Origin of the sequence: Superficieibacter sp. 1612_C1, assembly GCF_015234305.1 — a bacterium.
In the GTDB taxonomy this organism is placed as follows: domain Bacteria; phylum Pseudomonadota; class Gammaproteobacteria; order Enterobacterales; family Enterobacteriaceae; genus Superficieibacter.
The window spans coordinates 1-57,671 of the sequence record NZ_JADGMI010000008.1; the positions used below are offsets into that span (position 1 = coordinate 1).

Annotated in this window: 47 protein-coding genes, 1 rRNA gene and 4 pseudogenes (1 of these 52 running past the window's edge); 25 read left to right on the top strand and 27 right to left on the bottom strand. The window is 52.1% G+C overall.

What is annotated here, in order from left to right:
- Nucleotides 1-13: 13 nt before the first annotated feature.
- Nucleotides 14-129 (top strand): 5S ribosomal RNA (gene rrf / locus INT84_RS22290).
- A 155-nt stretch (nt 130-284) separates the two neighbouring features.
- Here rrf and mobB read toward each other — a convergent pair.
- Nucleotides 285-800: a molybdopterin-guanine dinucleotide biosynthesis protein MobB gene (gene mobB, locus INT84_RS22295; protein ID WP_370529700.1), complete on the bottom strand. Its 516-nt coding sequence runs from the start codon at nt 798-800 to the stop codon at nt 285-287.
- Nucleotides 797-1,381, bottom strand: coding sequence for a molybdenum cofactor guanylyltransferase MobA (gene mobA / locus INT84_RS22300; protein WP_194208516.1), 585 nt, complete (start codon nt 1,379-1,381; stop codon nt 797-799). Before mobA ends, mobB begins: the two co-directional genes overlap by 4 nt.
- Nucleotides 1,382-1,450: 69 nt before the next feature.
- Here mobA and INT84_RS22305 point away from each other — a divergent pair, with 69 nt between their 5' ends.
- The 5 genes from INT84_RS22305 to polA all read left to right on the top strand — a co-directional run bounded on the left by INT84_RS22305 (nt 1,451) and on the right by polA (nt 8,256).
- Nucleotides 1,451-1,720, top strand: coding sequence for a YihD family protein (locus tag INT84_RS22305; RefSeq protein ID WP_176919570.1), 270 nt, complete (start codon nt 1,451-1,453; stop codon nt 1,718-1,720).
- 74 nt (nt 1,721-1,794) lie between these two features.
- Entirely contained in the window at nt 1,795-2,781 is a 987-nt protein-coding gene (locus INT84_RS22310; protein WP_194208517.1) for a serine/threonine protein kinase, read from the top strand.
- Nucleotides 2,782-2,807: 26 nt separating this feature from the next.
- The gene (dsbA, locus tag INT84_RS22315; protein ID WP_194208518.1) at nt 2,808-3,431 is read left to right on the top strand and encodes a thiol:disulfide interchange protein DsbA; all 624 of its coding nucleotides are present in this window, start codon (nt 2,808-2,810) and stop codon (nt 3,429-3,431) included.
- A gap of 194 nt (nt 3,432-3,625) precedes the next feature.
- The gene (locus INT84_RS22320) at nt 3,626-5,095 is read left to right on the top strand and encodes a YdgA family protein (RefSeq protein ID WP_194208519.1); all 1,470 of its coding nucleotides are present in this window, start codon (nt 3,626-3,628) and stop codon (nt 5,093-5,095) included.
- 374 nt (nt 5,096-5,469) lie between these two features.
- Nucleotides 5,470-8,256 carry a DNA polymerase I gene (gene polA, locus INT84_RS22325; RefSeq protein WP_194208520.1) on the top strand — a complete coding sequence of 929 codons (2,787 nt, stop codon included), beginning with the start codon at nt 5,470-5,472 and terminating at the stop codon, nt 8,254-8,256.
- Between the two features lie 295 nt (nt 8,257-8,551).
- On the opposite strand, the gene yihA is transcribed toward polA, so the two are convergent.
- On the bottom strand, nt 8,552-9,184 hold the full coding sequence (gene yihA, locus INT84_RS22330) for a ribosome biogenesis GTP-binding protein YihA/YsxC (protein WP_176919575.1): 633 nt from the start codon (nt 9,182-9,184) through the stop codon (nt 8,552-8,554).
- Nucleotides 9,185-9,485: 301 nt separating this feature from the next.
- Between yihA and INT84_RS24500 the strand changes: the two genes are divergently transcribed.
- The 3 genes from INT84_RS24500 to hemN all read left to right on the top strand — a co-directional run bounded on the left by INT84_RS24500 (nt 9,486) and on the right by hemN (nt 11,839).
- Entirely contained in the window at nt 9,486-9,626 is a 141-nt protein-coding gene (locus INT84_RS24500) for a hypothetical protein (RefSeq protein WP_370529701.1), read from the top strand.
- 144 nt (nt 9,627-9,770) lie between these two features.
- Entirely contained in the window at nt 9,771-10,277 is a 507-nt protein-coding gene (yihI, locus tag INT84_RS22335; protein WP_194208521.1) for a Der GTPase-activating protein YihI, read from the top strand.
- A 188-nt stretch (nt 10,278-10,465) separates the two neighbouring features.
- Nucleotides 10,466-11,839, top strand: a complete 1,374-nt coding sequence (hemN, locus tag INT84_RS22340; protein WP_194208522.1) for an oxygen-independent coproporphyrinogen III oxidase — start codon at nt 10,466-10,468, stop codon at nt 11,837-11,839.
- Here hemN and INT84_RS22345 read toward each other — a convergent pair.
- The 8 genes from INT84_RS22345 to glnA form a co-directional block, all read right to left on the bottom strand.
- On the bottom strand, nt 11,825-12,421 hold the full coding sequence (locus tag INT84_RS22345; RefSeq protein WP_176919578.1) for a TetR/AcrR family transcriptional regulator: 597 nt from the start codon (nt 12,419-12,421) through the stop codon (nt 11,825-11,827). The genes hemN and INT84_RS22345 overlap by 15 nt on opposite strands.
- Nucleotides 12,422-12,473: 52 nt before the next feature.
- Nucleotides 12,474-13,412 carry a glycyl-radical enzyme activating protein gene (locus INT84_RS22350; RefSeq protein ID WP_194208523.1) on the bottom strand — a complete coding sequence of 313 codons (939 nt, stop codon included), beginning with the start codon at nt 13,410-13,412 and terminating at the stop codon, nt 12,474-12,476.
- A 50-nt stretch (nt 13,413-13,462) separates the two neighbouring features.
- Entirely contained in the window at nt 13,463-13,720 is a 258-nt protein-coding gene (locus INT84_RS22355) for a hypothetical protein (RefSeq protein ID WP_194208524.1), read from the bottom strand.
- Nucleotides 13,721-16,366, bottom strand: coding sequence for a pyruvate formate lyase family protein (locus INT84_RS22360; RefSeq protein ID WP_194208525.1), 2,646 nt, complete (start codon nt 16,364-16,366; stop codon nt 13,721-13,723).
- A 332-nt stretch (nt 16,367-16,698) separates the two neighbouring features.
- On the bottom strand, nt 16,699-16,821 hold the full coding sequence (locus tag INT84_RS22365; RefSeq protein WP_139156240.1) for a YshB family small membrane protein: 123 nt from the start codon (nt 16,819-16,821) through the stop codon (nt 16,699-16,701).
- A gap of 111 nt (nt 16,822-16,932) precedes the next feature.
- A complete protein-coding gene (gene glnG, locus INT84_RS22370; protein WP_194208526.1) occupies nt 16,933-18,342 on the bottom strand; it encodes a nitrogen regulation protein NR(I) in 1,410 nt (469 codons plus the stop codon).
- A gap of 12 nt (nt 18,343-18,354) precedes the next feature.
- Complete coding sequence (gene glnL, locus INT84_RS22375) at nt 18,355-19,404, bottom strand: nitrogen regulation protein NR(II) (protein ID WP_194208527.1); 1,050 nt, start codon at nt 19,402-19,404, stop codon at nt 18,355-18,357.
- A gap of 136 nt (nt 19,405-19,540) precedes the next feature.
- Nucleotides 19,541-20,950 carry a glutamate--ammonia ligase gene (gene glnA, locus INT84_RS22380; protein ID WP_194208528.1) on the bottom strand — a complete coding sequence of 470 codons (1,410 nt, stop codon included), beginning with the start codon at nt 20,948-20,950 and terminating at the stop codon, nt 19,541-19,543.
- Nucleotides 20,951-21,328: 378 nt separating this feature from the next.
- Here glnA and typA point away from each other — a divergent pair, with 378 nt between their 5' ends.
- On the top strand, nt 21,329-23,152 hold the full coding sequence (typA, locus tag INT84_RS22385; protein ID WP_103676764.1) for a ribosome-dependent GTPase TypA: 1,824 nt from the start codon (nt 21,329-21,331) through the stop codon (nt 23,150-23,152).
- 795 nt (nt 23,153-23,947) lie between these two features.
- Here the strand turns inward: typA and INT84_RS22390 are convergent.
- The 4 genes and pseudogenes from INT84_RS22390 to INT84_RS22405 all read right to left on the bottom strand — a co-directional run.
- On the bottom strand, nt 23,948-24,433 hold the full coding sequence (locus INT84_RS22390; RefSeq protein WP_194208529.1) for a hypothetical protein: 486 nt from the start codon (nt 24,431-24,433) through the stop codon (nt 23,948-23,950).
- A gap of 364 nt (nt 24,434-24,797) precedes the next feature.
- Nucleotides 24,798-25,256, bottom strand: a pseudogene (locus tag INT84_RS22395) (RHS repeat-associated core domain-containing protein); the annotation flags it as partial.
- Nucleotides 25,257-25,953: 697 nt separating this feature from the next.
- A pseudogene (locus INT84_RS22400) lies at nt 25,954-28,198 on the bottom strand (RHS repeat-associated core domain-containing protein); the annotation flags it as partial.
- Nucleotides 28,192-28,584: pseudogene (locus INT84_RS22405) on the bottom strand (NAD(P)-binding domain-containing protein); the annotation flags it as partial. The pseudogenes INT84_RS22405 and INT84_RS22400, both read right to left, overlap by 7 nt.
- A 165-nt stretch (nt 28,585-28,749) precedes the next feature.
- Between INT84_RS22405 and INT84_RS22410 the strand changes: the two are divergent.
- The 6 genes from INT84_RS22410 to fabY all read left to right on the top strand — a co-directional run bounded on the left by INT84_RS22410 (nt 28,750) and on the right by fabY (nt 33,466).
- Nucleotides 28,750-29,646 carry a sugar kinase gene (locus INT84_RS22410; protein WP_194208530.1) on the top strand — a complete coding sequence of 299 codons (897 nt, stop codon included), beginning with the start codon at nt 28,750-28,752 and terminating at the stop codon, nt 29,644-29,646.
- A gap of 34 nt (nt 29,647-29,680) precedes the next feature.
- Entirely contained in the window at nt 29,681-30,487 is an 807-nt protein-coding gene (locus INT84_RS22415) for a DeoR/GlpR family DNA-binding transcription regulator (protein ID WP_194208531.1), read from the top strand.
- A gap of 105 nt (nt 30,488-30,592) precedes the next feature.
- On the top strand, nt 30,593-31,189 hold the full coding sequence (gene yihX, locus INT84_RS22420) for a glucose-1-phosphatase (protein WP_194208532.1): 597 nt from the start codon (nt 30,593-30,595) through the stop codon (nt 31,187-31,189).
- Nucleotides 31,186-32,046 (top strand): virulence factor BrkB family protein, encoded by an 861-nt coding sequence (locus tag INT84_RS22425; protein WP_176919594.1) that lies wholly within the window; start codon nt 31,186-31,188, stop codon nt 32,044-32,046. The genes yihX and INT84_RS22425 overlap by 4 nt, the downstream gene beginning before the upstream one ends.
- Entirely contained in the window at nt 32,043-32,480 is a 438-nt protein-coding gene (dtd, locus tag INT84_RS22430) for a D-aminoacyl-tRNA deacylase (RefSeq protein ID WP_176919595.1), read from the top strand. Before INT84_RS22425 ends, dtd begins: the two co-directional genes overlap by 4 nt.
- A gap of 44 nt (nt 32,481-32,524) precedes the next feature.
- Complete coding sequence (gene fabY / locus INT84_RS22435; RefSeq protein WP_194208601.1) at nt 32,525-33,466, top strand: fatty acid biosynthesis protein FabY; 942 nt, start codon at nt 32,525-32,527, stop codon at nt 33,464-33,466.
- 10 nt (nt 33,467-33,476) lie between these two features.
- On the opposite strand, the pseudogene INT84_RS22440 reads toward fabY, so the two are convergent.
- Nucleotides 33,477-33,812 (bottom strand): annotated as a pseudogene (locus INT84_RS22440) (type II toxin-antitoxin system HigA family antitoxin); the annotation flags it as partial.
- A gap of 49 nt (nt 33,813-33,861) precedes the next feature.
- Complete coding sequence (locus tag INT84_RS22445; protein ID WP_194208533.1) at nt 33,862-34,770, bottom strand: alpha/beta hydrolase; 909 nt, start codon at nt 34,768-34,770, stop codon at nt 33,862-33,864.
- Between the two features lie 204 nt (nt 34,771-34,974).
- Between INT84_RS22445 and INT84_RS22450 the strand changes: the two genes are divergently transcribed.
- Both INT84_RS22450 and INT84_RS22455 read left to right on the top strand, forming a co-directional pair.
- Nucleotides 34,975-35,220, top strand: a complete 246-nt coding sequence (locus tag INT84_RS22450; protein ID WP_194208603.1) for a CopG family transcriptional regulator — start codon at nt 34,975-34,977, stop codon at nt 35,218-35,220.
- Nucleotides 35,220-35,591, top strand: a complete 372-nt coding sequence (locus tag INT84_RS22455; RefSeq protein WP_194208534.1) for a type II toxin-antitoxin system VapC family toxin — start codon at nt 35,220-35,222, stop codon at nt 35,589-35,591. Before INT84_RS22450 ends, INT84_RS22455 begins: the two co-directional genes overlap by 1 nt.
- A gap of 42 nt (nt 35,592-35,633) precedes the next feature.
- On the opposite strand, the gene fdhE is transcribed toward INT84_RS22455, so the two are convergent.
- From fdhE to fdnG, 4 genes are read right to left on the bottom strand one after another with little or no spacing between them, the layout of a single operon-like run.
- A complete protein-coding gene (gene fdhE, locus INT84_RS22460; protein ID WP_194208535.1) occupies nt 35,634-36,563 on the bottom strand; it encodes a formate dehydrogenase accessory protein FdhE in 930 nt (309 codons plus the stop codon).
- Nucleotides 36,560-37,195, bottom strand: a complete 636-nt coding sequence (gene fdoI / locus INT84_RS22465) for a formate dehydrogenase cytochrome b556 subunit (protein WP_176919602.1) — start codon at nt 37,193-37,195, stop codon at nt 36,560-36,562. The genes fdhE and fdoI overlap by 4 nt, the downstream gene beginning before the upstream one ends.
- A complete protein-coding gene (gene fdxH / locus INT84_RS22470) occupies nt 37,192-38,094 on the bottom strand; it encodes a formate dehydrogenase subunit beta (RefSeq protein WP_176919603.1) in 903 nt (300 codons plus the stop codon). The genes fdoI and fdxH overlap by 4 nt, the downstream gene beginning before the upstream one ends.
- A 12-nt stretch (nt 38,095-38,106) precedes the next feature.
- On the bottom strand, nt 38,107-41,157 hold the full coding sequence (gene fdnG / locus INT84_RS22475) for a formate dehydrogenase-N subunit alpha (protein WP_194208536.1): 3,051 nt from the start codon (nt 41,155-41,157) through the stop codon (nt 38,107-38,109).
- Nucleotides 41,158-41,532: 375 nt separating this feature from the next.
- Here fdnG and fdhD point away from each other — a divergent pair, with 375 nt between their 5' ends.
- The 7 genes from fdhD to INT84_RS22510 all read left to right on the top strand — a co-directional run bounded on the left by fdhD (nt 41,533) and on the right by INT84_RS22510 (nt 52,374).
- Nucleotides 41,533-42,345, top strand: a complete 813-nt coding sequence (gene fdhD, locus INT84_RS22480; protein ID WP_194208537.1) for a formate dehydrogenase accessory sulfurtransferase FdhD — start codon at nt 41,533-41,535, stop codon at nt 42,343-42,345.
- Between the two features lie 349 nt (nt 42,346-42,694).
- Complete coding sequence (locus tag INT84_RS22485; RefSeq protein WP_194208604.1) at nt 42,695-44,521, top strand: ATP-binding protein; 1,827 nt, start codon at nt 42,695-42,697, stop codon at nt 44,519-44,521.
- Between the two features lie 2 nt (nt 44,522-44,523).
- Complete coding sequence (locus INT84_RS22490; protein ID WP_194208538.1) at nt 44,524-46,830, top strand: hypothetical protein; 2,307 nt, start codon at nt 44,524-44,526, stop codon at nt 46,828-46,830.
- 379 nt (nt 46,831-47,209) lie between these two features.
- Nucleotides 47,210-48,250 carry a YiiG family protein gene (locus INT84_RS22495; protein WP_194208539.1) on the top strand — a complete coding sequence of 347 codons (1,041 nt, stop codon included), beginning with the start codon at nt 47,210-47,212 and terminating at the stop codon, nt 48,248-48,250.
- A 285-nt stretch (nt 48,251-48,535) separates the two neighbouring features.
- The gene (melR, locus tag INT84_RS22500) at nt 48,536-49,474 is read left to right on the top strand and encodes a transcriptional regulator MelR (RefSeq protein WP_194208540.1); all 939 of its coding nucleotides are present in this window, start codon (nt 48,536-48,538) and stop codon (nt 49,472-49,474) included.
- A 165-nt stretch (nt 49,475-49,639) separates the two neighbouring features.
- On the top strand, nt 49,640-51,094 hold the full coding sequence (gene nhaC, locus INT84_RS22505) for a Na+/H+ antiporter NhaC (protein ID WP_194208541.1): 1,455 nt from the start codon (nt 49,640-49,642) through the stop codon (nt 51,092-51,094).
- A gap of 98 nt (nt 51,095-51,192) precedes the next feature.
- Nucleotides 51,193-52,374 carry a MalY/PatB family protein gene (locus INT84_RS22510; RefSeq protein ID WP_194208542.1) on the top strand — a complete coding sequence of 394 codons (1,182 nt, stop codon included), beginning with the start codon at nt 51,193-51,195 and terminating at the stop codon, nt 52,372-52,374.
- Nucleotides 52,375-52,377: 3 nt separating this feature from the next.
- On the opposite strand, the gene INT84_RS22515 is transcribed toward INT84_RS22510, so the two are convergent.
- The 6 genes from INT84_RS22515 to INT84_RS22540 all read right to left on the bottom strand — a co-directional run.
- Complete coding sequence (locus INT84_RS22515) at nt 52,378-54,123, bottom strand: putative frv operon regulatory protein (protein WP_194208543.1); 1,746 nt, start codon at nt 54,121-54,123, stop codon at nt 52,378-52,380.
- Nucleotides 54,124-54,132: 9 nt separating this feature from the next.
- Nucleotides 54,133-55,194, bottom strand: a complete 1,062-nt coding sequence (locus INT84_RS22520; RefSeq protein WP_194208544.1) for an aminopeptidase — start codon at nt 55,192-55,194, stop codon at nt 54,133-54,135.
- Nucleotides 55,184-56,626: a PTS fructose-like transporter subunit IIBC gene (locus INT84_RS22525; protein ID WP_194208545.1), complete on the bottom strand. Its 1,443-nt coding sequence runs from the start codon at nt 56,624-56,626 to the stop codon at nt 55,184-55,186. The genes INT84_RS22520 and INT84_RS22525 overlap by 11 nt, the downstream gene beginning before the upstream one ends.
- A 10-nt stretch (nt 56,627-56,636) precedes the next feature.
- Nucleotides 56,637-57,083 carry a PTS fructose transporter subunit IIA gene (locus tag INT84_RS22530; protein WP_176919612.1) on the bottom strand — a complete coding sequence of 149 codons (447 nt, stop codon included), beginning with the start codon at nt 57,081-57,083 and terminating at the stop codon, nt 56,637-56,639.
- 135 nt (nt 57,084-57,218) lie between these two features.
- Complete coding sequence (locus INT84_RS22535; protein ID WP_194208605.1) at nt 57,219-57,542, bottom strand: AzlD domain-containing protein; 324 nt, start codon at nt 57,540-57,542, stop codon at nt 57,219-57,221.
- On the bottom strand, nt 57,542-57,671 hold the 3' end of the coding sequence (locus INT84_RS22540) for an AzlC family ABC transporter permease (RefSeq protein WP_194208546.1). It continues 533 nt past the right edge of the window; only the last 130 of its 663 coding nucleotides appear in the window; its start codon lies beyond the right edge, outside the window; the stop codon is at nt 57,542-57,544. The genes INT84_RS22535 and INT84_RS22540 overlap by 1 nt, the downstream gene beginning before the upstream one ends.

Genomic DNA, 57,671 nt, shown 5'->3' on the forward strand with positions numbered 1-57,671 from the left:
TAAACAGAATTTGCCTGGCGGCAACAGCGCGGTGGTCCCACCTGACCCCATGCCGAACTCAGAAGTGAAACGCCGTAGCGCCGATGGTAGTGTGGGGTCTCCCCATGCGAGAGTAGGGAACTGCCAGGCATCAAATAAGTGAAAAGCCCATCCTGACGGATGGGCTTTTTGCGTTCTGCCATAATAGTTATGCCTGATCCTGCCAGTAAACACGATTATTGTACTGCTTCCCCCAGGCCCGGTAAGCGCAGCGCCACCGGGCAAAGCGAAACCAAAGCAAAAAACTATAATTTCTCCTGCCCCGCTATCCACATCTCAATAAACACCACCATTTCCCCGACATCATTCAAATTCAGTACCGGCACATCCAGCGCCAGGGGAACATCGCTGGCAACAGCAATCACATGCGCATCCAGCGTCAGTTCGCCTGGCTCATACCCCGCACCGGCTCTGAAAAGCAGAATCTTTGCGATACTCTCCTGCTTAAATCCTTCTACCAACACCAGATCCAGGGTGGAATGATCCATCCGGCTGACCAGATAAGCCAGATCCAGCGTCTTCTCCTCCGGAGTTTCCGTCATAAGCGCCCAACGCTGCTGACTGGCCACCATCGTTTGTGCGGCACCCGCCTTACGTAACTCATAACTGTCCTTTCCGGGCTTATCGATATCCATATTATGATGCGTATGCTTAATCAGGCCGGGCCGGAGACCTCGTTCACAGAGTGCAGGGATCAGTTTCTTAAGCAGCGTTGTCTTGCCAGTGCCGCTCCATGCCGCAATTGCCAGTACAGGGATCATCGTCTCTCCTGCCAGTGCGCCAGCTCTTCGGGCGTATTCACATTCACAAACGCCGCCGGGCGATCGCTAAAATCGACAGAATGCCCGCCGCTCTGCCGCAGAAACACCATTACGCGGCGCTCACCGGCCTGAAGATAGTCCTGTAGCGATGGAATAAGACGCCGATGCAGCAGCGCAATCGCCGGGTGATCGCGTTCGCCGTCATTTACCCACACTGCGGGAGATCCCTTTATCTCTGCTTTAAAACGTGACAACAGATCGTCCGGGATAGCAGGCGTATCGCAGGGGCAAAAAAGAAACCAGTCGCTGTTAATCTGCTGCATCACAGAAAGTATCCCTGCCAGCGGACCCGGGAAATCCGCCAGCGAATCCTCAATCACCGCAAGGCCGCTGACCTGGTAACTATCGAGATTACGATTCGCGCTAATCACAACGTTCTCTACCTGAGAAGACAGTTTATCGGCCACCCATTTCCACAACGGTCGCCCGTGGAGCTCAATAAGCCCCTTATCTCTGCCCCCCATCCGCGTCGATCTCCCTCCAGCCAGCACGACGCCCGTTACTGCACTATCCTGATCCACTGATATCGCCTCTTTTATTGTGGGATTGACCCTGCTAACGTGTCTTAACGAGAAGTAAGGAGCCAAGCTATGAAGTGTAAACGTCTTAACGAAGTGATTGAACTTCTTCAGCCCGCCTGGCAAAAAGAGCCGGAGCTGAACCTTATTCAATTTTTACAGAAACTGGCGACAGAGTCAGGATACGAAGGCGATCTCGCCGACCTTTCTGACGATATCCTGATCTATCACCTGAAAATGCGCGACTCCTCTAAAGATGCCGTTATTCCGGGTATCCAGAAAGATTATGAAGAGGATTTTAAAACCGCGCTTCTTCGCGCACGCGGCGTAATTAAAGAGTAAAACCTTGTAAGCGGAGCCTCCGAAAGCGCTGTGAAATGATATCCTGAATCATTCGTATTTTTTCGGATGCCAGGATGAACGACAAGGCTTTCACATTCCAGACATTACATCCGGATACCATCATGGATGCGCTGTTCGAACAGGGTATTCGGGTGGATTCCGGGCTTACGCCGCTCAATAGCTATGAAAACCGTGTCTACCAGTTTCAGGATGAAGATCGCCGCCGCTTTGTGGTCAAATTCTACCGTCCTGAACGCTGGTCTGCTGAGCAGATTCAGGAAGAACACCAGTTTGCACTGGAACTTCAGCATGATGATGTCCCCGTTGCTGCGCCGCTGAAATTTAACGATCGGACTCTGCTGACCCATCAGGGATTTTTCTATGCGATATTCCCGAGCATGGGCGGTCGTCAGTTCGAAGCGGATAACCTGGATCAGATGGAGTGGGTCGGGCGCTATCTTGGGCGTCTGCACCAGACCGGTCGTAAACACCCCTTTCAGTTCCGCCCGGCGATAGGCGTACAGGAATACCTGATCGCGCCACGGCAGATATTAGAAAACTGCACGCTGATCCCCGCCAGGCAAAAAGAGGCGTTTTTGCAGACCACCGACGCGCTGATCGACGCTGTTAATGGGCAATGGCATAATCGCTTTACGTCGCTACGTCTACACGGCGATTGTCATGCCGGCAATATTCTCTGGCGTGACGGTCCGCTGTTTGTGGATTTGGACGATGCGCGCAGCGGCCCGGCCATCCAGGATTTATGGATGCTGCTGAACGGAGACAAAGCTGAGCAGCGCATGCAGCTGGAAACCATCATTGAAGCCTATGAGGAATTCAGTGAGTTTAATTCCGATGAATTAGGACTGATTGAGCCTTTACGTGCCATGAGGCTGGTTTATTATCTGGCATGGTTGATCCGTCGCTGGGATGACCCAGCTTTTCCGGCTAACTTCCCCTGGCTTGCCGAGGAAGATTACTGGTACAGACAAAAACAAATATTCACCGAACAGATTCGGGTTCTACAAGAACCCCCTCTACAATTAACGCCAATGTATTAATGACTATATTCAGGAGAGAGTTACCAATGAAAAAAATTTGGCTGGCACTGGCAGGTATGATTCTGGCATTTTGCGCATCAGCGGCACAAATCACCGATGGCAAGGAATATATCACGCTTGATAAACCGGCCGCTGGTGAGCCACAGGTGCTGGAATTTTTCTCATTCTATTGCCCGCACTGCTATGAATTTGAAGAAGTGCTGCACGTTTCGGATACGGTTAAACAGAAGCTGCCGCAAGGCACGAAGATGACAAAATACCATGTTGAATTCCTTGGCCCCTTGGGCAAAGAGATGACGCAAGCATGGGCCGTTGCGGTAGCGCTGGGTGTGGAAGATAAAATCACCGCCCCGATGTTTAACGCGGTACAAAAAACGCAATCTGTACAATCTGTCGCCGATATTCGTAAGGTATTCGTGGATGCGGGCGTTAAAGGTGAAGAATACGACGCCGCGTGGAACAGCTTTGTGGTGAAATCGCTGGTCGCTCAGCAGGAAAAAGCCGCTGCCGATCTGCAACTCCAGGGCGTGCCTGCAATGTACGTGAATGGTAAATACCAGCTCAATCCGCAGGGTATGGACACCAGCAATATGGATGTCTTTATCCAGCAGTACGCAAACACCGTGAAGCAGCTGGTTGAGAAAAAATAACGCTGCTTTAAACGTTAAAAACGCCTGAGCGAATACCTCAGGCGTTTTTTTATGTCTGTAATAAAAAAATAGCGCAAACGCTGGACAACACGCGCATAAAAAACGATAGTGCTAAATCTTGTAACTTTTTGTTTTTATTGTATTAATTATAGCTTCCATGAATTAATGGAGCAATTTTATTAAGGATGATGAATATGAAGAAATCAACAGTTGCCGTAGGCGTAATTATCGCTCTTGGCGTGGTATGGACCGGTAGCGCATGGTATACCGGAAAACAGCTGGAAAAGAATGTTGAGGCTGTGGTTAACAAGGTAACAGCCGACACCAGTAAAAAACTGGATGCCGAAATCCATTCAACCGTTAAAGATTTCCATCGCGGTTGGTTTAGTAGCCATTTTATTCTTGATATCGCGCCGGTAAAAGGTATCACCATTGACGGGATAAAATCTAACCAGAGCTTACAATTAAACGTCGATGTTGACCATGGACCTTTCCCTCTGGCCCGTGTTAGCTCAGGAAATATTCTACCTGCTATGGCCTCAGCCAAACTGTCATTAGTTAATAATGAACTAACCAGGGCAGTATTTGACGGTGCAAAAGGGAGAAGTCCGGTAGAGGCCATCATCAATTTTGCCTGGGGCGGTGCGATTTCATCTGACATTACCTTTGCACCGGCTGAATATAAGGACCAAAACAATTCGTTAACGTTCGAAGGCGCGTCATACCATGTCGATGCTAATGCATCCATGAACGCCTTTGATTATGAGGGTAAAAGCAAAAAAATTACCTTTTCAGGTAAAAATAACATTGAAGTCGTTGTACCGGGCATGACGTTTTCGGGTCATCAAAACAAGACGCCGTTTGACTTTATGACGGGCGATCAACGGCTCGATTTTGAAAGCATCAATATTAACGCGGCTGGCAAACCTGTCGCCCGATTTGACGGTCTGAGCTTTGGTGCTAATGTCGATCTTTCCGCTGACAATAAAAAGCTGAATGCTAAAGGCGAATATGCAGTCGCCTCGTTGAGCGTTCAGGGGCAGGATTTCGGTGGAGGTAAAATCGCTATGGATCTCGCCTCATTAGATGTTGTTGCCTTTGCTGATTTCATGAAAGATTACCGACAGCTCGGTAAAGAACTTGTCGCGAGTACGCCTGCTCAGCAAATAGATCCAAACTATATCAGTAGCAAGTTAAAAGCGTTGATAGTGTCGCATGCCAGCAAGCTGAAAAAAGGCGAGCCGGAAGTGAAGTGGCTTATCAACTGGAAAAATGAGAAAGGCGAGGCCGCGTTAAATCTGGATTATCAGGCTGCTGATACCAATAAGCGATTAGATGACAGCGCAAATGAGACGGCGGCGCTGGATAGCCAGCTCAAATACGTTGCAGCTAAGCTGGTTCTACCCGTGGATATGGCTATTGAAGTGGGCAAAAAGGGTTTGATGGTCGCAGAGCATAAATCTGAAGAAAGTGCGAAAGCTAAGGCAACTCAGGGCGTTAACGGTCTGGTGGGGCTGGGGAGTATGTTTAAGCTTATTACCCTGGAAAACAATACGGTTAAAATGGACGTGCGATATAGCCAGGGTTACATCACTCTCAATGGTAAAAAAATGACCGTCGATGAATTCCGTCAGCAATATGGTCGGCTTGGCTCTCTTCATTAATCTGCTTTAATGCTTCGCTCAGGCTGCGGGTGTGAATAGCCTGAGCGAATGCGCAAAATGTGACACTACCCACACCAGACTAATAAAAAAATAGTACTTATATCCACATCGGTTAAATTACCAGCATTGATCCTGAAATAACCGCGGATCCTCAATAATCCTATGAATATAAAGAAATTTACCCACGTAAAAACTCCAGGCTTTTTCTCTTTTATACGAGCATAAAATTCTATGCACAAAGTTATCCACAGGATAACTCTGCGATCGATCCTCAGGATCGGAGATTCTTTTCGATCAATTTAAGGGAAAAATTCAAGTTTTTATCCGGTCTGTGGCATCCTTTAACCATAAACTGATAAACAGGCATGGAAATTATGGTTCAGATCTCAGAAAACCCACTCATCCTGGTTGATGGCTCATCTTACCTTTACCGGGCCTATCATGCGTTTCCTCCTCTGACCAATAGTGCCGGAGAACCGACGGGCGCAATGTACGGCGTGCTCAACATGCTGCGTAGTCTGATCATGCAGTATCAGCCTACCCACGCGGTTGTGGTCTTTGACGCTAAAGGTAAAACCTTCCGCGACGAACTGTTTGAGCATTACAAATCCCACCGTCCGCCGATGCCGGACGATCTGCGTGCGCAGATCGAACCGCTGCATGCGATGGTGAAAGCGATGGGCCTGCCGCTGATGGCGGTGTCCGGCGTCGAGGCGGATGACGTTATTGGTACGCTGGCGCGTGAAGCGGACAAAGCGGGACGTCCGGTATTGATCAGCACCGGCGATAAAGACATGGCGCAGCTGGTGACGCCAAATATCACGCTCATCAACACCATGACCAATACCATCCTCGGGCCGGAAGAAGTCGCGACCAAATACGGCGTGCCGCCAGAACTGATCATTGATTTCCTCGCTCTGATGGGCGATTCGTCAGATAACATCCCTGGCGTGCCGGGTGTCGGAGAGAAAACCGCGCAGGCATTGTTACAGGGGCTGGGTGGCCTCGATACGCTTTACGCCGAGCCGGAAAAAATAGCTGGCCTCTCCTTCCGCGGTGCGAAAACCATGGCCGCGAAGCTGGAGCAAAATAAAGAGGTGGCTTACCTCTCCTATCAGCTGGCAACCATCAAAACGGATGTCGAACTGGAGCTGACCTGCGAACAACTTGAAGTACAGCAGCCTGCGGTTGAAGAGCTGCTGGCGCTATTCAAAAAATACGAATTTAAGCGCTGGTTTACCGACGTTGAAGCGGGCAAATGGCTACAGGCGAAAGGGGCGAAACCGGCGGCAAAACCTCAGGAGACGCTGGTGGTGGAGGCGGACGTAACCCCGACGGTCGCCACATTGTCATCGGAACATTACGTCACTATTCTTGATGAAGAAACGCTGCAAAGCTGGATTGCCACGCTGAAGAAGACCCCGGTATTTGCGTTCGATACCGAAACCGACAGCCTGGATAATATCAGCGCTAACCTGGTCGGCATCTCTTTCGCCACCGAGCCGGGTGTTGCCGCCTATATCCCCGTCGCGCATGACTACCTTGACGCACCGGATCAAATTTCCCGCGAGCGAGCGCTCGAATTGCTCAAGCCGCTGCTGGAAGATGAAACGCTTTTGAAAGTGGGGCAAAACCTGAAGTTCGATCGCGGTATTTTGCAGAATTACGGCATCGAACTGCGCGGCATCGCCTTTGATACCATGCTGGAATCCTACACCCTGGACAGCGTGGTGGGTCGTCATGACATGGATTCTCTGTCCGATCGCTGGCTGAAGCATAAAACGGTCTCCTTTGAGGAAATTGCCGGGAAAGGGAAAAACCAGCTCACCTTCAATCAGATCGCGCTGGAAGAGGCCGGGCACTATGCGGCGGAGGATGCTGACGTCACGCTGCAACTGCACCTGAAAATGTGGCCGGAACTGCAACAGCACGCTGGCCCGCTCAATATCTTCCAGAACATTGAAATGCCGCTGGTGCCGGTAATTTCTCGTATTGAGCGCAACGGCGTCAAAATCGATCCGGCGGTGTTGCATAAACACTCCGGTGAAATTGCGCTACGCCTGACCGAACTTGAGCAGAAGGCGCACGACATCGCGGGCGAGCCGTTTAATCTCTCCTCGACGAAACAGCTGCAAACGATCCTGTTTGAGAAGCAGGGCATTAAGCCGCTGAAGAAAACGCCTGGCGGCGCACCGTCCACGTCGGAAGAGGTGCTGGAAGAGCTGGCGCTGGATTACCCGCTGCCGAAAGTCATCCTGGAATATCGCGGCCTGGCGAAGCTGAAATCGACCTACACCGATAAGCTGCCGCTGATGATTAACCCGAAAACCGGTCGCGTTCACACCTCCTATCACCAGGCGGTCACGGCCACGGGACGGCTTTCTTCAACCGATCCTAACCTGCAAAATATTCCGGTGCGTAATGACGAAGGCCGCCGTATCCGTCAGGCTTTTATCGCGCCGGAAGATTACGTCATTGTCTCCGCCGACTACTCGCAAATCGAACTGCGCATCATGGCGCACCTGTCGCGTGATAAGGGACTGCTGACAGCGTTTGCTGAAGGGAAAGACATTCACCGCGCCACGGCGGCGGAAGTGTTTGGCCTGCCGCTGGATCGCGTGACAAACGAGCAGCGCCGCAGTGCGAAAGCGATTAACTTCGGCCTGATCTACGGGATGAGCGCCTTCGGCCTGTCGCGCCAGCTCAACATTCCGCGTAAAGAGTCGCAGAAGTATATGGACCTCTACTTCGAGCGCTACCCTGGTGTACTGGAGTACATGGAGCGAACCCGTGCTCAGGCGAAAGAGAAAGGCTACGTGGAGACGCTGGACGGACGCCGTCTCTACCTGCCGGACATCAAATCCAGCAACGCGGCACGTCGTGCTGGCGCAGAGCGTGCGGCCATCAATGCCCCGATGCAGGGTACCGCGGCGGACATTATCAAACGCGCCATGATTGCCGTTGATGCCTGGCTGGAAACGGAAAAACCGCGCGTGCGGATGATCATGCAGGTACACGATGAGCTGGTATTTGAAGTGCATAAAGATGACGTCGCAGCCGTGTCGAAAAAGATCCATGAACTGATGGAAAACTGTACCCAGCTTGACGTGCCGTTGCTGGTGGAAGTGGATAGCGGTAAAAACTGGGATCAAGCTCACTAAGATTTGGCTGCAATAAGCGCTTTCTTGTAAGTAAGCAACATAACTTATCGCGTTTTGTGATGAACATTAGAATTCGGTATGTAAAGAATGAAAAAAAATTACAAAAAGGGCTTCGCAGGTGGCTAAAAAAAGAGTAGAGTTATTCGCGTAGGGTACAGAGGTAAGATGTTCTATCTTTCAGACCTTTTACTTCACGTAATCGGATTTGGCTGAATATTTTAGCCGCCCCGGTCAGTAATGGCCGGGGCGTTTTTTATTGGGCGAAACAAAAGAACGCGGACTACGCCGCGCCTGCTTATTCAGCGTCTTCTTCTTCAGTGACCGGAGGAAGATCGCTAAACCAGCTATCCAGCTTCTGCCGCAGTTTATCCACGCCCAGTTTCTTCAGCGACGAAAACGCTTCAACCTGCACATCGCCATTAAAGGCCAGCACCGCTTCACGAACCATATTGAGCTGCGCTTTGCGTGCGCCGCTGGCCAGTTTATCCGCTTTGGTAAGCAGCACCAGCACCTGAATATTGCTCTCCACGGCCCACTGGATCATCTGCTGATCGAGATCTTTAAGCGGATGACGGATATCCATCAGGATCACCACGCCCTGCAAACACTGGCGTTTTTCCAGATATTCGCCGAGCGCGCGCTGCCACTTAATTTTCATCTCTTCAGGGACTTCGGCATAGCCATAGCCCGGAAGGTCAACCAGACGCTTGCCCTCAGCCACTTCAAACAGGTTAATCAGCTGGGTACGACCCGGCGTCTTGGAAGTTCGCGCGAGGTTTTTCTGGTTGGTCAGCGTATTCAGGGCGCTCGATTTGCCCGCGTTGGAGCGGCCAGCGAAAGCCACTTCTATGCCGGTATCGCCGGGAAGATGGCGAATATCCGGTGCACTGGTAACAAAGTGCGTTTGTTGATAATTAAAACTTGTCAAAATGGCCGTCTCCGTTAATTCAGGCGTTGGCGGCGATTATACCCGATCAACGGAAAAAGACTGTTTTTTCGGCTGGGTAGCGGCCATGTAAGCAAAAGCCATACGCTTTGTGAGACATTGACCATAATCCTTATGGGAGATTGCTGGCGCGTTTCCCTAAGCTAAATTTTTTTATCGCTATAAATCATAGAGTTAGTTTTTAAGTTTTTTCCGATTACCCTTTCTTACGTCTCGCTGTACCTTGTATACCCATCACAGTACGGTAAAGTGTGACTCACAGGCGAGGACGCCAGCAGGATTGATGACTCAGGATGAGGGTCAGGAGCGCCAGGAGGCGAAGACGCAGGATTGTCAGGAAGACAGACGTCCGGAGACGTTTTACAAGGAAAGGGAACTGCAACATGGATTGTTCCAGCTAAGGGATAAACAGGGTTGGTTGTAAGCAAACAGGGATTGTGGAGCCCCTTGAGGGTGTGAGTCAGGAAAAAAGGCGACAGAGTAATCTGTCGCCTTTTTTCTTTGCTTGCTTTCTGTTAGATTCCGCCTCAATTCTATACTAAAGAAAACGGCTTAAAGATCTCAGATTATGAAAAAACCAGCATCGGCACCGCGCAGTAAAGTCCGCCGCAAAACGCGTGAAGAGTTGAATCAGGAAGCGCGCGCGCTCAAGCGCAAGAAAAAGCACCGTGGTCACTCGGCGGGCAGCCGCGCAACCGGCAGTGAAAGCGCCTCCGGCGGCAAAGGCCAGAAACAGCAAAAAGATCCGCGTATTGGCAGTAAGACACCGATTCCGCTGGGCGTTACCGACGCGCCAGTCACCAGGCAGCACAAACCAAAGAGCGAGAAACCTATGCTTTCACCGCAGGATGAGCTGGATATGCTGGAGAACGATGAGCGCCTGGACGCGCTGCTGGAACGTCTGGAAGAGGGAGAAGCCCTGACTGCTGAAGAGCAAACCTGGGTCGATGCCAAACTGGACCGTATTGACGAACTGATGCAGAAACTCGGCCTCTCTTACGATGATGATGAAGAGGATGAGGACGAGGAAGAAAAGCAGGAAGATATGATGCGCCTGCTGAAAGGCGGAAAGTAACGTTTGCACCAGGCCGGGCTGCCCGTCCTGCTTCTACTCCTTCCGGTTATATGTTATCTGGGGTGGTTATTCGTTAAACTACAGCGGTTGTCGCGGCGTCAACGTTGGCTGCGCAACCGGCTGGTAACGAAAAACGGTGTCCGGCCGGTATACCGTACCCGCCGTCGGCATCATCGGAAGGAGTGAGCATGTCTGAGCAGTTAATCGACTGGGATCTGGCCCTGATCCAAAAATATAACTATTCCGGGCCGCGTTATACCTCTTATCCCACCGCGCTGGAGTTTTCCGAAGACTTCGGCGAGGCGGAGTTTCTCAGCGCCGTGGCGCGCTATCCTGAGCGGCCGCTGTCGCTCTATGTCCATATCCCCTTTTGCCATAAGCTCTGCTATTTCTGCGGGTGCAACAAAATTGTCACTCGCCAGCAGCATAAAGCCGATCAGTACCTCGACGCGCTGGAACAGGAAATTCTCCATCGCGCGCCGCGGTTTGCTGGCCGGCAGGTTAGCCAGTTGCACTGGGGCGGCGGCACGCCAACTTACCTGAATAAAGCGCAAATCAGCCGCCTGATGACGCTATTGCGAGCGAATTTCGCCTTCAATGACGACGCGGAAATCTCGATCGAAGTCGATCCACGTGAAATAGCGCTGGATGTGCTCGATCATTTACGCGCCGAAGGCTTTAACCGTCTGAGCATGGGCGTGCAGGACTTCAACAAAGACGTTCAGCGGCTGGTTAACCGCGAGCAGGATGAAGATTTTATCTTTGCGCTGCTCAACCACGCCCGGGATATCGGTTTTACCTCGACCAATATCGACTTAATCTACGGTCTGCCGAAGCAAACGCCGGAAAGCTTCGCTTTTACGCTTAAGCGCGTGGCGGAGCTTAACCCTGACCGGCTCAGCGTGTTTAACTATGCGCATCTGCCGACCCTGTTTGCTGCCCAGCGCAAAATCAAAGATACCGACCTGCCGACAGCGCAGCAGAAGCTGGATATTTTGCAGGAAACCATCGCCTCGCTGACCGCTGACGGCTACCAGTTTATCGGCATGGATCACTTTGCCCGTCCCGATAACGAACTGGCGGTCGCCCAGCGTGAGGGCATTCTGCATCGTAACTTCCAGGGCTATACCACCCAGGGCGATACCGATTTGCTGGGGATGGGCGTTTCGGCCATCAGCATGATCGGCGACTGCTATGCGCAGAACCAGAAAGAGCTGAAGCGCTATTATCAGCAGGTCGATGAGCAGGGCAACGCGCTGTGGCGTGGGATTGCCTTAACGCGTGATGATTGCATCCGCCGCGATGTCATTAAGACGCTGATTTGTAATTTCCGCCTGGATACGCAAGCCATCGAAGCCCAGTGGGATCTCGACTTTAACGACTACTTTGCCGAAGACCTTAAGTTGCTGGCCCCGCTGGCGAAGGATGGGCTGGTGGACGTTAATGAAAAGGCCATTCAGGTCACCGCCAGGGGCCGCCTGCTGATCCGTAATATCTGCATGTGCTTTGACGCTTATCTGCGCCAGAAAGCGCGTATGCAGCAATTCTCACGGGTAATTTAAATCGAGTTCCGCATAGTCAGGGAATACGGTGCGGAATAATCGACGAATCAACGCCACGATGTCTTCATCGCTTCTGGCGGCGGAAAAGTTGTAGATTAGCGAAAAACTCATCTCCAGAAAAAAGGCGATGTCCTCTTTCGTTGCGTGTTCCAGAAACCAGCTTTCAAAAATAGTGCGCATCGCCTGATAGCGCGGCTGCTGGTGTTTTTCGTTTAGCTGACTGGCAATGTCGGGATGTTCCAGCGCCAGGCCAATCATCACTCTGGCGACGGCAGTGCGGTGAAATTTACGCATCTCAATAACGCGGGCAATAAACTGCGCGTAAAAGTCGCGCTGGTTGCCGGCATCGTATTCCAGCACCGGAAGCGCTTCGCTGGCGTGACGCAGAAAGGCCTCGCAGAAAATCGCCTCTTTGCCCGGCCACCATTTGTAGATAGTGGTCTTGCTGACGCCCGCCTGGCGGGCCAGCTGCTCAACATTGATGCGGGCGAAGCTGACGCCGTCTTCAACCAGCGTCAGCATCGCGGTGAGAATGGAAATCCGCACGCTGTCGTCCCGCCTGCGGCCTCGTTTTATCTGCACGTCGTTTTCCCCGCTTTCGTTTTGCCAGTGAGTATAAGAAAGCGGGAAGGGATCAGAAAGGGGTATCGCTGCCTACGTAGCAACGGATCGCCTGCGCCTCGAAATGCGCTTTCATCGCCAGCAGCGCATTCTGGGTGAGCGACCCGGTATGCGCGAAGTCATACTGACGACTTAACTGGGTATATTTTGATGCGCCCAGCCGATGAAACGGTAATAAATTCACTTCCGTCAGGCCAGCCTGTTGCAGAAAACGCGCGGTGGCCTGCATGTTCTGGTCATCATCGTTAAAGCCAGGAATGACCGGCACGCGTGGGATCAGGCGAAACGCGTCGCGATGCTGTGCCATCTTCACGATATTTTCGAGGATCAGCGTATTGGATACGCCGGTGCCTTCACGGTGGCGGGCGTCGTCCATATGTTTGATATCGACAAAGACCCAGTCGGTGTGTTTAAGCACCTCCTGATAATGGCTCCACGACGCGTAGCCGGAGGTCTCTATGGCCGTGTGGATGTAGTTACGGTGGCACTGTTCAAGAAAGCGGGCGGCGAATTTATACTGGGTCATCATTTCGCCGCCGCCGAGGGTGATGCCGCCGCCGCTGCCCCAGAAGCGCCGGTCGCGTTCTATCTTGCGCATCAGCGCTTCCTGAGTGTAATACTTCCCGGCGATACCCAGCGCCGAGTCATAGCAATACTCCACGCAACGGAGCGATTCACACTGCTGGCAGCGCGCGCGATCGAAGGCAATCGCGCCGCCCTGCGTAATAGCGATGGCCTGTTCCGGACACTGCTCCACGCAGTTATAGCAGCGCTGACAGCTATCCTCGCGGAACATCACCTCCCGGTTGCGGCACTCTCCCTCCGGGTTGCTGCACCAGGTACAGCTCAGCGGGCAGCCTTTGAAAAAAATTAGCGTCCTTCCGCCCGGACCATCGTGAACGGAAAAACCCTGAATATCAAAAATCAGCGCGACGTCTTCATTGGTTTTCATGGCAGTGGTCGTCCGTGGCAAGCGGGGCCGTTTTTGGCCCCGCACAGGGTTTAGCTCAACGGCTGGAATTTCTCGCAGGCGTTCATCGTCGGGTAGACCATTTTCTCATGGCACTGGCCGACGAATTCCGTTCCGGCTTTCACGCAGTAGCTCTGGCAGAACTTGCACTGGTTTTTACGCACAAAGGCCTGACAGCTCTTCACTGGTGAATCCAGCAGAATGCGCTGCTGAGAGTGTTCGCAGGTGCCTTTAAATACATCAAACGGCGCGCATTTCTGGCAGTCGTTGCAGGTATATTCCATGGTCATTTAAATTTCCTCATACTCGGTGCGGGAAATGATTTCATCCTGAATAGGTTTGGATAACTCAACCCAGTACTGCGTAAAGCCGGCGACACGCACCATCAGATCGCGATAGTTACCGGGGTTTTCCTGAGCGTCTTTCAGCATCCGCGAATCGACGATATTGAACTGGATGTGGTAGCCACCCTTGTCCATATAAGCGCGGATCAGCTCCTGAAGTTTTTTCGACCCCTGCACGCCTTTAATCGCTGACGGATGGATCTTGGTATTCAGCTGGGTGTTCATAAAGTCGGAGTGATCGATGCAGGTCGCCGAGTTAAAGACGGCATACGGGCCGCTCACGTCGGTACCCGGATAAGGCGACTGCGCGCCGTCGGCCAGCGTCAGGCCGGTCAGACGACCGTCCGGCGAGGCAACACAGGCTTGCCCCAGCGGGCCGTGGGTGGTGACGGACAACATACATGGCACCCACGGACGGCCAAAAATATCGTTCACTTCCGGCACGATATCGCGGAAATATTCCACGATGTCTTTATAGATATCATCGACATAAGGCTCATCGTTACCGAACTTCGGCGCGCTCATGCACAGGGAGTGAATACGCGCCCATTCATTGCTGACGCGTTTTTGATCGAACATCGAATAGTTGCCGGTTTCCGCCACGCTCTGATAGCCGAAGTTATGCTCCAGCGCGGTTTTCAGATCGCCCAGCGTAAATTTCTGCTCGTCGAAAATATTACGCTTAATGGAGGCCAGCGAGTTGGTCAGGTTGACCTGGCCGGAGATCCAGGTGGTAAAGCAGCGGTTATAGCGGCTGCCGCCACGGTCGATATCCAGGCCGGACTCAATACAATCGGCCATTAATGCGGAGTAGAAAATCGGGTTGTCCACATCGTAGGTAGAGGCTGACTTGATATTAAACATCTCTTCAAACAGCACTACCACTTCGCGGAAATAGTGTTTGAACTGACTCATTACCTGCTCAAAGCTGTCCAGCGGCAGGCCGTGAGCCTCAAATACACGGGTCCCGGTGCGCGGATCGACGCCGTCCCACAGCACCAGTTCGAGGATTTTTGGCATATTGATAAAGCCGACGCCGGTGGAGCTGTAAGAGCCTGCGCCGAGTTCGCCGTTGACCAGCGCGCCGGGCTGAATTTCCAGGCAGCCACCAATGGTCCAGGAACGCGCATCCTCGAGGGAAATTTTTTCCTCGCCGAAGGTTTTCATCAGATATTCAATGGCGACGCGGTTATTCACCCACGCCGGGAAGCCGGAGCCGGTCTTATTACACTCGACCGCCTTCAGCACGAATTTGTCGCTGAGCTTGCTATCGTAGAGCATGGACAGCGTCGGCTGCGGGGTGGAGCAGCGCATCGTCGCTTCCATAATCAGCTCTTCAAGCTCGTTCTCTGCGGAAGCGCCGTTCGGCTTCAGGCCACCGATGCCGACGTTGTTAAAGGTGCTGCCTGCCAACAGACCGATGGTGCCGACCGCCATTGCCAGGTCGATACCGGTGAATTTGACGCGCATACATTCGAGGATTTCCAGCGTCTCTTCGCGGGTGATGCGACCCTCTTTAATGTCTTTCTCCCAGAAGGGGTAGAGCACCTGGCCGATACGCCCCGGCGAGATCCCGGAACCCTGAATTTCGTTTAGCACCGCGATATGGCAGGTCCACATCAGTTGGGTGGCTTCGAGGAAGGTGCGCGGCGGATTCTCGACGATCCACGCCAGCCGCCCGGCCATATCGGTCAGCTCCTGGCGTACCGTGGCATCCTGTTCAATCGCTGCCATGCGCAGCGCTTCTTTGGCGTAACTGGCAATCCATGCCTGCACGCCCTCAATCACCAGAATCGTGCCCTGCCAGAAGGCGAGGCTGTCCGGCGAACCGCCGGTGTTTTCAGCAATCTTGCGACGGCATTTTTCCAGCATGCCCTTAAAGCCACACTGTAGTGGATACTGGAAGTTGACCACGTTACGGCCATGACGCACCGACGTTTCCAGGTCCGAGCACATCAGCACCGCTTTTTTCATATTGAGGTACTGCTCGAAACGCGGGTGCATCGCCGCCCACATAAACGATGAGTCCTCAACGGATTTGTTTTTCCAGTAGCGGCACAGCTCAACGATGACCGGATATTCTTCGCGGCGCACGCCAAAGCGTCTGGAAATCGACAGCACGTTGCCCACGCTTTCGGTGACGTTGCCGCCGCCTTCCGCCACGATAGTCACTTCTTCCAGGCTTTTCGTCGCCGCCTTCGCGGATTCGGTTTCCATCTGCTCCGCGCTGTTGAGCGGGTAGCGGTTGGAGGTCCACGGCATAATATAGGCCCCGCGCACGTAGCGGGTTTTCTGCATCGCCAGCAGTTCGCCGCGGGTGATCATCGGCGTGAGGTGTTCAAAGCCGCACTTTAGCGCCATGGAGCGGCGCAGCATCGGATGATGGCCTTCCGCTTCGATCCATTTCTGCGTGTACCAGTATGTAAACTCGGTATCCAGCGACACTTTCGCTTCGTAATAATCGTCGAGTAACTTTTTCGCCCGTGCGGAACCGGTGACTTTAATTTCGCGGTCTGTCACCTCTTCGGGCGCTTTACCGTACTGAAAACTGAGGGGGAGAGATCCCTGATTAAGCTGTTCTGAATCCAACATTACCTTGTACTCCTTATGATAGGGCTGAGCGATTTCCGACAGGAAAACGGCTCATGGCGGTAACGTTATCGCGCAAAAAATAATTAGTAAACGATCCGTTCAGTAATTGATTTGTTGTTTGACCAGACGCAAAAATTTTCGCAATTACCAATATGAGTAAGAATGATTTGCGTTATTGATTTTGCGCAGAGAGACAGAGAGAAGGGCGAGGAGGAGTCCTCAGCAATTCACAGGCCTGTGCAAGCGCAGCGCCGCCAGGCATAATTCCACGGTATGACGCTTGCCAGCAATCTGACGCCTTCCTCAAAAGAGATGAGGAAGGCGTTCGGAAATTAACTTAAGAAATTCACCAGCGCCGCGCACAGCACCGCCGCAATCGCCGTTTGGGGCGAATGGCTTGCCGCTGCGCCAGCTTCGACGCTGCCCGACACAATATGAATTAATGATTCCAGCATGATGGCTCTCCCGTGTTACCGGGTCAGATCATACTCAACTCATCGGCACAGTAAAGTACAAAAATGCAGCAATTTGCGCTATATGATCCATTTTTACACAACGCCGGGCCGCTATTCCATGCCCAGCTCTTTCAGCTTGCGGGTCAGGGTGTTCCGTCCCCAGCCGAGCAGCCGCGCCGCCTCCTGTTTATGCCCCTGCGTATGGCGCAACGCGGTAGTTAACAGCGTGCGCTCCAGCTCAGGCTGCGCTTCGGAGAGCAGATCCTGATGCCCGGAACGCAGGGCGCGATCGGCCCACTGCGCCAGCAAGGTTGCCCAGCTATCCGGATGCGTTTGTGACGGGCTATCCGGAACGCTGGTTTCAAAGAGTTCACCCGGCAGATCCTGAATCAGCACCTCCTGCCCGGCGGCCATGACGGTCAGCCAGCGGCAGGTATTCTCCAGCTGGCGCACGTTACCCTGCCAGGCCAGCCGCGTAAGTGCGGCTTCCGTTTCCGGGTGAAGCTGTTTGGTCTCAACCCCCAGTTCGCGCGCGGCGACCTGAAGAAAGTGACGTGCCAGGCGCGGAATATCTTCCCGCCGCTCGCGCAACGGCGGCAGATGCACGCGGATCACGTTCAGACGGTGGAACAGGTCCTCACGAAATTTCCCCTCCTGCACGCGCAGCTCCAGATTCTGATGGGTAGCCGCGATAATTCGCACGTCCACTTTTACCGGCGCGTAGCCGCCGACCCGGTAAAACTGACCGTCCGCCAGCACGCGTAACAGTCGGGTCTGCACGTCCAGCGGCATGTCGCCGATTTCATCAAGAAACAGCGTGCCGCCGTCCGCCTGTTCAAAACGCCCCTGACGAATAGTATTCGCGCCGGTAAACGCGCCTTTTTCATGCCCGAACAGTTCGGACTCGATCAAATCTTTCGGGATCGCCGCCATATTCAGCGCGATAAACGGCGCTTTCGCCCTCGGGCTATGGCGGTGCAGGGCATGAGCCACCAGCTCTTTCCCGGTCCCCGATTCGCCGTTAATCAGCACGCTTATTGATGACCGGGAGAGACGCCCGATAATACGAAACACATCCTGCATCGCCGGCGCTTCGCCGATAATATCCGTCGTCGGACCGTTCACCTGCACGTTACGCGGCTGCTGCTGTTCCTGATAATGGCTGATAGCGCGCTCGACCAGCGCCACCGCTTCGTCAATATCAAAGGGTTTGGGCAGATAATCAAACGCGCCCTGCTGGTAGGCGCTCACCGCGGCGTCCAGATCGGAGTGGGCGGTCATTATGATGACCGGAAGCATCGGGTGGCGCTGTTTAATCTGTTTTAACAGCGCCAGGCCGTCCATGCCCGGCATGCGGATGTCAGAAAGCAGGACGTCCGGCGTTTTGCTCGCCAGTGCGTCCAGCACCTCGCTGCCGCTTTCATACGTGATGCAGCTCAATCCGGCACCGGTCAGCGCGCGTTCAAGCACCCAACGGATGGAGCTATCGTCATCGACTACCCAGACTATCCCTCGTTGCATAAACTCACGCCTCTATTTTTTGATGGGCAGGAACACCGAAAACTCGGTATGACCCGGCCAACTGGTAAATTCAATTTTTCCACAATGCTGGTCGATCAAACTGCGGGCGATGGATAAACCCAGCCCCGTTCCCCCTTCGCGCCCGCTGACCATCGGATAAAACAGCGTGTCCTGAAGATGCGAAGGAATGCCCGGACCGTTATCTTCCACATCAATCCGCGCCGCCAGACGATAGCGCACGCCGTGCAGCGTCAACTGGAACGCCGTACGCGTGCGCAGGATAATTTCTCCGCCTTGCGGCCCCAGCGCCTGTAACGCATTGCGTACCACGTTCAATAACACCTGCTCAATCTGGTCGGGATCGTGCGGCAGCTCCGGCAGGCTGGGATCGTAATCGCGCACCAGCTTGACGTTATCCGGCAGCTCCATTGAGACCAGCTTCACCACGCGCTCGGCGACTTTGTGAATGCTTTCTGTGACGTGTAGTCCAGGCTGCTGCGGTCCCAGCAGACGGTCCACCAGATTACGCAGACGGTCGGCCTGCTCAATAATGACATTGGTATATTCCGTCAGCGACGGATCGGGCAGCGCTTTACTCAGCAATTGCGCCGCGCCGCGCAGCCCGCCTAACGGGTTTTTAATCTCATGGGCCAGTCCACGGACCAGATCGCGAGCGGCGACCTGCTGCGCATGCTGTAGCTGCTCCTGGCTCAGACGGCGCTGATTATCCATCGGGGCCATCTCCAGCAGGATCATGCCGTCCGGCAGACGCTGTGCCGTCAGTGAGAGAATATGCGAGCGCCCGTCGATCACCAGCGTGACTTCGTTATCGGTAAACCCCTGCCCGGCGCGCAGACTTTCCTGCATCAGCCCGACATTGAGAGAGAAATAGCTCAACAGCTCCGGCAAGGGTGTACCGAATAATTTACGCGAGCTTTGCGCCAGCAACTGCTGCGCCGCCGGATTCGCGTAATGGACCGCCAGATCGTCATCGACCAGCAGGATGCTGTTAATTAATGAGTTGAGGATCTGCCCAGCATCGGGCAGCACGCCGGTTGCCATGTAGCAGTCTCCTTAGTGTGCACCAAATGAGTGCAGTATAAGCGTAAGTGGATGAAACAGGCGGTTTTAGTGGAGAAAAAAGCCCATCTGGAGATGGGCTAAAAATTTCCACGGCAACTAACAAATAAGCGTCAGATTACACGCTGTAGTACAGCTCAAACTCTACAGGGTGCGGCGTCATGCGCACACGGTCGTTTTCTTCACGGCGCAGGGCGATATATGCATCAATCGCTTCGTCGGTGAACACGCCACCTGCGGTCAGGAACTCGCGGTCCAGATCCAGCTCGTTGAGGGCTTCTTCCAGAGAGCCTGCAACCTGTGGGATCTCTTTCGCTTCTTCCGGCGGCAGGTCGTACAGGTTTTTGTCCATAGCTTCGCCAGGGTGGATCTTGTTCTTAATACCGTCAAGACCCGCCATCAGCAGGGCTGCAAAGCACAGGTACGGGTTCGCTGCCGGGTCCGGGAAGCGCACTTCGATACGACGCGCTTTCGGAGAAGCAACCACCGGAATACGGATAGAGGCAGAACGGTTACGGGCTGAGTAAGCCAGCATAACCGGTGCTTCATAGCCCGGGACCAGACGCTTATAGGAGTTGGTCGTCGGGTTGGATAGGGCGTTGATGGCTTTCGCGTGTTTAATCACACCACCGATGTAGAACAGCGCCTGCTCGGACAGACCGGCATATTTGTCGCCAGAGAACAGGTTGGTGCCGTTTTTGGACAGCGACATGTGGCAGTGCATACCGGAACCGTTATCGCCGAACATCGGTTTTGGCATAAAGGTCGCGGTTTTACCGAAACGGTGCGCGACGTTATGCACAACGTATTTGTAGATCTGAATTTCGTCCGCTTTCTTGGTCATGGTGTTAAAGCGGGTCGCGATTTCGTTCTGACCAGCGGTAGCCACTTCGTGGTGATGCGCTTCAACCACCAGGCCCATCTCTTCCATGATCAAACACATGGTAGAGCGGATGTCCTGTGAAGAATCCACCGGCGGAACCGGGAAATAACCGCCTTTCACGCCAGGACGGTGACCTTTGTTACCGCCTTCGTATTTGGTGGTGGAGTTCCAGGCACCTTCGATATCATCGATAGCGACATGGGAACCGGAAATCGACGCGCCGAAGCGGATGTCATCAAACAGAAAGAACTCAGGTTCTGGCCCGAACAGCACGGTATCGGCAATACCGGTAGAGCGCAGGTACTCTTCCGCACGTTTCGCGATGGAACGCGGGTCGCGGTCATAGCCTTGCAGTGTGCCCGGCTCCAGAATATCGCAGCGAATAATCAGGGTAGATTCTTCGTAGAACGGGTCAATGAGCGCGGTAGAGGAATCCGGCATCAGCACCATGTCTGATTCGTTAATGCCTTTCCAGCCACCAATCGAGGAGCCATCAAACATTTTGCCTTCTTCAAAGAATTCGGCATTTACCTGATGCGCAGGAATCGTGACGTGCTGTTCTTTACCTTTGGTATCGGTGAAGCGCAAATCGACAAACTTCACTTCGTGTTCATTCAGCATCGTCAAAACGTGTTCAGCGGACATACTTTAACTCTCCCCGGATTCGGTCATTGTCGTCGTGGTAACGAGGTATTCAAACGGCCTGACTGGCGTTATCGTGTTAAAAAAGATAAAGCGAAATCCGTGCCAACTTTCAAATTCCCCCCAAAAGGCGCTATCATGCGCACCATAGTGCAAAAGGGCTGCACCATTAACGTCACGCTGCACCAGTATAGTGCTTCTATGTAAACATTAAGCACCATATTGGTGCAATTTGCGTTAAGGTGCCCTGATTTCGCTTCGTGAAAGCGATCACAAACAAACTCTGCAATACTTGTTTGCGGAGGATCTTTGTGATCCTGTTTTGTAGTGCGATTAATCCGTGTACAATAACGCGCTATTTCTAATGCCTGAGGCAAAGTTGTGATCGAAAATTTGCGTAACATCGCCATCATTGCTCACGTTGACCATGGTAAAACTACCCTGGTTGACAAGCTGCTCCAACAATCTGGTACTTTCGGTGAGCGTGCCGAAACTCAAGAGCGTGTGATGGACTCCAACGATTTGGAGAAAGAGCGTGGGATTACCATCCTCGCTAAAAACACCGCTATCAAATGGAATGACTACCGTATCAACATCGTTGATACCCCGGGGCACGCCGACTTCGGTGGTGAAGTTGAGCGCGTAATGTCCATGGTAGACTCCGTGCTGCTGGTCGTTGATGCAATGGATGGTCCGATGCCGCAGACGCGCTTCGTGACCAAAAAAGCCTTTGCTCATGGCCTGAAGCCTATTGTTGTTATCAACAAAGTTGACCGTCCGGGCGCGCGTCCTGACTGGGTTGTCGATCAGGTATTTGACCTGTTCGTTAACCTCGACGCTACCGACGAGCAGCTGGACTTCCCTATCGTTTACGCGTCAGCGCTGAACGGTATCGCGGGTCTGGATCACGAAGATATGGCTGAAGATATGACGCCGCTGTATCAGACCATCGTTGATCGCGTACCGGCACCGAACGTTGACCTTGATGGTCCGTTGCAGATGCAGATCTCCCAGCTGGATTACAACAACTATGTTGGCGTAATCGGCATTGGTCGTATCAAGCGCGGTAAAGTGAAGCCGAACCAGCAGATCACTATCATTGATAGCGAAGGCAAAACCCGTAACGGTAAAGTCGGTAAAGTGCTGACCCACCTGGGTCTGGAACGTATCGAAAGCGACGTTGCAGAAGCAGGCGACATCATCGCGATCACCGGTCTGGGCGAGCTGAACATCTCCGACACCATCTGCGATCCGCAGAATGTCGAAGCGCTGCCAGCGCTGTCCGTAGATGAACCGACCGTAACCATGTTCTTCTGCGTTAACACCTCTCCGTTCTGCGGTAAAGAAGGTAAGTACGTTACCTCTCGTCAGATCCTTGACCGCCTGAACAAAGAGCTGGTGCACAACGTGGCACTGCGCGTTGAAGAAACCGAAGATGCTGATGCATTCCGCGTTTCTGGCCGTGGTGAACTGCACCTGTCGGTTCTGATTGAAAACATGCGTCGTGAAGGTTTCGAGATGGCGGTTTCCCGTCCGAAAGTTATCTTCCGCGAAATCGATGGCCGTAAGCAAGAGCCGTTCGAAAACGTAACGCTGGACGTCGAAGAGCAGCATCAGGGTTCTGTCATGCAGGCACTGGGCGAGCGTAAAGGCGACCTGAAAAACATGAATCCGGACGGCAAAGGCCGCGTACGTCTCGACTACGTGATCCCAAGCCGTGGTCTGATCGGCTTCCGTTCAGAGTTCATGACCATGACCTCTGGTACCGGTCTGCTGTACTCCACCTTCAGCCACTACGACGACGTTCGTGCGGGTGATGTGGGCCAGCGTCAGAACGGCGTACTGATCTCCAACGGTCAGGGTAAAGCGGTTGCGTTTGCGCTGTTCGGTTTGCAGGATCGCGGCAAGCTGTTCCTGGGTCACGGTGCGGAAGTGTATGAAGGCCAGATCATCGGTATTCACAGCCGTTCTAACGACCTGACGGTAAACTGCCTGACCGGTAAGAAACTGACCAACATGCGTGCTTCCGGTACTGACGAAGCTACCACGCTGGTTCCGGCGCAGAAAATGACCCTGGAGCAAGCTCTGGAGTTCATCGATGACGACGAACTGGTAGAAGTAACGCCGGTTTCCGTACGTATTCGTAAACGTCACCTGACGGAAAACGATCGTAAACGTGCGAACCGTGGTCCGAAAGAAGCGTAATTAGCGCGTCCTGAAGATACAAACCCCGGGCGGAGTGAAAACTCGCCGGGGTTTTTTATTATTGCAGGATGAGTAAAGTCGTCAAAAAATCGGCAATCGCAGAGGTATTATGGTGGCCGATCACGATATCCGAGCCAGGACAAAATTAAATTTTGTAACTCATACGATTTAATGTGAGATATTTCTTGTTCATTGTTACTTTCTCGTCTTGTTTCTCGTATATCCTTTTCATCCAATCTTATAGCATGTAATAGATTCAGCTTGGTTTAGCGGTTATTTATATAAATATTATTTTTGTCCTGTTGTGTTCTGAATGTCTGGAAGTTACTAAAACCACAATACTCGCCACTGTACTTTCACAAAATAACCAATTAACCTTTATGGGTAGATTCTGAAGAGCGAAGTTCTACAAGCCTGGAGATTTTATCTCTGCAACAAGATTTAACGGATATTGATAACATCCTATCTCCTGTCAACCCTACCAGATACTGCTGCCCTGGTAGGAACCTAAATTGCTCCAGGCGTACTGCCTTATTCTCACCCTCCCTTTGGATAAAATATCCCTGATGCAGCCACGCCCGGCTATCTTTATTCACCATAAATATTTTCTCAAGTAGTTATAAGTAGAACTACACTTCATTAACATCTTGTCATCTAACCTTAACTGGCATTAGTAGTCATATTAATTAGAAAGGCTGTCATAGCTCTTACCTTTTCCTTCATTAATTTCTTAGTGCATTCTCCTATTTTGTGATGAAGGGAGTTAAGTTATAAGTTTGTTACATTTATAATAATTTATTTGCATCTTTTATGCATAAATTGGCTAACAATTGGATCGAATCTTTCTTCTTTTTCAATATTATGTAAATAATCACATTTTATGTAAAAGCTATCTTTATCCCCTGCATATCCAGGGGTTATGTATATTCTGTATGGCAATGAGTAATCATCGTCAACATGCGTATTTGTAATAATCCAGATATAGGGGTTAGCAGGATCATTATTAATGATGGAGGGAACGGCTAATAAATCATAATTCTTCCCTGCATAGTTTATTTTTTTCCTAAAAAACATGGGCTTTATTAATGTGTTTTTTTCTAATAGAGTTTTTTTGGCGTAAAAACGATTTACAAGATGCATTTCATTCCATATTGCAATATTCTTTTCAGACCATTCCCCTGTTGTAAAAACCAAATAAATATAATAAAAAAGTCCAAAAATAATAGATATTATTATAATGGAGATTAAGCCTGTGTAAGATGATTTAAATTTACACCTCATGCTATTTCATCTCTTCCAGTGCCTGGGGGATAGCAGCGTTTTTTGAAATAAATATATGTTCAAAAGATTCCAGCATACCTACAGACTGGGCAGTCGTAGGCATGTAAACAGGAAACTGATTCTTAATCGAAAAAGCAATGCCTTGTCGAGCAACACCAGCGGAAAATAAGGAATCTATTACCATGGTAGAACAATTATGATTTAAAATATTATATTTGCTTTTTTCTGAATAGTTCTTGTTAATATAATCCATCATGGCTTTTTCTTGCGCATCTGTTGTATTTAATATATAAATTTCCGAAAAACGCCTTGGTGATTGCCCTGCAAGATAATTAATAGTATTCGAACTATACACAGTGTTGTTCCCATAGCTATAAACACCTTTACCGGTGAAAGCCATAGCAGCATGTCCCGCAGGATTCCCTATAGATTCACCGCCATGTGGTTCTGTCGGCCCATTGAAAATAATTGCAGTATTTAACCCTCGTGGATCGATTTTAGTAACTGGATTCAATGGGTAATTATATAAATTCCACCCTCCTTCCAGCCCAATCGGATCCTGCGTGATATACCGCCCCAGCCCCGGACTGTAATACCGGTGCCGGTTATAATGCAGCCCTGACTCCTCATCATACTGCTGTCCCGGCAGGCGTATCAGCTGCTCCGGGTGCGCCGGATTCTCCTCACTCAGCAGGTTTCCCCACTCGTCATCCTCCGCGCGCCACGCCACCGTGTTGTCCGGGTTAATCAGCGCCAGCGGCAGGCATCGCTGGTCACAGTGGTAAAGGTGGAGTTTGCTCTCCGGCTCAGGGTGTGGCTCCAGCGTCATGCGAGCATAAGTTGACTTTTCAGCTTTAAAATATTTTACCATGTGTGAATTATAAAGTATTGCCAACAAATGAACTGGGTCACTGCTTTTTTTTGATAAACACTGCCTCTTATATGGCTCATCACATTAACGATCCTGTCATCGAAAAATGCTATTTTTTTAGCTGCATCTAGCAAACAGCGCATCATCATGGCCGATTCATAAAGCGTATCAGCATTTCTCACCGGCCTGGATCATACAACTGTCTTGGTAGATGCCCTATACTTTGTCAAATTTTCTAATTGCTAACCATTTAATTATAGAATCAATATCTTCTCTGTTAAATACTTTTAAATTAATTATTATAACATCTCCATTCCTCCCTCTGATTTCAAGTCGTACAGGAGGAAGGAAACGATCAGTATATTTATATATTCCAACCCTATGTCTCACGCTTGTTATATCTGTGAAACGGATACAAGTTGTTCCAGAAAATAAGCTACTGTAATAAATACATTCATCATCTATTTTTAGATTAAACCTTGAAATCCAAAAAACAACAAAAAAAAGCATAACAACCAAACAAAACAGTAAAGTCAAAAAACTGGAAGTAAATCCATTTACTAGTAAAGAAATGAAGATGATAACAAATGGAACGCCGAAAATAACAATCCATACAGTATAAGTTGATCGCCCAGCTGATACATTCATATTATTGGCACTTACATGGGTCACAAGTTAGATCATTCGGTTTATCCAACACCGCCGATTCGACAACACCACTGACTGCACCTACTGCCGTTCCAGGAACTAATGATGTATCTACTGCTCTACCAACAAACATTTTTGCTGCGGTTTGGGTTTTCATCGATGAAATAGTTCCATTAGCGGCTTTAGTTGTCATTTGTTTAAAAATAGCATTGAAACTTCCCCTGCCAGCAGTAACTCCCACTATATTCATTCCGGGGATAAATCCTGTGGCAGCACCTATAACTGTATCACCAGCAAACGTTATCCAATCGAAATCACATAGTTTTCCTGATAGATATTTTAGCCCTTGCTTACTTAGGTTAGTCGTCACTCCGGCAGTTGCGCCAGCAGCAACAGGTCCTGTGTACAATAAGGCTTCTCCTCCTGCTGCCCCACCGATAGCAGAACCAACATAATCTTCCCACCCACTTAACTGCCATGAAAATAAATCACTTACACCTTGCCCCACTAAACCAACAAGAGCACCTCCACCAGAGAATACAGCATCATCCATCCCCACCCATAATCCTAATGGATCGATCCAGCTTACTGGATTAAGTGCGTATGAGTACAGATTCCATCCCCCCTCCAGCCCAATCGGATCCTGCGTGATATACCTTCCCTGTCCCGGATTATAGTACCGGTGCCGGTTGTAATACAGCCCCGACTCCTCATCATACTGCTGTCCCGGCAGCCTTATCAGCTGCTCCAGGTGTTCGGGGTTCTCCTCAACCAGCAGGTTTCCCCACTCGTCATATTCCGCACGCCACGCCACCGTATTGTCCGGGTTAATCAGCGCCAGCGGCAGACCACGGTGGTCGCAGTGGTAAAGGTGCAGCTTCCTCTCCGGCTCATGCCGTGGCTCCAGCTGCGCCGCCATCTGCTCCGGCGTCAGCCCGCACTGCGCAAGCCATGCCCGGCTCTCCCAGCTTCATTCCCGCCAGGTGACCGCTCCCGTAGGTCAGCCACTCCACCGGCGACAGACCGTCCGGTTTCAGGCGGTTCGCCAGCCCCTGCGCGCTGTATTCCTGCTGCGTCTCATGCTCCCACAGCAGCGCCCCCGTCTGCGGGTCACTCACCGTCTGCCGCTCGCGGGTGAGGCGCCCCCTGTCGTCATAACCGTACTGTACCGCCACCCGCAGCCCTTCGCTGAGGTGACTGAGTTCCGTCAGCCAGCCGCGTTCATCGTACTGCCACTGCTCTGCCGGTTCCCCGTTCACCGTGCGGTGCGTCAGGCGGCCCGAGTCATCGTAATGCCAGTGTGTAACCAGGTCCTCGTCCTCGCTGCGCACCATCTGCCCGGTCAGGTCATAGCTGTAGCGCTGCGTCCTGCCGTCAAAGCCCGTCTGCTGTGTGAGGCGGTCCAGTGCATCCCACGTAAAGTCGCTGTGGCTCCCGTTCTCGTTGGTCAGCGACGTCACCCGGCCCGCCGCGTCATATGCCATCCGCCGCGTCAGCCCGCCCTGCGTGGTACTGAGCACGTTTCCCCGGCCATCATACTGCGTTTCCGTGCGGCTGCCGTCCGGACCAGTCACCGCGATAAGGTCGCCTGCCCCGTTATAGTCATAGCGGGTTTCACGGCCCAGGCTGTCCCTGATGGCCGTTAACTGTCCCCGGCTGTTATGGCTGCGGTAAACACTCAGCCCTTCCTCACGGTGAACCGCCGTCGTCTGGCCGAAGCGGTTGTACTCATACCGCGTCTCGTATCCTGAACAGTCGGTGAACGTGAGCAACTGGCCGTAAGAACTCCAGGTCATCTGCTTCCGGCTGCCGGTGGCGTCCTGCATGGCAGAAGGCCGCTCACTCCGCAGGTCGGCATAAAAATACCGCGTTGTCCCGCCCGTGCGCGACGTCTCCGCCGTCAGCCTGCCCCTGTCATCATACTCCCGGCTGCTGCGTAACCCGTCCGGATAAATGACGGATGTCAGCTGTCCGCCCTGATAGTAAAACTGCGTCTTTCTGCCGTCCGGGCCGGTCACCGACGAAACGGTGCCGTTCGCCACATTCAGCCAGTACGTTGTCTTTCTCCCGGCGGCATCCGTCTGCGCCATCAGGCGTCCCGCCGGGTCAAATTCACTGTGCGTCACGCTGCCGTCGGCTGACACCTTCATCACCACCCGTTTCAGGCCACCTTCACCTTTCGTGTGCAGTATCTCCCGACGGTTCAGGCTGTCGGTGATGGTGACGCGGTTCTTCTCATACCGGTAATCGCGTTATCGGATGTCCGGCCTACCGGCACGTCCATCATGCTGAAACCTGCGGCGCGCATGTCGGCAATCAGCTTGTCGGTTTGCAGCGGATGAATGGTGGACATATCAATGACCAGCGCGTTACGGGACAGGGTTTCGCAAACGCCTTGTTCGCCAAACAAAACGGCACGCACCAAATCGCCGTTCGGCAGCATGGTGATGACGAACTCCGCGCCGTCAGCTGCCAGAGCCGGGTTAAGGGCTGGTTGCGCACCTTTCTCCACCAGACGTTGTACAGCCTCAGGATCCACATCAAAGACGCGGAGCTGGTGGCCCTGCGTAAGCAAATTGCTCGCCATAGGCGAACCCATCTGTCCTAATCCGATAAATGCAATTACTGCCATAACGCTCTCCTGAAACGGTGGTGTCATTTTTTGTCAATTAATACGGTCATTACCTGTCTGTTTTTGATCGTATTTGTAATTTATCGTCAAAAAATTGACGACCGTCACTTTTTAAACATTTCGTGAAATTAAAATGGCGGCAACGAAAAACAGGAGGGAAAGAGCATGACCCGAATCGCATGTATCGGTATTACCGTGTTAGACCGCATCTGGTATCTCACTGATTTACCAAAAGAAGGAGGGAAGTTTGTTGCTAATGACTATAAGGAAGTGGGCGGAGGGCCTGCGGCTACGGCTGCCGTGGCGGCGGCGAAATTGGGCGCAACGGTGGATTTTATTGGCCGGGTGGGGGATGACGATACCGGCAAACGGCTACTTGCGGAGCTGGAGTCCCTGGGAGTAAATACGCGCTATAGTCGGGTGTATAAGGGCGCGCGCTCATCCCAGTCGGCGGTGCTGGTCGATGCTGGCGGCGAGCGTATTATCGCGAATTATCCCAGCCCGGATCTGCCCGCGGACGCCAGCTGGCTTGCCGATATCGACTTTTCCCAGTGGGACGCGGTACTGGCGGACGTTCGCTGGCACGATGGAGCGAAGCTGGCATTTACGCTTGCCCGCCAACAGGGGATTCCAGCCGTGCTGGACGGAGACGTGACGCCTCAGGATATCGCTGAACTGGTCGCATTAAGCGATCACGCCGCGTTTTCCGCACCGGGCCTGACACGCCTGACGGGAACGGAGGATATCCACCTTTCCCTGAAAAAAGCACAAACGCTCACAAACGGACATGTTTATGTTACGCAAGGATCACAGGGGTGTTACTGGCTGGAAAATCAGCAATTGCAGCACCAGCCTGGTTTTAGCGTGGACGTAGTCGATACTACCGGCGCGGGGGACGTTTTTCATGGCGCTCTGGCGCTGGCGATTGCGCAAAACAACGCAACTGCGGACGCCGTACGCTTTGCCAGCGCGGTGGCGGCATTAAAATGTACCCGGCCTGGCGGGCGAGCAGGGATACCTGATTGTGATCAAACCCGCTCTTTTTTGTCACTTTATGTATAAAATGCGGGGCAGGTAGGATTTGAGAGGAACATCCATGAGTTTGACCGAACTGACCGGCAATCCGCGTCACGATCGTTTGTTAACGCTGATTGCAGAACGCGGTTATATGAATATCGATGAACTGGCGCAACTGTTAGATGTTTCTACTCAAACGGTGCGGCGGGATATACGTAAGCTGAGCGAGCAGGGGCTTATCACCCGCCATCACGGCGGCGCGGGACGCGCCTCAAGCGTGGTCAATACTGCGTTTGAACAGCGCGAAGTCTCTCTGATGGATGAAAAAAAGGCGATTGCGGAAGCGATCGCCGATTATATTCCCGATGGTTCCACTATCTTCATTACGATCGGCACTACGGTTGAGCATGTCGCGCGCGCGCTCCTTAACCATAACCACCTGCGCATTATCACCAACAGCCTGCGGGTGGCGCATATTTTGTATAAAAACCCTCAGTTTGAAGTGATGGTAGCGGGCGGCACGCTGCGACCGCACAACGGCGGGATTATCGGGCCGGGTGCCGCCGCATTTGTTCAGGGGTTTCGGGCTGATTATCTGGTCACAAGCGTCGGGGCCATCGAACATGACGGTACGTTGCTGGAGTTTGACGTGAACGAGGCCAGCATCGCAAAAGCGATGATGGCGCATTCGCGGCATATCTTACTGGCGGCCGATCATACTAAATATCATGCTTCCGCCGCCGTTGAGATCGGCAATATTAGCCAGGTAACCGCACTCTTCACGGACGACTACCCGCCCGCAACACTGAAAGCGCGCCTTCATGAAGGTCAGGCGGAAGTGATCCTGCCCGGTAAGACAACGGAAAAGGATGCGTCTGAGATGTGAAAGGCGGATAGCGCGCTGTAGTGTTGAATGTTGTTATCTCACCCCGTAGTCAAACCTCGCCTTTCCCGCTACAGTTATCCCTCCACGGCGCGAAAGGAGACAAAAATGCTCTATATCTTTGATTTGGGGAATGTGATTGTCGATATCGACTTCAACCGTGTGCTGGGGGCATGGAGCGATTTCAGCCGTGTTCCCCTTGCAACGTTGAAGCAGAACTTCACGATGGGCGAGGCGTTTCATCAGCATGAACGAGGGGAAATCACCGACGAAGTGTTTGCGCAGGCGCTATGTCAGGAGATGAATATGCCCCTGAGCTATGAGCAGTTCTCCCACGGCTGGCAGGCCGTCTTTGTTGCGCTGCGCCCGGAAGTCATCGCTATCATGCATAAGCTGAGGGGGCAGGGGCATCGCGTTGTGGTGCTGTCAAACACCAACCGTTTGCATACGACTTTCTGGCCGGAGGAATACCCGGAAATCCGCAGCGCCGCCGATCATATCTATCTGTCGCAGGATTTAGGCATGCGTAAACCGGAGGCGCGCATCTATCAGCAGGTTTTGCAGGCTGAAGGGTTTTCTGCGGAGGATGCGGTCTTTTTTGATGACAACGCCGATAATATAGAAGGTGCCAAATTGCTGGGCATCACCAGCATCCTGGTGACGGGGAAAGAAACCATCCCGGACTACTTCTCGAAGCAGTTATGACAAAGTCTTTACGGCAAAAAATCAGTTACTCGACGCGCCCGCTGGTGGCGTGGCTGAAACTTCTCTGGCAGCGTATCGATGAAGATAACATGACGACGCTGGCGGGTAACCTTGCCTATGTCTCGCTGCTCTCTCTGGTGCCTCTGGTCGCCGTGATCTTTGCGCTGTTTGCGGCGTTCCCGATGTTCTCGGATGTGAGCGTTCAGCTCCGCCACTTTGTTTTCGCCAATTTCATGCCCGCCACTGGCGATGTGATCCAGCGTTATATTGAACAGTTTGTGGCGAACTCCAGCAAAATGACGGCGGTGGGGGCGTGCGGCCTGATCGTGACCTCGCTCCTGCTGATGTACGCTATCGACAGCGCGTTAAATGCCATCTGGCGCAGCAAACGCATTCGACCCAAAGTCTACTCCTTTGCCGTCTACTGGATGATCCTGACCCTGGGGCCGGTGCTCGCGGGGGCCAGCCTGGTGATCAGCTCATACCTGCTCTCGTTGCGCTGGGCCAGCGAGTTAAATAGCGTGATTGATGACGTGCTGCGTATCTTCCCGCTGATCCTCTCGTGGCTCTCTTTTTGGTTGTTATACAGCGTGGTGCCGACGACGCAGGTGCCGAATCGGGATGCGGTGATCGGGGCATTTGTTGCCGCGTTGCTGTTCGAGGCGGGTAAGAAAGGGTTTGCGCTGTATATCACCACGTTTCCCTCCTATCAGCTCATTTATGGCGTGCTGTCTGTCATCCCTATTTTGTTCGTCTGGGTCTACTGGACGTGGTGCATCGTCTTGCTTGGCGCGGAAATAACTGTCACTCTCGGAGAGTACCGCAAACTCAAAGAAGAAAAAGAAGACCAGCCATGATTGCATTAATTCAGCGCGTAACCCGTGCCAGCGTCACCGTGGAGGGTGAGGTGACGGGTGAAATCGGCCAGGGACTTTTGGTCCTGTTAGGTGTCGAAAAAGAGGATGACGAACAGAAAGCGAATCGCCTGTGCGAGCGCGTGCTTGGCTACCGGATCTTTAGCGATGCCGACGGCAAGATGAACCTTAACGTTCAGCAGGCAGGCGGTAGTGTGCTGGTGGTGTCGCAGTTTACGCTGGCGGCAGATACCGAACGTGGCATGCGTCCCAGCTTCTCGAAAGGTGCCGCGCCGGATCGCGCTGAAGAACTGTATGAATATTTTGCCGACCGCTGCCGTCAGCAGCAGATAGAGACGCAGACCGGGCGATTTGCCGCCGATATGCAGGTTTCACTGGTTAATGATGGGCCCGTTACGTTCTGGCTTCAGGTATGAGCCAGCTTCCGGCGTGGCCGCGGGTAACAAAAGAGAGTGCCGCTATGTATCACCTTCGCGTACCGCAAACAGCAGAAGAGTTAGACGCCTACTATCAGTTTCGCTGGGAGATGCTGCGTAAGCCGCTGCATCAGCCGAAAGGGTCCGAACGCGATGCCTGGGATGCGCTGGCGCATCACCAAATGGTGGTGGATGAAGATGGCAAACTGGTAGCCGTCGGACGGCTTTATATTAATGCCGATAACGAAGCGTCTATCCGCTTTATGGCCGTCGATCCTGGCGTGCAGGAGAAAGGACTGGGTACGCTGATGGCGATGACCCTGGAGTCCGTTGCCCGGCAGGAAGGGGTGAAGCGCGTGACCTGTAGCGCACGTGAAGATGCAGTCGAGTTCTTCGCGAAGCTGGGATTTGTGAACCAGGGGGAAATTACCGCCCCGCAAACCACACCGCTGCGCCACTTTCTGATGATTAAACCTATCGCATCGCTGGACGACATCCTGCACCGTGGCGACTGGTGCGGACAACTCCAGCAGGCGTGGTATGAGCACATTCCGCTCAGTGAAAAGATGGGCGTGCGCATCCAGCAGTATACCGGGCAAAAATTTATTACCACCATGCCGGAGACCGGCAATCAAAATCCGCACCACACCCTGTTTGCCGGCAGCCTGTTTTCACTGGCGACACTGACCGGCTGGGGGCTGATCTGGCTGATGCTACGCGAGCGACATCTGGGCGGGACGATTATCCTGGCCGACGCGCATATTCGCTACAGTCACCCGATTAGCGGGCGTCCAACCGCCATTGCCGACCTCGGTTCGCTCAGTGGCGATCTCGACCGTCTGGCGCGCGGGCGTAAGGCGCGCGTGCAATTACAGGTCGAACTGTTCGGCAATGACACCTCCGGCGCGGTGTTCGAGGGGATCTATATCGTCCTTCCCGCGAAGCCATTTGGACCGCTGGAAGAAGGGGGGAATGAGGAGGAGTGATGGTTCCTCTTTATTCGATAAACGCCTGTGCCGGAAGGTTAAAACGTTCGGAGAGTGCTTTGATGTGCTTTACCGTCAGCGCCCTGCGACCATTGAGAATATTGCTGACGTTGGCTTTTGACCCAAGCTCCTTTGCTAAATCGGCTGCTTTTAAGCCGTACTGATTCATCAGCGTTCGCAGCATAGCGACGCCCGGAGGCGTGCTTTCCAGGCGGCGATTAAACTCTGCAAATTCAGGTGATTGGTCTTCATAATCGCTGATTTGTCTGGCGAGAAGTTCAAAAAGCGGGTTATCCAGATCGTCCCTGTCGACTAAGAACTCAATCAGCGCCAGTGCTCGGTAGTATTTTGTTAGCCTGTTGTTTTCAATATGAAAACAACAGAGAAATAGTCATCTATATATCAGCCCGCCAGGCAATATCCCGCATCACGTTCTTTGCCGCCAGGCTTACTCCACCCAGTTGAAAGAAACCGTGAATGACGCCGAGATAGCGCTGGCAGGTACTCTCCACGCCCTGTTCACTCAGCCGTTGGTACAGCGCTTCGCCTTCGTCGCAAAGCGGATCGTATTCAGCGGTAATGATATGCACGGGTGGCAGACCATTGAAGTCATCCCGCCACAGCGGGCTGGCCTCCGGATGCTGGCGTTCTGTATGAGGCAAATACATCTCGTAACCGGAAAGCAGCGTGTCCCGGGTAATGATGTAGTCGAGGCCGTTACGGGTATAGCTTTCGAAATGGGCGGTGGCATCAAGCATCGGATAGATGAGAATGAGCTGTGCAGGCTGCCACTGACCTGCCGCTTTCAGACGCAGCGCCGTGACCAGCGCCAGATGCCCGCCTGCGCTATCGCCAGCGAGTGTTATGCGTGTGCGATCGACGCCGAGCGTGTCGGCATGCTGCCAGATGATATCCGCGCCTTTTTCTGCATCGTCATGCGCCGCAGGGTAAGTATGCTCCGGCGCGCATCGGTACTGAACGGCAATCAACCGGCAGCTGCTGTAAAACGCAAGTTGCCGCAACTGATGATCGTGCGTGGCAAAGCCACCGCTGACGAAACAGCCGCCGTGGTAGTAAATGACCGTCGGCAGAGCGCCCTTAGCGTTAAGTGGCGAGACAACCCGGAAGCTCAACCCTTCAAGCTCCATATCTTTCACAGTGACGCGCGTTTCCTTCTCGCCCGCGAGAACGGTGCTGGCAATATAGCCCTCCCGACGCTGTTCAACGCTTTGATGTCGTTCTGACGGACGTCCGGCGGCGATAAAATCGTTAACCAGCGCCGCGATACCTTTTTCCAGTGCCATGAGTACGCTCTCTGCCTGTATGGATATCCAGTTTTATAACCTGGCTGCTGGCAAATGAAAACGCAAATTTTGGTGGGGATCTGATTCTGGAAAGCGCCTCGCAAAAGTGAAAAGTGTCGCAAAGGCACTCTTTAATCTTGCCGTGAGCAAGTGTATTTTGTCCGCTTATTAACCATTAATGATATACTGGAGGTATATATGAGTATGTTGGCAGGTATCGATATGGGCAGAATACTTCTTGATTTGTCTGATGACGTTATCAAACGGCTTGATGACTTAAAACATCAGCGTGATTTACCTCGTGCTGAGTTGCTGCGTGAAGCGGTTGAAGAATACCTGGAAAGGCAGAATCAGGCTAAAGCGGCAATCGCTAACGCTCTTGGGCTGTGGCAGGGTTGTGAAGAAGATGGTGTTGAATATGAGAGAGCGCTGCGTGAGGAGTGGAAGTAATGAAAGGAAAAGCGCTCTTTGATACCAATATTCTGGTTGATCTGTTTAATGGTCATCGTGAGGCGATGTCAGCGCTTGACGCTTATCCTCCGCAGCATGCCATTAGCCTGGTTACCTGGATGGAAGTGATGGTCGGGGCGAAAAAATACCATCAGGAACATCAAACGCGTATGGCGTTGAGCGCTTTTAATATTATTGGTATATCGCAGGATATTGCTGAGCGAAGCGTCAGCCTTCGGCAGGAGTACGGTATGAAATTACCCGACGCCATCATTCTCGCCACGGCCCAACATCACCGTTGTGAACTGATAACGCGAAATACAAAGGATTTCGCAGGTATACCTGGTGTTGTGACACCTTATCAATTGTGACAGAAAAGCGCCGGGCAGGCGTAAGCCTGACCGACGTCTCATCTACTCCCCTTCACCCGGAAACAAAAACGGGTTGATGGAGCTACGGGCAAAACCTTCCTGCTCCATGCGGGCATCCAGGATCAGCGAGGCCAGATCGTCCGCCACCGGCTCCACGTTCGGGTCTTTTTCCTGATACAGGATCTTCAGATAAGTGCCGCAGTCGCCGCAGCTTTCTGCTTTTACCGAAGCCTGCTCGTTATCCAGCGACCAGTAGTGCAAGTCGCGGGTCTGCTCGCAGTTGCTGCACTTAATGCGCACCACGTGCCACTCGGTTTCGCACAGGTTGCAGTGCAGGTAACGCAGCCCCTGGGTGGTGCCGATTTGTACGATGCTGGAGACCGGCATCGAACCGCAGACCGGGCAGAACTGGCGTTGCTCGCCGTATTCAGCGCGGGCTTTGCCGGGGATCAGGCTTGCCATTTGCGCCCAGTACAGCGAAAGCGCGGCCCAGATAAACGGGGCTTTATCGCTGCTGACGGAAGAGAAGTCAGCGGCGAATAGCGCGCTTGCCATCAGCTCCAGCTCCTGCTCAGAGGACTTTTCCAGGTTCTCAATCACCGCCAGCGCCGGACCGCTCATCTCCGGCTTCAGCTCGGCGATCAGCGAATGCAGCAGCTTATGCCAGTGCTTGTCGCGCGGCAGGACGTGAATATCCAGCGGCGGCTTGCCCTGCGCGGCGGCTTCTTTGATACGTGCCGTCAGATCCATCTCCAGCGGATGATCGTACAGCACCACTTCCTGAGCGTGGGCAATCAGCGCGGCAAAGCGCAGGTAGTCACCCAGCGGGTTATTCTCGGCCAGTTTGCGCAGACGTTCAGCGCGGCGGTTGTACACATTTTTGAGCCTGGGGAACAATAACGGCGGAATCATATCCGCCGTACGTTTTTCGCCCGAACCCAGCTCATCTTGCGGGATTATGCGAATACTCATTCAGATGACTTTTCCTCTTTCTGGCGGACTTCACGGTACCAGCGCGGGTGATGTTTTCTCGCCCACGTTTTGGTAACCCAGCCTTCCACCATCGCGGTAATGGTGCCTTTCACCCAGAGGGCGGCGTAAATATGCACCATGATAACCACAATTAACGCCACTGCGGCAAATGAATGCAGCATTAACGCGAATCGGATCACCGGGATTGAGAAAGCAGGCGCAAAGTACGGACGCCAGATGACCACGCCGCTCGCCAGCAACAGCACCAGCAGAATGATGGCCGCCCAGAATACGCATTTCTGACCGAAGTTATAGCGTCCGGTATCACCCACTTCCTCGTTGACGACGATCTTACGAATATTCTTCGCCCAAAAGATATCATCCCGATTGATTAGATTGTGATGCCAGTAACGGAAAAACATGATGATGAAAGAAGCAAACATCACCACGCCGACGAACGGATGCAGAATGCGCGCCAGCTGCGGCGTACCCAGAACGTGCATCAGCCAGTTAAAGGACGGGAAGAAAAATCCCAGTCCGCTCACCGCCGCCAGTACGAAGCAGAAGGCGGTGACCCAGTGGTTGATGCGTTCCGGTGCCGTGTAGCGCACGATGGTGTCACGTCTTTTCATTTGCGCACCTCGTCTTTCTCTTCGTGCAGATTGTCTTCATCTTCTTCTGCGCGGTTCGGACCGACACCAACGTAGTGGAAGATACTGGCTGCGAAGGTCGCGGCAAAGCCGACCGCCGCAAGCGGTTTCCAGATGCCTTTCCAGAACTTCACGGTCTGGCTGATTTCCGGGTTCTCCGGCAGGCCGTGATACAGATTCGGCTTGTCGGCATGATGCAGCACGTACATCACGTGAGTACCGCCAACGCCCGCCGGATCGTACAGGCCCGCGTTATCATAACCACGGGTTTTTAGCTCGTTAACGCGCTCACCTGCCAGCACCTTCATATCCTCTTTGGAGCCAAAGTGGATAGCGCCGGTCGGGCAGGTTTTCACGCAGGCCGGCTCCTGGCCGACAACAACGCGATCCACGCACAGGGTGCATTTGTAGACGCGGTTATCTTCCGGATTCAGGCGCGGCACGTCGAACGGGCAGCCCGCGATGCAGTAGCCGCAGCCGATGCACTGTTCGGACTGGAAGTCGACAATCCCGTTGGCATACTGAATGATAGCCCCTTCCGACGGGCACGCCTTCAGGCAGCCTGGATCGGCGCAGTGCATACAGCCATCCTTGCGGATCAGCCACTCCAGTTTGTCGTTCTGCTCGACTTCCGAGAAACGCATCACCGTCCAGGATTTGGCGGTCAAATCTGCCGGGTTGTCATAGACCCCGACGTTGTGACCCACGTCGTCACGAATATCGTTCCACTCTGAACACGCCACCTGACAGGCTTTACAGCCGATACAGGTGGTGACGTCGATAAGCTTCGCCACCTCTTGCTGGTGATCCCGCGCCTGAGGCGCGGGGGTGAAACCGTTAGTCGCGGAACGACGGATAATGTCTTGCGATTGATAAGCCATAAGTCGTCTCCGTTACACCTTTTCCACGTTCACCAGGAACGCCTTAAACTCCGGCGTCTGGGTGTTCGCATCGCCAACGACCGGCGTCAGCGTGTTAGCAATAAAGCCTTTCTTCGCCACGCCCTCATAACCCCAGTGAATCGGAATACCGATGGTATCGACATCCTGATTATTCACCTTCAGCGTGCGGATACGTTTGGTCACCACTGCCTTGGCCTTGATGTAGCCGCGGTTAGAGGAGACTTTTACCGTATCGCCCTGCGCGATGCCAAGCTTGTTCGCCAGCTTCTCGCCGATCTCCACAAACTGCTCCGGCTGCGCGATGGAGTTCAACAGCGCGTGCTTGGTCCAGTAGTGGAAGTGCTCCGTCAGACGATAAGTGGTGCCCACATACGGGAACTTATCGGCTTTCCCCATCGCATCCATATCGTCCTTAAAGACGCGGGCTGCCGGGTTGGAGATCACGTTCGGGTGCAGCGGGTTGGTGCCCAGCGGCGTTTCAAACGGCTCGTAGTGTTCCGGGAACGGCCCTTCCGCCATCTTATCGGTAGCGAACAGGCGGCCTACACCTTCCTGAAGCATGATAAACGGTCCGACATCGCTGCCCGGAGGCGCGGTGTTGTAGTCCGGAATATCCGCACCGGCCCATTTGCCATTACCGTAAGAGATAAGCTGACGCTTCGGATCCCACGGTTTACCCTGCGGGTCGGCGGAAGCACGGTTATACAGGATGCGGCGGTTCAGCGGCCATGCCCAGGCCCAGCCCAGCGTATTCCCCAGCCCTGACGGGTCGGCGTTATCGCGGCGGGCCATCTGGTTGCCGTCCGGCGTCCAGCTTCCGGCGAAGATCCAGCAGCCGCTGGAGGTGGTGCCGTCATCGCGCAGATGCGCAAACGAGGCCAGCTGATTGCCTTTTTTCGCCAGTAACAGCCCGGTCGTCGGATCGGTAATATCTTCCAGCGCCTTACCGTTGCTCTCCATCGCTACTTCTTCAGGCGACGGATTCTCCGGCGTCAGGTAGTTCCAGGTCATATTCAGCACCTGTTCCGGCAGCGCGCCACCTTCGGCGGCATACATCTTACGCAGGCGCAGGAAGATGCCCGCGAGGATTTCGCCGTCGTTCAGCGCTTCGCCCGGACCATCCTGACCTTTCCAGTGCCATTGCAGCCAGCGGCCGGAGTTCACGATAGAACCGTTCTCTTCGGCAAAGCAGGTGGATGGCAGACGGAACACTTCAGTCTGGATTTTCGACGGATCGACATCGTTCGACTCACCGTGGTTCTGCCAGAAGGTCGAGGTTTCGGTGTTGAGCGGATCGATGGTCACCAGGAACTTCAGCTTCGACAGCGAAGAGACCACTTTATTTTTGTTCGGGAACGACGCCACCGGGTTAAAGCCCTGGCAGAGATAGCCGTTCACCTGACCTTTGGCCATCATGTCGAAATACTGAAGTACGTCGTAGGCTTTGTCCCACTTCGGCAGCCATTCAAAACCCCAGTCGTTTTCAGCAGTCGCTTTATCGCCGTAAAACGCCTTCATCATCGAGACGAAGAATTTCGGGTAGTTGCTCCAGTAGTTAACCTGATTTTCCTGTAACGGCTTGGTCGTGTTACCGGCAAAGTAGGTTTCAAGCGTGTCCTGCTTGTCATTCGGCAGTGTCATATAGCCCGGCAGGCTTTGCGACAGCAGGCCGAGGTCGGTCAGACCCTGAATGTTGGAGTGACCGCGCAGGGCGTTTACGCCGCCGCCTGCCATCCCCATATTGCCGAGCAGCAGTTGGATCATCGCCATCGTACGGATGTTTTGTGCACCCACCGAGTGCTGCGTCCAGCCGAGCGCATACAGGAACGACGCCGTTTTATCGTGCGCGCTGGTCTCTGCGATGTACTCGCATACCTTCAGGAAGTCCGCCTGCGGCGTACCGCAGATATTTTCGACCACATCCGGCGTGTAGCGGGAAATATGTTTTTTCAGCAGGTTCCACACGCAGCGCGGGTGTTGCAGCGTGGTATCGCGTTTCGCAAAGCCGCGCTCGTCCAGCTCATAGTTCCAGCTTTCTTTGTCGTATTTGCGTTTTTCCGGGTCATAGCCGGTGAACAGGCCGTCATCAAAGCCAAAATCTTCACGCACGATCAGACTGGCGTTGGTATAAGCTTCAGTGTATTCGCGGTTGTATTTTTCGTTGTTTAGCAGGTACAGCATGACGCCTGACAGAAAAGCAATGTCAGTACCTGAACGAATCGGCGCATAGAAATCGGCTACCGAGGCAGTACGCGTAAAGCGTGGATCGATCACAATCAGCTTCGCGCCATTGTGGATCTTGGCTTCCATCGCCCAGCGGAACCCTACCGGATGCGCTTCAGCGGCGTTGCCGCCCATCACCACGACGAGGTTGGCGTTTTTGATGTCGACCCAGTGGTTGGTCATCGCACCGCGACCAAATGTTGGAGCAAGACTTGCTACCGTTGGTCCGTGTCAGACACGCGCCTGGTTGTCGACGGCTAACATGCCGAGTGCGCGGGTAAATTTCTGCGTTAAATAGCCGGTTTCGTTACTGGATGCGGAAGCGCACAGCATACCGGTGGAAAGCCAGCGGTTAACGGTTGTGCCTTCGGCATTCTGCGCGATGAAATTGGCATCGCGGTCTTCCTTCATCAGCTTAGCGATGCGATCAAACGCCTCTTCCCAGCTGATTCGCTGCCATTTATCCGACCCTGGCGCGCGATATTCCGGATACTTCAGGCGGCTGTCAGAGTGGATAAAGTCAATGAGTCCCGCGCCTTTCGGGCAAAGCGCGCCACGGTTTACCGGATGGTCCGGGTCTCCTTCAATGTGGAAAATGGACGATTTGGCGTTTTTAGCACCGTCGCCGAGGCTATACATTAATAGCCCGCAGCCAACGGAGCAGTATGTGCAAGTGTTACGGGTTTCGCGGGTGCGCAGCAGCTTATATTGCCGTGTTTCCGCCAGCGCTACGCTGGGGGCAAAACCCAGCGCCGCTGCCGTTGTGCCTGCCATACCGCCAGCGCAGATCTTAAAGAACTGCCTTCTGCTGACCTGCATGGTTTGCTCCTTATGTCGACATTACTCATCAATATTATGACTTTCTGACTGACCATCTGCGGTTGCTACCGCTTCTGTGGTATTGATTTTCGACGGCCCGCCAGACAATAACCCTGCTAAGAATATCATAATTCCTCAAGTTGTTTCGGATATGTATACATGAAGAACCGGTAATGTTGCTTTGTGCACACTTTTCGCGAAAAAATGGCTTTATCAAAATGCACAGAGTGATATGAATCAATTTATATAGCGGTCTGAAATTTTTATCTGTTGGTGTCATTGATGTAGAACAAACCCACTTTCAGCACGGTTTGCTCCCACGAGCTAACCGTGCTGAAATAACCCGGTTCTTGCTATCATTTTTCAGGAAAAACCATGTCTCAGCCCCTTCTGGCGGTCGGTGCGGCGTCACGCCTTGTCTGGTCTCGCGAAAATACGAACAGTGCCACAGCGGATTATCTGGCGGAAGAAGTCCCTGTCGCCCTGGTCTACAACGGTATCTCGCATGTCGTGATGATGGCGTCTCCGAAGGATTTGGAACTTTTTGCTATCGGCTTTTCCTTATCCGAAGGGATTATAGAAAACCCCAACGAGATCTTCGGGATGGACGTGGTTCAGGCGTGTAACGGTCTGGAGGTGCAGATTGAGCTGTCCAGCCGTCGTTTTATGGGACTAAAAGAACGTCGCCGCGCACTGGCCGGACGCACCGGCTGCGGGGTCTGCGGTGTTGAACAGCTTAATGACATCGGTAAGCCCGTCGCGCCGCTGCCGTTTACGCAAACTTTTTCCCTGGCCGATCTCGATCGCGGGCTGAGCCAGCTTCGGGATTTTCAGCCCATCGGTCAACTAACCGGCTGTACCCATGCCGCCGCCTGGATGCTCCCTTCCGGCAAACTGGTGGGCGGACATGAGGACGTAGGCCGTCACGTTGCGCTGGATAAGCTACTGGGACGCCGTGCGCAAGAGGGCGACCACTGGCAGTCGGGGGCGGTGCTGGTGTCCAGCCGTGCCAGCTATGAGATGGTACAAAAATCGGCCATGTGCGGCGTGGAGATTTTGTTTGCCGTGTCGGCGGCAACGACGCTGGCGGTTGAGGTGGCGGAACGCTGTAACCTGACGCTGGTGGGGTTTTGTAAGCCGGGCAGGGCGACGATTTATACGCATCCGCAGCGATTAACTGTTAAGTAAACCTCATTCGTTACTTTTTATGCCGGGGTTACAGATGCCCTGGCGGGTCCATTTCATTCGAGGGAATATGATTTCGGACTATTATTACCACGCTAACCATTTGCTTTTAAAGAAGTCTGCTTACATAATCTAAGGCCATTCGTAGCTATCCGAAATTATTTCATTGCAAATTATACGATACGCTAAAAATAATTTATATCTTCAATTTTTGCTGTCAATGCCTATAACCAGGAGTATCTACGAACTACGCTATTCAGCAATATTAGGTAAATAATACGAATTGCAAAATGAACCATGGCGCTATTTTTGCAGTGGGGGAGGGAGCATGGATGTTGGAGAAACGAGAGTAATGCAATCAGTAAGCGATTCTTTTTCTACAGAAGTTAACTTAAATGGCTTAATAGAAGTATTAAGCAAACATCTTTATTCTACGCCCATTGTTGCCGTACGCGAACTGGTTCAGAACGGACATGATGCCATTGTCCGCAGGCGTATTGAACAGCCGAACGCCCCGCACGACAATCAAATCCGCGTTACTGCGGACGTTGCGAAATCCACCATTACTATCTCGGATACCGGAGCTGGTCTCACCGACAGCGAAATTCACGGCTTTTTAGCCACGGTTGGCGTGGGCTACACACGTATGCTGCGTCAGCAGGACGATGATACCGGGTTAATCGGGATGTTTGGCCTCGGCTTTTTATCCGCCTTTGTCCTGGCGAAAGACGTGACCGTTCTGACGACGTCATGGCAAACGCCTGAGCAGGGATGGAAATACCATTCTACTGACGGGCAGCGTTATTCAGTGACTCCCTGCGACGCGACTGCGCCGGGAACACAGGTCATACTGACGCTGAAAGAAGAGTACAGCCATCTGGCCAGTAATACATTGCTGGAGCGGGTACTCTCACGCTATTGCATTCTGCTTCACGAATCGGTTTTTGTCGGTGATGCCGTTGAGCCTGTCAATAAACTTCTGCCGCCGTGGCGTGAGTCTGTTCCGGAAGGAGTAACGCTGCACCGGGCTTTGGTGCAGCGTAAAAATCTGGCTTTTGCCGCACAATTTGAATCATCTTTTGAACCTATTTGTGCGATGCCAGTGACGCCTTTTGGCTCGAGCGATGCGGTGGGGATGTTGTGGATCCAGGACGGTGCGACGTACGGGACCAGTGATAACCGTAACCTGTCGCTTTTTTTACGCGGTATGCTGCTGGATGATGAAGCGCGGGAGCTTCTGCCGCCGTGGGCCGGTTTTGTCGGCGGCGTAATCGAATCATCGAAGCTTACGCCAACGGCAAGCCGCGAGGACTTGCAGCGTGATGAAACCTGGCACGCTGTCCGCAACGCCTTAACGGAGTCGCTCATTTCCGGGTTATCTGATTTAGCACAAAATCAGCCGGAACTATGGCGACGGGTATTGTTACGCCATAACGAGGCGCTGCTGGGAGCGGCGTTGTGTGACGATCGTCTGTTCGACTTGTTGAAAGACAGATTGCAGGTGCCTACCTCCAAAGGTGCTTTACTGGCTAAAGATTTACGCATAAATAACAGTATCAACATCTTGTTGAGCCAGGATGGTGGTTTTGAGGAGATGCTGTTTCATATTTTGCAGCGGCCTGTCGCCAGAGGCGATCGCTACGCGGTTGTCCCTTTTCTGCGTCGCTGGGCATCAACGTATCATTGCCGAATCATCGAAGTCGGAACGCGCACGGGCAATGAGCAGCTTTTTAGCCTTGCCGATCTCCCTGATGATCAATTCGCTTATCTGGAAACGCATTTATGCGACAACGAGCAACTCATTATCTCCCGCTTTGAGCCTGCCGTTTTACCCTTAGTGGTAACGCTTGACAGGGAGGCAGAATTAAAACAAATCCTTGAGCAGGATGATGCTGACAAACGAATGAGTACCGCCGCCCTGATGCTTGCGCGGCAATTTACTTCGCAAATCAAACAAACTAAAACATCAAGCCTCTACCTTAATTTAAACAATCCTTGCGTCATGCAATTAGTGGCCGCGCTGACAAATCAGCAGCAGCCTGTCGCGGCGTTAAGGGTTTTGAAATCATTAAAAGTTATATTGTGTGCAAGCGGTAATAAGAGCCAGCAATGGGACCTTCACCAGGCTCTGGAAGATTTTACTCAGGTCATACCAGCGTTAATTAATGAGGAAAAATAAGCATGGATACGTGGGAATGGTATAACAAATACAGTAAAGAATTAAGCGATGCCGGGCAGGAGTATATTCCACAGCTGATTGAAGATTTCTCTGACAGCGTTCTGCATCTGCAAATGGAAAAAGCCGATGCATTATTGCCGGAAGTGAAGGCGCTTAACCAGGTCGCAAAAAATCCATGGCTGGAGGTTTTTATCGGGCACTGGGAGTTGCGGCATCGCCTGACTAACTACAGTGAGGGTGAAAAAGTTCTGCCGGATGTCGTCGCCTTGTTTGAAAAAGCGCATCGCGAAGAGGCGATGGGGTGTCCGCAATCGGTCTGCGTCACGCAGGATTTATCCGCCTGTTATGAAAATATTGATGCCCCTGGATGGGCACCGGAACGTATGGCGGTCTGCGAGGAGACCATGTCCCGCATCGACCCGACGTGGAGCTGTTTTCAGTGCTTATCCACTGAATATGCCAGCGCTTTGATGGATACGCAAAAAAACGAGCAGGCGCTGGACTATCTGGATAAGCAAATTGCCGCTGTTCGTGCATCGGGAGAGGAGAATATCGAACCGTTATTAGCGACGCGGGTCGATATACTGATTGCGCTGCAACGTTACGATGAAGCGAAAAAGCTGGTTGAAGAACTTAGCGAAGAAAATGATTACTGGGGGCGCGATCGGGTCAGTTACCTCTTAAAGAAACTGTATATTATGGCGCTCACTGGACAAGACGATGAGGTATGGGAGCAGCTGCCTTCTTTGTCGGATATTACGCCATACGGTTGGGATCAGTGGCTTGATATTATCGGCGTATTGCTTCCGCGTTATCCTGAACGTAATTCCTGGCAACTGGCGAGAATTATTCAGCAGATTATGGAGCAGCGCTCGCAGGTCGGCGCGCACCGCAAAGTGGTCGATCTGGCTAAACTGCAAATCACGCTGGCGCTGGAGCGTGGATCCGTTTGGGTAGCAAAGTCGGCGTTAAAACTGGCTCAGCACCATATTCCAAAACTGCGCGCCCTGCTTGGCGTTGACAGGGAATTCTTTGAACTCAGTGAAAAAATCGTTGCGAAGGAAGCCGAGTTGCTTGCCCGTCCACCTGTCGTCGCGGAAGAAAATGACAACGGGGAAGCCGTGGCAGATCCGGAAAAAGATGTCGAAATTTATCGCCGCGCGTTCCTTCAGGAACCCGATAACGCGGAACTGGCTGGTAAACTCGCGGAAGCATTAAACGCCTGCTATGCCCGTGATGAAGCGATTGACGCGTTGCGTCAGTATGTTGAGCGGCATTTACATGATGAAGGGGCGCTGTGTTTCCAGCTGCTTGATTTGCTGGTCGCTAAAGGTGACGTTGATGCCATTGAACAACTGGCGCGTCAATATGAAGAGGCTGGCGTTGGTCATATGGCGTTATGGTTCCGCTCGCGGATCCTCAACCAGCAAGAAGACTGGGTGGCACTTGAAGCGCTGGGGCAGAAATTACTTCAGCATGAGATTGGTCGGGAATGGCCGGGTGCTTATCAACTGAATGCCTGGGCGGCGCAAAAGCAGTCGGCATTTGACAGACAACTGGACTACTTACAGCAGCTTCTGGCACTACAAACGCGGCGCGAACAGGATACCCGCAACACCCAGTGGGATATCATGTCCGTTGCCAGCATCCTTCAGCAGTGGGATACCGTCCGCCAGATGGCCGCTGAGCTTGATATGCCGCTCCCAGAAGGCGAAGGGTTCATTGACGAAAACCTGGGTATCATCCGCCTGCATTATCGTGAAAACTATGAGAGCCGCTATTATTTTGCTCAGCGCATCGGACCGGTTACTGCCAGGGTCATTGAACCGGCATATCGTACCGACCTTCCACAGCACGTTGACGAAATTGTAGTCTTCGACGCTGAACTTCTGAATACACCGCCTGAGGATGAAGAAGAGCGGAAAAATTTCACCCCGCTTTACAACGTCCTGCGTACGATCATCCCGACTCCCTATGGTGAATCCTGGTTTTGCGATGGCGTCATGCCGGAAGAAGAGCAGTACACCGCTTTTCGCGAGGCGCTGGAAGAATTGCAGTGGCGTTACTGGAGCAATAGCCCGGAAGACTATACGCTGACGGATAGCCATCAAGGTGAAGGCAGCGAACCTCTCCCGGGATTCTACTTTGTGGTCAGCGCGCCGCAGTCGGTGACGAAAGCCGACATTGATAAAACACTTAATCGTTTGACGGCAAGCTGGGCGCACCCGCTATGCTGGTGGGGGCTGGCGCGGGAAGCTGGTGCGAACGAAGACAAACATCGTGCTATTGCAGAGCGCTACGGGATGTAGGCGTTATACGCGCGGAGAGCGGCATTATTTGTTGATAATATGCTGTCGCCAGGGATGAGACTGCCACCGTTACCGGGCAGTACTCATCTCTGGGCGCTTCGAAAAGCGAAATGTCACACAATAGTGTGTTTGTCACAGGGCAGGAGTAGCGTCGTTTTTACTGAGATTCCACCGAAATACATAGTGTACACCCCCCTAATACAGGGGGTATCTCCACGCGCCATTTACAATTAAAATTAACTGTGGGCAGTATTTCCTTTTTTATATCTACCTACACACTCAACTTATTATTACACTGCATGACTTTATATCGAAAATTGCTTTTACTAAAAACCTGGTTAATGATAAGTATTCTTTTAATACCTCGGGCAGGAAATATATGAAGCGGAGTCTATTAGCAACAGCCATTGTTTTAACCCTGATTACCGGTTGTGACGATAAGAATTCAACAGAACCTTCTCAGGCAGCACCTTCCAGCAGTGCGCCAGCACCGTCTGATGCTGCATCCGCTAAAACGCAGGAACAAGCTGCGCCAGCCAGCGATGCACAGGCCGATCAGCAGATAGTTCATGATGAGAAAATGAACACCTATATTGATTGCTACAATACCCTCCAGCTTTCGATTTATCACAGTATGGATCGCTATGCGAGCTGGCTGAAAGACCTTGAGACGGGGCCGACCGGGAAAGAGCGTATCGTTTACGGGACCTATGCCGTATCTGATTCTACCATTGAAAAATGCCAGAAAGCTGTTCCTGAAGTCGTTAAGCTGAAACCTGCACTGGAACCGATGGATGGTGCAGCCTCCACCTTTATCACCAGTGCGGTGGATGTCGCCAATACCATCAATGAAATCAATAAATACTACGAGCAGGAAAACTACAAGGATGATGCCTTTGCACAAGGTAAAACGCTGCATCAAACCCTGATGAAACAGTGGGGTACCTTTGAGCCTGCCGCGAAAAATTATAATGACGCTATTAAACAAGTGGAAGCTGAACGCCAGGTTGCACAGTTAAAGGCGATTGAGCAAAGCGAAGGAAAATCGGAAAATTATTATTCATTGTCCGTAATGATTCATTCTGGCAACCTCAATGACATTATTAGTGGTGAAACCTTTGATGCTGATAGCGCGATGAAACAGCTAACAGAACTGGAAAAAACCACCGCTGAATTTAAAGAAAAATTAAAGGCACAATCGGATGGCTCTCATAATTTTTCAATGTTTATTTCCTCGGCTGATGAATACCAACTTGATGCTAAAAAATTTATCCGCCGTGTAAGAGATAAGACGCCTTACTCCGAAAGTGAAAACAGGCTTCTCTCAGATGCAAATGGAGGCTGGATGGTTGAAGCCTCTTATCCACGCGCGCTAAGAAGCTATAACCAGATGGTGGACAACTATAATCGTCTGCACTAATCACACCGGGATAAATCAGAGGGGACCCTCAATTACTTTCCTGCGTTTAGTGTTATGCGCACTGGAGGCCGTTTCTTAACCGGAACGGCCTCAGTTTATACTGAGTAGCAACATATAGGTGCCCTTCCCGTTATCTCAGATCTTGCCCGGGAACGTATTAAATCTGAGTTTTTGGGAATGATTTCACGAAAAAGAAGAGTAAAAAGGAGATTTTTTTCGGTTAAGCTGTATTCATGCTTTGCCATCACAGTATATCTGACTCATGTTCCGGGAACGCTACTCATCATGAAAAATGGTATTCCGCAACTGCCACCTGAACCGCATATGTGTCGCAGTTATGAAAAAACGACGCGTAGCCCTCTGGCACTCTATTCAGAGTATCAGCGTATGGACGTTGAGTTGCGGGCACCGCTGGCAATGACCTACAGCCACTGGCATGGTCAGGTTGAAGTCAATGTCCCTTTTGATAGCGATGTGGAATACCTTTTTAACGATGAAGTTGTGCAGATCAAGCAGGGGCATATCACCTTGTTTTGGGCCTGTACCCCTCATCAGCTCACCAGCTCAGGCCACTGTAAGCAAATGGCGATATTCAATTTGCCTATGCATCTGTTTTTGACATGGCCGTTGGATCGTGAGCTGATTAATCATGTCACTCATGGCATGGTCATAGAATCTATCGCCGCACAGCAACTCAGTATTTTTGAAGTTCAGCGTTGGCAGCATGAGCTTACCAGCGATAATGAGCAGGTTCGCCAGTTGGCGATCGATGAAATTGCCCTGATGTTAAAGCGATTTAGCCTTTCTGGCTGGCAACCTGCATTAATCCACAAAACATCACGCACGCAGAAAGATAGCCTTTCACGGCATGCACAATTTTATGTGAGTCAGATGCTGGAGTTTATCGCTAGCCATTGCGACAAAATATTGACTGTCAATGCCATAGCCGAACATGTGAAGCTAAATCCTAATTACGCGATGGGTATTTTCCAGCGTGTTATGCAACTGACCATGAAACAATACATTACGTCTATGCGTATCAATCATGTGCGTGCTCTGCTTAGCGATACGGATAAGACCATCCTTGATATAGCCATGATTGCTGGTTTTCGTTCCAGTAGCCGTTTTTATAGCACGTTTAATAAATATGTCGGTATGCCTCCGCAGCAGTACCGTAAGCTGAGTCAACAACGAAGACAACATTTGCCGCACCAGGAGGTGTAAGAGATCAGTAAAGTGTTATCGCTATGAAAAAGCATATAGCGCTAAAAATAATATGCTTCATTCCCGCAAGGAACTTATATAAAAAATGTAAGTTCATACATTACTATTACTTAGGGTAAGGCTATCTGTAATAGATATTCAACTTTTAACTGTTTGGATGGAATTATGGAATTGAAGAGTAACGCTTTGAAAAATAGAAGGCAACTGTCTTTTTTCTGGTCAGTAATCCCCATGGTAGTAATGCTGGGCGCGATTAGCATAGGTTATTTTGTCTTTAATATCCGTGCCGAACCTATGATCCTGATGGGGACAGCCACTGCTTCACTTATTGCACTGGCGCATGGTTATACATGGGATGATATTCTAAAATCAATTTGTGATAAAATAGCTGAAGCATTACCCGTCATCCTTATTGTTGCAAGCATAGGTTTTCTTATTGGCTCATGGATGGTATCTGGAACGATACCCATGATGATCTACTATGGGTTAAAATTTATTAATCCTCAATATTTTTATATATCCGCTTTCCTGCTGGGGGCACTCATCTCAGTATGTACCGGTACCTCCTGGGGTTCGATTGGTACCGTTGGCATTGCGATGATTGGTGTTGCTATTGGCCTGAATGTGCCGCTTGCGATTGCGGCCGGGGCAATTGTCTCTGGCTGTTGGTTTGGCGACAAATTATCTCCGGTATCTGATTCAACAAACATGGCGGCGCTTGCGGCGGGAGTGAATCTTTATTCTCATATAGCGCATCTGTTGTGGACAACCGGGCCTGGGTTTATTATATGCTGCGTCGTGTATATTTATATGGGGATGGGAATTAATATCCCGGTAGAAACGCCAGAAAATATTTCTGTGTTGATGAACGCCATCGGAAATATTTATCATTTTAATTTTTTCTTATTGTTACCGCCGATTATTGTCTTGTACGGCTCGCTCACCAAAAGACCTCCGATTCCTATGTTGTTCTTATCAACATTAGTCTCAATGATCCTTGCGTTGGTCTTTCAGGATTTTTCAGCATCTTCAGTGGGAGAGTCGGTGGTAAGCGGTTTTAAACTCGCTATGCTTGAAGGCAATAATGTCGCGGCTTTTCCTTCCGACGTCTCTCGCTTGCTGGAGCGTGGCGGTGCAATATCCATGTTCAGTAGTTTCGTGACGGTGTTTAGTGCCTTTAGTTTTGCGGGCGCAATGAGTGCCACCGGCTCGTTGCATACGGTTATTAGCGCGCTGACCAAGGGCGTTAAATCGACATTCCGTCTGGTATTAACCACCATTATCAGCACCTTTACCATCTGTGCATGTACCGCAAACGGGACGTTACCCTTACTACTTTGTGGCGACGCCTTTAAAGAAGAATACAAAAGAAGGGGGCTCGCTACGAAGAACCTTTCCCGCACAACGGAAGACGCCGGAACGGTTGTCGAACCTATTATTCCCTGGTCTGCCTCTGGCGTCTATTGTGCCACCATGCTGGGAGTTGCGACCCTCGATTATTTACCGTGGGCCATTCTCTGTTACAGCGGCATTATCTTTGCCCTTTTGTGGGCCGCGACGGGTATCGGTATTGCAAAGTATCAACCGGGTGATGATCCTGAACGTCTGGTTGAGAACTAATTACAGGTTTACTTTTTTATTACGCACACTAAGGAATATAAAGGCTCAGCAAATTTAACCGCATGATGCCTTTATGATTTTTAAAACAGGAGATTGTAATGTCTGGTTTTGATCGCGTTATTACACGAGACAGGCGTAGCCGCAAGTATGGGCAATTGAAAGCAATGTTTGGTACTGAAGATGTATTACCCATGTGGATTGCAGATATGGAATTCACGACGCCAGAACCAATCCTGAATACCCTGCGTGAGGTCGTATCGCAACCTGTTCAGGGTTATAATATGGAACATCCTCAATGGCGGCAGTCCGTGTGTGGATGGTATAAAAAACGCTATGATATCAGCATTGATGAAGCATGGTTACATTTTGTTCCGGGCGTAATAAAAACGATAGTGTTATCCATCATGGCATTGACGGAAAAGGGCGATAATATATTAACGTGCACGCCAATCTATGATCCTTATCCTAACCTGGTAAAAACCAGTGGCAGGAACCTGGTTCAAACACGCTTAGTCGAAAAAAATGGTATTTACGAACTGGACTGGCATGACTTCCGGGAAAAATTAAAAACGTGCAAGATGTTTCTGTTTTCCTCTCCACACAATCCAGGGGGAATCGTTTGGGACCGGGCGACGCTTGAAGAGATTAACCGGTGTTGCCATGAGGCCGACGTCATCGTCGTATCAGATGAGGTGCATTGCGACTTAACATTGCCGCCTGAGCAGCATATTCCCTTTTTTACCCTGAATGCGTCATTAAACAGTAAATCAATCGTCTTTACGTCTATCAGCAAGGCGTTTAACACACCTGCTATTCAGGGCGGGATCGCGCTTATAAAAAATGACGCATTGCGTAATAAATTCTATCATTTTCTCGATAACTGCTACCTTGCCGAGACGAATTCGATACAACAGGCAGCGATTTATTCTGCCTATACGGACTGTGATAACTGGATTGAAAAGTTATTAACCTATTTATCTGCAAATGTGGCCTATGTTAAGCAAGAAATTGAAAAAAACTGCCCTCTGATATCCATGATTTATGGCGGTGCCTCTTATTTAGTTTTCCTTAATGCGCAAAAAATGGGCCTTAATGACGAGCAGTTAATGTCATTTTTTGTTCATAACGCTAAGCTTGGTCTTTCGCCGGGTATACAGTATGGTCCCGGCGGCGAGGGACACATGAGACTAAATATTGCTTGCCCACGTTCGCAACTGGCTGAGTCGATGAAAAGGCTAAAGGTGGCGTATGAGTCGTGTGGGTTTCTCCTCCACAAATGAAGACTATTCCCGCAATAGCCCCACAAACGCCTCATGTCCGGTCAGGGCGATAATATCCTCACCCGAATAACGGTACAGTACGCTCGCCAGGTAGCTGAAGATTTTAAGCTCATGGCGGGCGCTGGAGCTGGCACAGGTTATCAGGACATGGTTTACCGGTTCTCCATTCACCTGGATGGCTGAAGTTAGCGTAATAAAAAATCCGCGAAAACGCGTTTGCTGTTCACTCCAGCAGTGGGGAATGGCAATCCGATTCACAATCAGATTTTCCCCCTCCTGTTCACGCAGGCAGATACGTTCAGCCTCATCCGCCGTAAGGTGATGGCCCGCGACCAGCCGTTCGCAAATGCGCGCCATGATCGCCTGCCAGGATTCGTCCGGTGCGTTATCGTAATGAAAACTCCCCTCCGCCAGAAAGAAACGTTCAGGCTGCTGACGAATAAAAGCCGACGCCAGAAAATCTTTTATCTGACCGATCCCGGCTGCGGTAATAATATTTTTAATCACCAGTACCTTGTGGCGTGATTCATCCGGGAAAAAGTGGCTGTTATTAATAATCAACATTGGCTCAACCTCGGTACTGATATTGTCCAACTCCGTCAGCGAATGCGCGATAATTACCCGGCAACTAATAATTTCCCGCTCAATGGCCTGCTTATTGATGGTGGCGATGGCGTTCTGCTCGCACAGCAGGATCACTGGCTGGCGTTCGTTCTGATGGCGCTCCAGCGCGCAGGCGAAATAAAGCCCCACCAGATCGCTGTCGAATACCGGAATATCGTACTGTTCGCTTAACTGATTAATAAAGCGCAGGCTCAGGTCGAATGCGGCGGGCCAGGCGGCCTTCAGGTTATTCAGGCTACCCTGACGGTTTTCTGACAGCCAGACAGGAGCGGCAGTACAGCGCAGAATATGGCCCGTTAAATCCTCCACCAGCGGCGTGTCGATAATATTCAGCCGGGCGATATCCGGCAGGGACTGCAATAATGCCTCGATGCTGGCGGCAGAGACCGCACCGGCACGTTGTTGATGAAGCATCAACAAGCCATTTAACGTATTTATTGCCTCGGTGCCTAAATACAAGCCCGCGCGCTCAATGGCTGTCCGCAGCGCCTCGTTATGTGTCTCAGGCCAGCGGCGGATGAGGCGATGACGTAGCGCATAGACGGCGAGGATCACACTGGCGATATAGTCGCCGGGAATAAACGACAGTTGTAAATGCTCGTTATCCACTTCCGTGAGCATCCCGACGACTTCCGGCGTGACGCCAGGCAAGGCAATGATAAACGGATCTTTTTTCAGCAGATTGGCCAGCAGGATAATGCGTTTTTCTTCCGGCTCATCAATAAAATGACCCATACCGGGACGGCTTTGCAGAGTAAAGGCGCGTTCGTAACGAAGCCGGAGACGCGGCAGTCTGTCGATCACCCACGCCTCCGGTAAATTGAGCGCCTCCGCCAGCTGAGTACGCGTGGTAAAAGCATTAATCAGCAAATGCGCCAGCAACCGGTCATCATTATCGTGCCGTTGCAGTAGCTGGAAGTAGCGGCGGCGGTCAAAAATCTCTAACCGGTAGCCTGAACTACCGGTTCCCTGAATATGGGCCGTCCCACTAAGGGTAAAGTTAAGATAATCAATATCACGCAGAACGGTACGACCAGAAACCTCTGTTAACCGCGCCAGCTCGATAAGAGTACCGGGCTGCTGTTCAAGAAGGTCAAGCAGGGTAAGCTGGCGTTCGTTAAGCATAATGTGTCCTTAGCGGAAATCCTTCATGTCCTGGACGTGCTGCTCATTCAGCGACAGCAACAGTTCACGTATCATCGTCAGCGAGGCCTCATAATCTCTGGCGGAAATCATGCCGCTGTTAGCGTGAAAATAACGCGTAGGCAGGCAGAGCGCGACCACAGGGCGACCGCCACCCATCACGTTATAGCGTCCGCCATCGGTCGCGCCGGTTTTCATGGTGGCAAACTGAAGCGGGGCATGGCTACGCATGGCGCTTTGTTTGAGCAGGGCCAGTAGTTTCTGGTTCGGGAAGTAGCGCTTATCGAATAGCATGACGCCCGGACCCTCGCCCAGTTGCAGTGGATATTTAATTCCATCGATGCCCGGAACATCGCCAGCGACGGCAGTATCCAGCACGATCACCACATCGGGCTTAATCGACTCGGCGGAGGTTTGTGCGCCGCGAAGCCCCACCTCTTCCTCAACGCTGCCTACGCCATAAAGCGTAATGTCCGGGTTGTTCACCGTCTGGAATAACTCTGCCATCAGGGCGCAGCCAACGCGATTATCCAGCGCCTTGGCGACAATCTTATCATCGCCCCAGCGGGCAAAATTGGCTTCCGGGCTGATGAAATCACCCACGGCAACGCCGCGATACTCTACCTCTTTGCGGCTTTCTGCGCCGATATCAATAAACATTTCATCAAACGTCAGCGGCTGCTGCTTCTGTTTTTCGGTAAGCGCGTGCGGTGCCACAGAGCCAATAATGCCGGGGATTTTCTGCCCGTCGCGGGTGCGTATGGTCACGCGATGGTTGAGCATGGACTGACTCCACCAGCCGCCCACGGTATTGAAGCGAATAAATCCTTTCTCACAAATATGCGTCACCATAAAGCCCACTTCATCCATGTGGCCGACGATGGCGACTTTAGGACCGCGCGAGCCTTTACGGGCGATAAAACTGCCCAGACCGTCAAACGTAATCTCATCGGCATCGTTTTCCAGCGTCCTGATCAGGACCTGACGTACTTCATGCTCATCGCCGCTCACGGCGCTGGCATCGCAGAGCTTCCGGAGTAAATCAGTGTTCACGGGCAACCTCCTGTTGCGCGGCCTTACGTTTCAGCCACAACCCTTTAAGTAGAATGATAAGAGAGATATTCAGCGCCAGACCGATGGCCAGCACCAGATAAAACGAACCGGCTGGCGACATCAGGCCAATCAGCGGATCGAATATACCTAATCCTGGTGCCAGGCGTTTGATACCAAAAGCGATAACCAGCATACCGGTAATACCGCCAGAGAGGGTATTAGCGGTGATCATCGGCAGCGGTGCGGCCAGTGCGTAAGGAATGGCGGGTTCAGTGGCGACGGTTGCGCCGACAATAATGGCGCTACTGGCTGCGCCTTTTTCCTGCGCCGTAAACAGTTTGGGGGCAATGTAGGTAGCAATGCCTGCGGCAACGGGAGGCAATAACGTGACGACGCCGACAATGCCATACCAGTCGTAAATATGTTTCTCCAGCAGCGAAAAGCAGAAGAACCACGCCGTTTTGTTGATGGGTCCGCCCATATCAAATGCCAGCATCGCACCAACCAGAAACGCTGCGCCGAGCTTCATTGACGGCGGAATGGTATTCAGGAAGTGCAGCAATGCGCCCATGATATCGGACATGACCGGACCGACCACGTAATAGGTCAGTACGCCGAACAGCAGCAGAGTCACAAATGGGATCAGCATGGACCCCAGTAGCGGTTGCAGCGCCTTGCCGAGACGGACTTTACGGAAATAGAGCACGAAGTAGCCCACTGCCAGCCCCAGTACGACTGCGCCAAGGAAACCCGCACCGGACTGGGTGCCGAGCATCGCTTTATCGTTTGCCAGATAACAGACCAGAAACGCAGGCGCAAACGCGGGTTTATCGGCGATGGAGGAGGCGATATACGCGCCCATAATCGGGATCATAAACGTAAAGCCGAGATAACCGATGGACTCCACTATCCAGGTAAACGACGGCGTGCCTTTTGCCATATCGGTATAGGGCAACCCGAACTGCACCAGCATATTAGCAATCGCCACCAGGATACCGCCGCCGATCACAAACGGCAGCGCAGCAGAAACCCCCGCCATCAGGTGACTCATCACGCTGCCCTGCTGTACTTCCTGGTTTCCCAGTTTAACGCTGCTATCGGCCGCAAAAAGCTGTGAATGCGTTGGCAACTGGGCAAAAATCTGGTCGATGTTTTTCAGTGCCTGAGAGATCGGAATTTCATAGACCTTTTTCCCGGAAAAACGCGCGCGATCTTCCCCGCTTAACCCGCGTCCGGTTGCCAGAATGACGTAATCCGCCGCGGCAATTTCAGCGCTGGTCAGGCGATTTTCCACGCCGCTCGACCCCTGCGTTTCCACTTTAATGGTATGGCCGAGCGCGCGGGCTTTTTGCTCCAGCGCTTCCGCCACCATATAGGTATGCGCGATGCCCGCCGGACAGTTGGTGATGGCAACTAAATGTAAGGATCCCATCCGGTTCTCCTTATTGGCTTAAGGTGTGGGTTAACAGAGAGAGGATCTGCGATGCATCGCCCTGCTTGAGCTGGTCGATAAAATCGGCATGAATGATTTTGCGGCACAGCGTGCCAATCATTTTGACCTGATCTTCCTCGCCTTCCTGCGGAACGCCGAGGCAAATCCAGCAGGTCACCGCCTCGTCATCGCTGGCCTTCCACGCCACGCCCTGATTGTTTCGGGCGAACAACACAAACGGCTGTTTGACGCAGGCATTTTTGCCGTGCGGGACGGCAACGCCTGAACCAAAACCGGTGGAGTGGAGTTTTTCACGCAGCAGCAGCGTTTGCAGAAACGCGCCGCGATCGGTGATATAGCCGTTCTGCCAGGCCATTTCCGTCAGTTGTTTGAGAATGGAATAAGCACTGTTTCCGGGGATATTGAGGTCAATACAGCTAAGGGTAAGCGTCGCCATGAACTAACTCCGTTGCACAAATCATTATCTGATTCTAATGAGATAGCGGCGTGAAGATGAGCGGCAATATGTCAAAGCCGGGTGACAATACCCGGCAGAGTGGCGTGCTAAATTTGTGGAGGGGAACACACTTTACTACGGCATTCCCGCCAGCCGTAGCAGCGCGGTAACAACGGCTGCCGCGACGATCACCACAATCAACGGCATTTTGCGCCAGGCGAGGAATACCGCGAACGCCACCCCCAGCACTCGTGCCATACCGGCGAAATGACCGCCTTCATACAGGGCGGTTGCCAGGGCCACCGAGAAGAGAAGCGTCGTTGCCGCATCAGAAAGTAACGCCTGCGCGCGTTCGGAGAGCGTCAGCCGGTTTCCCAATTTTGCCCCGCCCAGTCGCATCAGGTACGTGCCAATCGACAGGATTGCCACACCAGTCAGGATCAACATGTAGTCAGCCATCATTTTTTCCTTGTTGCTAAGCCCAGCAGGGAGAGCAGCACTGGCAGGCCCACCGGGGCAAAGGGCACGGCGGCAAGCGAGATAGCGGCACCGCTGGCGGCGCGGATCAGGGTGGTTTTTTTCTTTAGT

Coding starts and splice junctions, on each gene's coding strand:
- INT84_RS22445 (WP_194208533.1), bottom strand. CDS start 34,770: ATGGCACTGGAAAAAGGTATCGCGGCGCTGGTTAACGATTTTATCGCC.
- fdoI (WP_176919602.1), bottom strand. CDS start 37,195: ATGAAAAGACGTGACACCATCGTGCGCTACACGGCACCGGAACGCATC.
- INT84_RS22455 (WP_194208534.1), top strand. CDS start 35,220: ATGAAAGGAAAAGCGCTCTTTGATACCAATATTCTGGTTGATCTGTTT.
- INT84_RS22495 (WP_194208539.1), top strand. CDS start 47,210: ATGAAGCGGAGTCTATTAGCAACAGCCATTGTTTTAACCCTGATTACC.
- INT84_RS24500 (WP_370529701.1), top strand. CDS start 9,486: ATGACTCAGGATGAGGGTCAGGAGCGCCAGGAGGCGAAGACGCAGGAT.
- INT84_RS22365 (WP_139156240.1), bottom strand. CDS start 16,821: ATGCTGGAATCATTAATTCATATTGTGTCGGGCAGCGTCGAAGCTGGC.
- glnA (WP_194208528.1), bottom strand. CDS start 20,950: ATGTCCGCTGAACACGTTTTGACGATGCTGAATGAACACGAAGTGAAG.
- INT84_RS22320 (WP_194208519.1), top strand. CDS start 3,626: ATGAAGAAATCAACAGTTGCCGTAGGCGTAATTATCGCTCTTGGCGTG.
- fabY (WP_194208601.1), top strand. CDS start 32,525: ATGTATCACCTTCGCGTACCGCAAACAGCAGAAGAGTTAGACGCCTAC.
- INT84_RS22450 (WP_194208603.1), top strand. CDS start 34,975: ATGTTGGCAGGTATCGATATGGGCAGAATACTTCTTGATTTGTCTGAT.
- INT84_RS22490 (WP_194208538.1), top strand. CDS start 44,524: ATGGATACGTGGGAATGGTATAACAAATACAGTAAAGAATTAAGCGAT.
- fdhE (WP_194208535.1), bottom strand. CDS start 36,563: ATGAGTATTCGCATAATCCCGCAAGATGAGCTGGGTTCGGGCGAAAAA.
- INT84_RS22355 (WP_194208524.1), bottom strand. CDS start 13,720: ATGACCATGGAATATACCTGCAACGACTGCCAGAAATGCGCGCCGTTT.
- nhaC (WP_194208541.1), top strand. CDS start 49,640: ATGGAATTGAAGAGTAACGCTTTGAAAAATAGAAGGCAACTGTCTTTT.
- melR (WP_194208540.1), top strand. CDS start 48,536: ATGAAAAATGGTATTCCGCAACTGCCACCTGAACCGCATATGTGTCGC.
- INT84_RS22350 (WP_194208523.1), bottom strand. CDS start 13,412: ATGAAAACCAATGAAGACGTCGCGCTGATTTTTGATATTCAGGGTTTT.
- yihX (WP_194208532.1), top strand. CDS start 30,593: ATGCTCTATATCTTTGATTTGGGGAATGTGATTGTCGATATCGACTTC.
- INT84_RS22535 (WP_194208605.1), bottom strand. CDS start 57,542: ATGGCTGACTACATGTTGATCCTGACTGGTGTGGCAATCCTGTCGATT.
- INT84_RS22485 (WP_194208604.1), top strand. CDS start 42,695: ATGCAATCAGTAAGCGATTCTTTTTCTACAGAAGTTAACTTAAATGGC.
- INT84_RS22530 (WP_176919612.1), bottom strand. CDS start 57,083: ATGGCGACGCTTACCCTTAGCTGTATTGACCTCAATATCCCCGGAAAC.
- hemN (WP_194208522.1), top strand. CDS start 10,466: ATGTCTGAGCAGTTAATCGACTGGGATCTGGCCCTGATCCAAAAATAT.
- mobB (WP_370529700.1), bottom strand. CDS start 800: ATGATCCCTGTACTGGCAATTGCGGCATGGAGCGGCACTGGCAAGACA.
- fdxH (WP_176919603.1), bottom strand. CDS start 38,094: ATGGCTTATCAATCGCAAGACATTATCCGTCGTTCCGCGACTAACGGT.
- INT84_RS22305 (WP_176919570.1), top strand. CDS start 1,451: ATGAAGTGTAAACGTCTTAACGAAGTGATTGAACTTCTTCAGCCCGCC.
- INT84_RS22310 (WP_194208517.1), top strand. CDS start 1,795: ATGAACGACAAGGCTTTCACATTCCAGACATTACATCCGGATACCATC.
- INT84_RS22360 (WP_194208525.1), bottom strand. CDS start 16,366: ATGTTGGATTCAGAACAGCTTAATCAGGGATCTCTCCCCCTCAGTTTT.
- yihI (WP_194208521.1), top strand. CDS start 9,771: ATGAAAAAACCAGCATCGGCACCGCGCAGTAAAGTCCGCCGCAAAACG.
- INT84_RS22390 (WP_194208529.1), bottom strand. CDS start 24,433: ATGAGGTGTAAATTTAAATCATCTTACACAGGCTTAATCTCCATTATA.
- glnG (WP_194208526.1), bottom strand. CDS start 18,342: ATGCAACGAGGGATAGTCTGGGTAGTCGATGACGATAGCTCCATCCGT.
- INT84_RS22415 (WP_194208531.1), top strand. CDS start 29,681: ATGAGTTTGACCGAACTGACCGGCAATCCGCGTCACGATCGTTTGTTA.
- INT84_RS22410 (WP_194208530.1), top strand. CDS start 28,750: ATGACCCGAATCGCATGTATCGGTATTACCGTGTTAGACCGCATCTGG.
- INT84_RS22515 (WP_194208543.1), bottom strand. CDS start 54,123: ATGCTTAACGAACGCCAGCTTACCCTGCTTGACCTTCTTGAACAGCAG.
- INT84_RS22510 (WP_194208542.1), top strand. CDS start 51,193: ATGTCTGGTTTTGATCGCGTTATTACACGAGACAGGCGTAGCCGCAAG.
- polA (WP_194208520.1), top strand. CDS start 5,470: ATGGTTCAGATCTCAGAAAACCCACTCATCCTGGTTGATGGCTCATCT.
- INT84_RS22525 (WP_194208545.1), bottom strand. CDS start 56,626: ATGGGATCCTTACATTTAGTTGCCATCACCAACTGTCCGGCGGGCATC.
- INT84_RS22425 (WP_176919594.1), top strand. CDS start 31,186: ATGACAAAGTCTTTACGGCAAAAAATCAGTTACTCGACGCGCCCGCTG.
- fdhD (WP_194208537.1), top strand. CDS start 41,533: ATGTCTCAGCCCCTTCTGGCGGTCGGTGCGGCGTCACGCCTTGTCTGG.
- glnL (WP_194208527.1), bottom strand. CDS start 19,404: ATGGCAACCGGCGTGCTGCCCGATGCTGGGCAGATCCTCAACTCATTA.
- dsbA (WP_194208518.1), top strand. CDS start 2,808: ATGAAAAAAATTTGGCTGGCACTGGCAGGTATGATTCTGGCATTTTGC.
- dtd (WP_176919595.1), top strand. CDS start 32,043: ATGATTGCATTAATTCAGCGCGTAACCCGTGCCAGCGTCACCGTGGAG.